68 protein-coding genes and 1 rRNA gene are annotated in these 43,370 nt (G+C 35.7%); 57 read left to right on the top strand and 12 right to left on the bottom strand.

What is annotated here, in order from left to right; translation table 11 throughout:
* Positions 1-27: 27 nt before the first annotated feature.
* The gene (locus LXM54_RS26365; protein ID WP_233319116.1) at positions 28-1,452 is read right to left on the bottom strand and encodes a recombinase family protein; all 1,425 of its coding nucleotides are present in this window, start codon (positions 1,450-1,452) and stop codon (positions 28-30) included.
* 13 nt (positions 1,453-1,465) lie between these two features.
* The gene (locus LXM54_RS28370; RefSeq protein WP_233319118.1) at positions 1,466-2,119 is read right to left on the bottom strand and encodes a LexA family protein; all 654 of its coding nucleotides are present in this window, start codon (positions 2,117-2,119) and stop codon (positions 1,466-1,468) included.
* A gap of 174 nt (positions 2,120-2,293) precedes the next feature.
* On the opposite strand from LXM54_RS28370, the gene LXM54_RS26375 reads away from it, so the two are divergent.
* From LXM54_RS26375 to LXM54_RS26480, 22 genes are all read left to right on the top strand, one after another.
* Positions 2,294-2,551, top strand: a complete 258-nt coding sequence (locus tag LXM54_RS26375; protein ID WP_233319119.1) for a helix-turn-helix transcriptional regulator — start codon at positions 2,294-2,296, stop codon at positions 2,549-2,551.
* A gap of 52 nt (positions 2,552-2,603) precedes the next feature.
* Positions 2,604-2,771: a hypothetical protein gene (locus LXM54_RS26380; RefSeq protein ID WP_233319121.1), complete on the top strand. Its 168-nt coding sequence runs from the start codon at positions 2,604-2,606 to the stop codon at positions 2,769-2,771.
* Positions 2,772-2,870: 99 nt separating this feature from the next.
* Entirely contained in the window at positions 2,871-3,248 is a 378-nt protein-coding gene (locus LXM54_RS26385) for a hypothetical protein (protein ID WP_233319123.1), read from the top strand.
* A gap of 81 nt (positions 3,249-3,329) precedes the next feature.
* Positions 3,330-3,545, top strand: a complete 216-nt coding sequence (locus tag LXM54_RS26390; protein ID WP_233319124.1) for a hypothetical protein — start codon at positions 3,330-3,332, stop codon at positions 3,543-3,545.
* Positions 3,546-3,684: 139 nt separating this feature from the next.
* Entirely contained in the window at positions 3,685-3,984 is a 300-nt protein-coding gene (locus LXM54_RS26395; RefSeq protein ID WP_233319126.1) for a hypothetical protein, read from the top strand.
* On the top strand, positions 3,971-4,201 hold the full coding sequence (locus tag LXM54_RS26400; protein ID WP_233319127.1) for a YqaI family protein: 231 nt from the start codon (positions 3,971-3,973) through the stop codon (positions 4,199-4,201). Before LXM54_RS26395 ends, LXM54_RS26400 begins: the two co-directional genes overlap by 14 nt.
* The gene (locus LXM54_RS26405) at positions 4,198-4,431 is read left to right on the top strand and encodes a hypothetical protein (RefSeq protein ID WP_233319129.1); all 234 of its coding nucleotides are present in this window, start codon (positions 4,198-4,200) and stop codon (positions 4,429-4,431) included. The genes LXM54_RS26400 and LXM54_RS26405 overlap by 4 nt, the downstream gene beginning before the upstream one ends.
* The gene (locus tag LXM54_RS26410; protein WP_233319131.1) at positions 4,428-4,583 is read left to right on the top strand and encodes a DUF6906 family protein; all 156 of its coding nucleotides are present in this window, start codon (positions 4,428-4,430) and stop codon (positions 4,581-4,583) included. The genes LXM54_RS26405 and LXM54_RS26410 overlap by 4 nt, the downstream gene beginning before the upstream one ends.
* Before the next feature lie 97 nt (positions 4,584-4,680).
* Complete coding sequence (locus LXM54_RS26415) at positions 4,681-5,631, top strand: YqaJ viral recombinase family nuclease (RefSeq protein ID WP_233319134.1); 951 nt, start codon at positions 4,681-4,683, stop codon at positions 5,629-5,631.
* Positions 5,631-6,488 (top strand): recombinase RecT, encoded by an 858-nt coding sequence (locus tag LXM54_RS26420; protein WP_233319136.1) that lies wholly within the window; start codon positions 5,631-5,633, stop codon positions 6,486-6,488. Before LXM54_RS26415 ends, LXM54_RS26420 begins: the two co-directional genes overlap by 1 nt.
* Positions 6,489-6,663: 175 nt before the next feature.
* A complete protein-coding gene (locus LXM54_RS26425; protein WP_233319138.1) occupies positions 6,664-7,590 on the top strand; it encodes a DnaD domain protein in 927 nt (308 codons plus the stop codon).
* Positions 7,490-8,431 (top strand): ATP-binding protein, encoded by a 942-nt coding sequence (locus tag LXM54_RS26430; protein ID WP_233319140.1) that lies wholly within the window; start codon positions 7,490-7,492, stop codon positions 8,429-8,431. Before LXM54_RS26425 ends, LXM54_RS26430 begins: the two co-directional genes overlap by 101 nt.
* A 143-nt stretch (positions 8,432-8,574) precedes the next feature.
* Positions 8,575-8,838 (top strand): hypothetical protein, encoded by a 264-nt coding sequence (locus tag LXM54_RS26435; protein WP_233319142.1) that lies wholly within the window; start codon positions 8,575-8,577, stop codon positions 8,836-8,838.
* The gene (locus LXM54_RS26440) at positions 8,835-9,047 is read left to right on the top strand and encodes a hypothetical protein (protein ID WP_233319144.1); all 213 of its coding nucleotides are present in this window, start codon (positions 8,835-8,837) and stop codon (positions 9,045-9,047) included. Before LXM54_RS26435 ends, LXM54_RS26440 begins: the two co-directional genes overlap by 4 nt.
* Positions 9,044-9,604 carry a crossover junction endodeoxyribonuclease RuvC gene (locus LXM54_RS26445; RefSeq protein ID WP_233319145.1) on the top strand — a complete coding sequence of 187 codons (561 nt, stop codon included), beginning with the start codon at positions 9,044-9,046 and terminating at the stop codon, positions 9,602-9,604. Before LXM54_RS26440 ends, LXM54_RS26445 begins: the two co-directional genes overlap by 4 nt.
* Positions 9,601-9,762 carry a Fur-regulated basic protein FbpA gene (locus LXM54_RS26450; protein WP_233319147.1) on the top strand — a complete coding sequence of 54 codons (162 nt, stop codon included), beginning with the start codon at positions 9,601-9,603 and terminating at the stop codon, positions 9,760-9,762. The genes LXM54_RS26445 and LXM54_RS26450 overlap by 4 nt, the downstream gene beginning before the upstream one ends.
* The gene (locus tag LXM54_RS26455) at positions 9,746-10,198 is read left to right on the top strand and encodes a hypothetical protein (RefSeq protein ID WP_233319150.1); all 453 of its coding nucleotides are present in this window, start codon (positions 9,746-9,748) and stop codon (positions 10,196-10,198) included. Before LXM54_RS26450 ends, LXM54_RS26455 begins: the two co-directional genes overlap by 17 nt.
* Before the next feature lie 57 nt (positions 10,199-10,255).
* Positions 10,256-10,831 (top strand): dUTP diphosphatase, encoded by a 576-nt coding sequence (locus tag LXM54_RS26460; protein WP_233319152.1) that lies wholly within the window; start codon positions 10,256-10,258, stop codon positions 10,829-10,831.
* Positions 10,832-10,864: 33 nt separating this feature from the next.
* On the top strand, positions 10,865-11,098 hold the full coding sequence (locus LXM54_RS26465; protein ID WP_233319153.1) for a hypothetical protein: 234 nt from the start codon (positions 10,865-10,867) through the stop codon (positions 11,096-11,098).
* An 83-nt stretch (positions 11,099-11,181) separates the two neighbouring features.
* Positions 11,182-11,634 carry an ArpU family phage packaging/lysis transcriptional regulator gene (locus LXM54_RS26470; RefSeq protein WP_233319237.1) on the top strand — a complete coding sequence of 151 codons (453 nt, stop codon included), beginning with the start codon at positions 11,182-11,184 and terminating at the stop codon, positions 11,632-11,634.
* Between the two features lie 3 nt (positions 11,635-11,637).
* Positions 11,638-11,895, top strand: coding sequence for a hypothetical protein (locus LXM54_RS26475; RefSeq protein WP_233319155.1), 258 nt, complete (start codon positions 11,638-11,640; stop codon positions 11,893-11,895).
* 237 nt (positions 11,896-12,132) lie between these two features.
* On the top strand, positions 12,133-12,300 hold the full coding sequence (locus LXM54_RS26480; RefSeq protein WP_233319157.1) for a hypothetical protein: 168 nt from the start codon (positions 12,133-12,135) through the stop codon (positions 12,298-12,300).
* Positions 12,301-12,345: 45 nt separating this feature from the next.
* Here the strand turns inward: LXM54_RS26480 and LXM54_RS26485 are convergent, their stop codons facing one another.
* Entirely contained in the window at positions 12,346-13,122 is a 777-nt protein-coding gene (locus tag LXM54_RS26485) for a DUF4393 domain-containing protein (protein WP_233319159.1), read from the bottom strand.
* A 242-nt stretch (positions 13,123-13,364) separates the two neighbouring features.
* On the opposite strand from LXM54_RS26485, the gene LXM54_RS26490 reads away from it, so the two are divergent.
* Positions 13,365-13,742 (top strand): hypothetical protein, encoded by a 378-nt coding sequence (locus LXM54_RS26490; RefSeq protein ID WP_233319161.1) that lies wholly within the window; start codon positions 13,365-13,367, stop codon positions 13,740-13,742.
* A gap of 51 nt (positions 13,743-13,793) precedes the next feature.
* On the opposite strand, the gene LXM54_RS26495 is transcribed toward LXM54_RS26490, so the two are convergent.
* The gene (locus LXM54_RS26495) at positions 13,794-13,970 is read right to left on the bottom strand and encodes a hypothetical protein (protein WP_233319164.1); all 177 of its coding nucleotides are present in this window, start codon (positions 13,968-13,970) and stop codon (positions 13,794-13,796) included.
* Positions 13,971-14,115: 145 nt separating this feature from the next.
* On the opposite strand from LXM54_RS26495, the gene LXM54_RS26500 reads away from it, so the two are divergent.
* The 27 genes from LXM54_RS26500 (at position 14,116) to LXM54_RS26625 (ending at position 34,978) form a co-directional block, all read left to right on the top strand.
* Complete coding sequence (locus tag LXM54_RS26500) at positions 14,116-14,718, top strand: DUF4145 domain-containing protein (RefSeq protein WP_233319166.1); 603 nt, start codon at positions 14,116-14,118, stop codon at positions 14,716-14,718.
* Between the two features lie 192 nt (positions 14,719-14,910).
* The gene (locus LXM54_RS26505; RefSeq protein WP_233319167.1) at positions 14,911-15,180 is read left to right on the top strand and encodes a hypothetical protein; all 270 of its coding nucleotides are present in this window, start codon (positions 14,911-14,913) and stop codon (positions 15,178-15,180) included.
* A complete protein-coding gene (locus LXM54_RS26510) occupies positions 15,173-15,517 on the top strand; it encodes an HNH endonuclease (protein WP_233319239.1) in 345 nt (114 codons plus the stop codon). Before LXM54_RS26505 ends, LXM54_RS26510 begins: the two co-directional genes overlap by 8 nt.
* Positions 15,518-15,640: 123 nt before the next feature.
* Positions 15,641-15,976 (top strand): terminase, encoded by a 336-nt coding sequence (locus LXM54_RS26515; RefSeq protein ID WP_233319169.1) that lies wholly within the window; start codon positions 15,641-15,643, stop codon positions 15,974-15,976.
* The gene (locus tag LXM54_RS26520; RefSeq protein ID WP_233319171.1) at positions 15,973-17,685 is read left to right on the top strand and encodes a terminase TerL endonuclease subunit; all 1,713 of its coding nucleotides are present in this window, start codon (positions 15,973-15,975) and stop codon (positions 17,683-17,685) included. The genes LXM54_RS26515 and LXM54_RS26520 overlap by 4 nt, the downstream gene beginning before the upstream one ends.
* A gap of 19 nt (positions 17,686-17,704) precedes the next feature.
* A complete protein-coding gene (locus tag LXM54_RS26525; RefSeq protein WP_233319173.1) occupies positions 17,705-18,838 on the top strand; it encodes a phage portal protein in 1,134 nt (377 codons plus the stop codon).
* A 2-nt stretch (positions 18,839-18,840) separates the two neighbouring features.
* Positions 18,841-19,554 carry a head maturation protease, ClpP-related gene (locus LXM54_RS26530; RefSeq protein ID WP_233319175.1) on the top strand — a complete coding sequence of 238 codons (714 nt, stop codon included), beginning with the start codon at positions 18,841-18,843 and terminating at the stop codon, positions 19,552-19,554.
* Between the two features lie 23 nt (positions 19,555-19,577).
* Positions 19,578-20,735, top strand: coding sequence for a phage major capsid protein (locus LXM54_RS26535; protein ID WP_233319177.1), 1,158 nt, complete (start codon positions 19,578-19,580; stop codon positions 20,733-20,735).
* A gap of 61 nt (positions 20,736-20,796) precedes the next feature.
* A complete protein-coding gene (locus LXM54_RS26540) occupies positions 20,797-21,060 on the top strand; it encodes a phage gp6-like head-tail connector protein (protein WP_233319241.1) in 264 nt (87 codons plus the stop codon).
* The gene (locus tag LXM54_RS26545; RefSeq protein ID WP_233319179.1) at positions 21,047-21,418 is read left to right on the top strand and encodes a phage head-tail adapter protein; all 372 of its coding nucleotides are present in this window, start codon (positions 21,047-21,049) and stop codon (positions 21,416-21,418) included. Before LXM54_RS26540 ends, LXM54_RS26545 begins: the two co-directional genes overlap by 14 nt.
* Positions 21,408-21,800 carry a hypothetical protein gene (locus tag LXM54_RS26550; RefSeq protein WP_233319181.1) on the top strand — a complete coding sequence of 131 codons (393 nt, stop codon included), beginning with the start codon at positions 21,408-21,410 and terminating at the stop codon, positions 21,798-21,800. The genes LXM54_RS26545 and LXM54_RS26550 overlap by 11 nt, the downstream gene beginning before the upstream one ends.
* Positions 21,800-22,204, top strand: coding sequence for a hypothetical protein (locus LXM54_RS26555; RefSeq protein WP_233319182.1), 405 nt, complete (start codon positions 21,800-21,802; stop codon positions 22,202-22,204). The genes LXM54_RS26550 and LXM54_RS26555 overlap by 1 nt, the downstream gene beginning before the upstream one ends.
* 5 nt (positions 22,205-22,209) lie before the next feature.
* Positions 22,210-22,812: a major tail protein gene (locus LXM54_RS26560; RefSeq protein WP_233319184.1), complete on the top strand. Its 603-nt coding sequence runs from the start codon at positions 22,210-22,212 to the stop codon at positions 22,810-22,812.
* A gap of 3 nt (positions 22,813-22,815) precedes the next feature.
* Positions 22,816-23,169, top strand: a complete 354-nt coding sequence (locus LXM54_RS26565; protein WP_233319186.1) for a HeH/LEM domain-containing protein — start codon at positions 22,816-22,818, stop codon at positions 23,167-23,169.
* A 34-nt stretch (positions 23,170-23,203) separates the two neighbouring features.
* The gene (gene gpG / locus LXM54_RS26570) at positions 23,204-23,554 is read left to right on the top strand and encodes a phage tail assembly chaperone G (RefSeq protein WP_233319188.1); all 351 of its coding nucleotides are present in this window, start codon (positions 23,204-23,206) and stop codon (positions 23,552-23,554) included.
* Between the two features lie 62 nt (positions 23,555-23,616).
* The gene (gpGT, locus tag LXM54_RS28640; RefSeq protein WP_442780547.1) at positions 23,617-23,739 is read left to right on the top strand and encodes a phage tail assembly chaperone GT; all 123 of its coding nucleotides are present in this window, start codon (positions 23,617-23,619) and stop codon (positions 23,737-23,739) included.
* 36 nt (positions 23,740-23,775) lie between these two features.
* Positions 23,776-27,636, top strand: coding sequence for a phage tail tape measure protein (locus LXM54_RS26575; protein ID WP_233319189.1), 3,861 nt, complete (start codon positions 23,776-23,778; stop codon positions 27,634-27,636).
* On the top strand, positions 27,636-28,343 hold the full coding sequence (locus tag LXM54_RS26580) for a phage tail protein (RefSeq protein ID WP_233319192.1): 708 nt from the start codon (positions 27,636-27,638) through the stop codon (positions 28,341-28,343). Before LXM54_RS26575 ends, LXM54_RS26580 begins: the two co-directional genes overlap by 1 nt.
* Entirely contained in the window at positions 28,343-29,860 is a 1,518-nt protein-coding gene (locus LXM54_RS26585) for a phage tail spike protein (protein ID WP_233319193.1), read from the top strand. The genes LXM54_RS26580 and LXM54_RS26585 overlap by 1 nt, the downstream gene beginning before the upstream one ends.
* Entirely contained in the window at positions 29,853-31,925 is a 2,073-nt protein-coding gene (locus LXM54_RS26590; RefSeq protein ID WP_233319195.1) for a hypothetical protein, read from the top strand. Before LXM54_RS26585 ends, LXM54_RS26590 begins: the two co-directional genes overlap by 8 nt.
* A gap of 15 nt (positions 31,926-31,940) precedes the next feature.
* Positions 31,941-32,264, top strand: coding sequence for a hypothetical protein (locus LXM54_RS26595; RefSeq protein ID WP_233319197.1), 324 nt, complete (start codon positions 31,941-31,943; stop codon positions 32,262-32,264).
* A gap of 53 nt (positions 32,265-32,317) precedes the next feature.
* A complete protein-coding gene (locus tag LXM54_RS26600; RefSeq protein WP_233319199.1) occupies positions 32,318-32,794 on the top strand; it encodes a hypothetical protein in 477 nt (158 codons plus the stop codon).
* Positions 32,794-32,973 (top strand): hypothetical protein, encoded by a 180-nt coding sequence (locus LXM54_RS26605; RefSeq protein WP_233319201.1) that lies wholly within the window; start codon positions 32,794-32,796, stop codon positions 32,971-32,973. The genes LXM54_RS26600 and LXM54_RS26605 overlap by 1 nt, the downstream gene beginning before the upstream one ends.
* Before the next feature lie 86 nt (positions 32,974-33,059).
* Positions 33,060-33,302 (top strand): hypothetical protein, encoded by a 243-nt coding sequence (locus tag LXM54_RS26610; RefSeq protein WP_233319202.1) that lies wholly within the window; start codon positions 33,060-33,062, stop codon positions 33,300-33,302.
* A 117-nt stretch (positions 33,303-33,419) separates the two neighbouring features.
* Positions 33,420-33,689 (top strand): hemolysin XhlA family protein, encoded by a 270-nt coding sequence (locus LXM54_RS26615; RefSeq protein ID WP_233319204.1) that lies wholly within the window; start codon positions 33,420-33,422, stop codon positions 33,687-33,689.
* Positions 33,690-33,700: 11 nt separating this feature from the next.
* On the top strand, positions 33,701-33,940 hold the full coding sequence (locus tag LXM54_RS26620; RefSeq protein ID WP_267913497.1) for a phage holin: 240 nt from the start codon (positions 33,701-33,703) through the stop codon (positions 33,938-33,940).
* 132 nt (positions 33,941-34,072) lie between these two features.
* Entirely contained in the window at positions 34,073-34,978 is a 906-nt protein-coding gene (locus LXM54_RS26625) for a peptidoglycan-binding protein (RefSeq protein ID WP_233319208.1), read from the top strand.
* Between the two features lie 51 nt (positions 34,979-35,029).
* On the opposite strand, the gene LXM54_RS26630 is transcribed toward LXM54_RS26625, so the two are convergent.
* A complete protein-coding gene (locus LXM54_RS26630) occupies positions 35,030-35,725 on the bottom strand; it encodes a hypothetical protein (protein WP_233319210.1) in 696 nt (231 codons plus the stop codon).
* A gap of 425 nt (positions 35,726-36,150) precedes the next feature.
* On the opposite strand from LXM54_RS26630, the gene LXM54_RS26635 reads away from it, so the two are divergent.
* Positions 36,151-36,339, top strand: coding sequence for a hypothetical protein (locus LXM54_RS26635; protein WP_233319212.1), 189 nt, complete (start codon positions 36,151-36,153; stop codon positions 36,337-36,339).
* A gap of 162 nt (positions 36,340-36,501) precedes the next feature.
* A 5S ribosomal RNA gene (rrf, locus tag LXM54_RS26640) occupies positions 36,502-36,612 on the top strand.
* A gap of 360 nt (positions 36,613-36,972) precedes the next feature.
* Here the strand turns inward: rrf and LXM54_RS26645 are convergent.
* Genes LXM54_RS26645 through LXM54_RS26655 form a run of 3 tightly spaced genes read right to left on the bottom strand, consistent with a single transcriptional unit; the run spans position 36,973 to position 37,958 of the window.
* Complete coding sequence (locus tag LXM54_RS26645; protein ID WP_233319214.1) at positions 36,973-37,329, bottom strand: hypothetical protein; 357 nt, start codon at positions 37,327-37,329, stop codon at positions 36,973-36,975.
* 3 nt (positions 37,330-37,332) lie between these two features.
* A complete protein-coding gene (locus LXM54_RS26650; RefSeq protein ID WP_233319216.1) occupies positions 37,333-37,662 on the bottom strand; it encodes a YolD-like family protein in 330 nt (109 codons plus the stop codon).
* A gap of 14 nt (positions 37,663-37,676) precedes the next feature.
* A complete protein-coding gene (locus LXM54_RS26655) occupies positions 37,677-37,958 on the bottom strand; it encodes a DUF1827 family protein (RefSeq protein WP_233319218.1) in 282 nt (93 codons plus the stop codon).
* A 114-nt stretch (positions 37,959-38,072) separates the two neighbouring features.
* On the opposite strand from LXM54_RS26655, the gene LXM54_RS26660 reads away from it, so the two are divergent.
* Positions 38,073-38,291, top strand: a complete 219-nt coding sequence (locus LXM54_RS26660) for a hypothetical protein (RefSeq protein WP_233319220.1) — start codon at positions 38,073-38,075, stop codon at positions 38,289-38,291.
* Positions 38,292-38,293: 2 nt separating this feature from the next.
* On the top strand, positions 38,294-38,554 hold the full coding sequence (locus LXM54_RS26665; protein ID WP_233319222.1) for a YolD-like family protein: 261 nt from the start codon (positions 38,294-38,296) through the stop codon (positions 38,552-38,554).
* 30 nt (positions 38,555-38,584) lie between these two features.
* Here LXM54_RS26665 and LXM54_RS26670 read toward each other — a convergent pair whose 3' ends face one another.
* Both LXM54_RS26670 and LXM54_RS26675 read right to left on the bottom strand, forming a co-directional pair.
* Positions 38,585-38,944: a DUF4064 domain-containing protein gene (locus LXM54_RS26670; protein WP_233319224.1), complete on the bottom strand. Its 360-nt coding sequence runs from the start codon at positions 38,942-38,944 to the stop codon at positions 38,585-38,587.
* A gap of 3 nt (positions 38,945-38,947) precedes the next feature.
* A complete protein-coding gene (locus LXM54_RS26675; RefSeq protein ID WP_233319226.1) occupies positions 38,948-39,160 on the bottom strand; it encodes a helix-turn-helix domain-containing protein in 213 nt (70 codons plus the stop codon).
* A gap of 277 nt (positions 39,161-39,437) precedes the next feature.
* Here LXM54_RS26675 and LXM54_RS26680 point away from each other — a divergent pair, with 277 nt between their 5' ends.
* The 3 genes from LXM54_RS26680 to LXM54_RS26690 are packed head-to-tail and all read left to right on the top strand — an operon-like array spanning position 39,438 to position 41,739.
* Positions 39,438-40,769, top strand: coding sequence for an FtsK/SpoIIIE domain-containing protein (locus LXM54_RS26680; protein ID WP_233319227.1), 1,332 nt, complete (start codon positions 39,438-39,440; stop codon positions 40,767-40,769).
* Complete coding sequence (locus tag LXM54_RS26685; protein WP_233319229.1) at positions 40,705-41,298, top strand: replication-relaxation family protein; 594 nt, start codon at positions 40,705-40,707, stop codon at positions 41,296-41,298. Before LXM54_RS26680 ends, LXM54_RS26685 begins: the two co-directional genes overlap by 65 nt.
* 12 nt (positions 41,299-41,310) lie before the next feature.
* Positions 41,311-41,739 (top strand): hypothetical protein, encoded by a 429-nt coding sequence (locus LXM54_RS26690; protein WP_233319231.1) that lies wholly within the window; start codon positions 41,311-41,313, stop codon positions 41,737-41,739.
* Between the two features lie 198 nt (positions 41,740-41,937).
* Here LXM54_RS26690 and LXM54_RS26695 read toward each other — a convergent pair whose 3' ends face one another.
* Complete coding sequence (locus LXM54_RS26695; RefSeq protein WP_233319233.1) at positions 41,938-42,492, bottom strand: hypothetical protein; 555 nt, start codon at positions 42,490-42,492, stop codon at positions 41,938-41,940.
* A 15-nt stretch (positions 42,493-42,507) separates the two neighbouring features.
* Positions 42,508-43,119 carry a hypothetical protein gene (locus LXM54_RS26700; RefSeq protein WP_233319235.1) on the bottom strand — a complete coding sequence of 204 codons (612 nt, stop codon included), beginning with the start codon at positions 43,117-43,119 and terminating at the stop codon, positions 42,508-42,510.
* Positions 43,120-43,370 lie beyond the last annotated feature (251 nt).

A 43,370-nucleotide genomic window follows, 5' to 3' on the forward strand; every position in this document is an offset into this window, starting at 1 on the left:
GTACCTCATCCTATAAAAGACATTTAGTTATTTGGCAGATACAATAATTATTTTTCTAGATGCACCTGTGCCACGTTTATATTCATCTTCCGTATCAATAACTAGCTGGTTGAAAATTGTACTGATTATTTGTTTCCTTTCAAAATCATTAGCATCATTCCATAGAGAGTGGATGTTTTCCATTATAAATTTTATTTCTTCAGTATTTGTATTATTTGCTTTTTGATATTTAGAAATTTCTTCAGTAAGTTGTTTTTCTTGAAGGCGTAGGTTTTCAGTTTTTGCTATTAATTCATTGATACTTATCACATCATTCTCAAACATAACTTTCTGCTTTTTCATTAGCTTTTGAATGAGTTTTAATTCAGTTTCTAATTCAGTTATTTTTTGCTGAGAGATATTGTTTTGATTGGTATCTCCAATAATTTGTTTTGTTATTTCTTCAAGTGAATTAAGTACTGTTAAAACTAAGTTATCTTCTTTAATAATATGACTGGTACAATTCTTTCCTGCCTTTTTACCAGAACAACGATAAGTTTTCACTCCCTGAGAACCCTTATGCCCTGACATTGATGATCCACACCGAGCACATCTGAGAACTGAAGAGAAGTAATAATTACTAGTTTCTCTTTTTCCACCAAAAGTTCTTCTTTTATCAAGTAAATCCTGCAATGACCAAAATTCTTCTCTGGGAATTATACAGCTGTGTTGACCATCATATAAGGTTTGTTGGCGAGGGGGGTTCTTGGAGTCTTTTGGGTCATTGAAAGTTAAATATCCAGCATATATAGGGTTGTTAGCAATATCTCTAACAGTATCGACGTGCCAATCTCCACCTTTTCTTGTAGTGAAACCTTGTTCAGTTAATTTCTTTGCAATAGTATAGAAACCTAAAGTTTTCGATAAATGAAATATATATTTAATTAGTGGCTCTTCATCCTGATTAACTTCTAATTCCTTATTTAGAATTTTATAGCCGTAAGGAGGCATACCACCCTTCCACTTTCCTAACTTTGTTTTCTTTTCCATACCCAGTTTTACTCGTTCTGCTGTATTTTCCCTTTCCCATTGAGCTATTGCAGCAACTAATGTAATGAACAACCTACCCATAGCGTTTGTAGTATCGTACACTTCAGTGGCACTTTTAAACATACAGTTATGTGTATCTAAAATTTTTAATATTTCATAGAGGTCTAATACAGATCGAGTTAATCTGTCCAATCGATAAACCAGTAGAACATCTATATCTTCATTCTTGACACGTTCCATCATTTCTTTAAAGTGAGGTCTGTTTAAATCTTTAGCGGAATATCCATCATCAACAAAAGTGTCAATTAGCTCCCATTCTTGCGAAACACAATAAGCTTCAAGTCTTTCCTTTTGTGCAGCAATGGAATAACCATGTTTGGCTTGTTCATCTGTAGATACCCTAATATAGGCTACACACTTCATAGATAAAATCCTCCTAGAATTTAATATTAAGTGGTGCCATATACCAGACTAATTTACCTTTAATTGATACTGGGCAATGGTCCATGTCTTTATCACTATAAAATTGTGTTTGGTGGTCAGGATTATAACTAAGAGGTTCTAAAGTGACACCATCCTGATGTTTAAAAACTCTTTTTAAAGTAGCATCATAACCATTAACGGCTACAGCAGCTATATCGCCATTATTAACTTCCACAGTTGGGTCTAATAATGCTAATGCACCTTCTGGTATCACTTTATTCATACTGTCACCTATAACTTCTAATAAAAATGCATCAGGATATGTTTCTCCTACTTCTCTAGGAACATTTACAAGGTCTTGTACTTCAATCATTTCTATAGGAACACCAGCTGAAATTGAACCTAATAAAGGCATTTTTACTGAATCATTACCATGTGCCAAAGTCGAGCGAATAGAAGTAACATTATCCTTTTTATCCTCGATGATATCACTCTTTAAAATTCCAAAGTGATCAGCAATTTTTTGAATAGTACCCATTCTAGGTTCCTTAATCTCATTTTCCCATGTAGAAACAGCTTTATCAGATACACCCGCAATCTCAGCTAATTCCTTTTGTGATAAGTTATGTATTTCCCTTAATTTTTTTATGTTTTTTCCAATACTCACTTTAAAGACCTCCGAACTATATTATGTTTATTATTCTATACTAAAAGTAGAATAAATACAACGAAATAGCGAAAAAATTCTACTTTTAGATAGAGTTTCGTGAAAAAATGATTGAGATTTTTATATTTTACTTAGTTGACATTCTACTTTTGGTAGAGTAATATGTGGTTGTGGATGAGAAAAAGCGAGGTGATAGCATTGAAATTCACTCTTAAGCAAGCTAGACTCCTCAAAGGAATGACTCAGGAACAAGTTGCAAAGGAACTTGGCATCCATGTCCAAACCTATAGAAAAATGGAGAAACATCCTGATGATGTAACTGTAGGTGAAGCCAAGAAGATAAGTGCAATCCTTGAGTTTAGCTATGATTTTATTTTTTTTAATGACAACTCTACTTTTAGTAGATATGTAGGTAGTGATTCTACTTTATAAAGTAGAGTTGTCCTAATTGTCCACCTGCATAGCCTTAATTGAGGTGATTATTATGGGTTTAAGCAAAGAATTACTTACAGAAGAAAAGGTAAGAAACCTTAAGCCGATTGTTGAACAAATTTTATCTAGAAAATACGGGAAAGAAATAAAATTTTTGAATTTGACAATCGGTGATATCACTATCCAATGCAACGAAAAACCTGTAAAGGAAATTTCATAATAGGAGGTGAGTTAAATGAAAATCAAACCAGCTGAATGGCTTCAACTAAGCACAAATGAAAAACAAAGCTTACTTAATTCTAAGAAAGGTGTGAAGTAAATGAATGATTACATTTTAAAAGTAAGTCGATTAATCGGTGAGATTCAACAATTAGCTGTACTTGTTCATATTCAAACAGAAATTAAATGTAAATTCGAATTCACAAGTCATGTGCAAGAGATCGAATTTTTAGCAGCACCATCAGAAGGAGTATTTGATAAAAGATTTGATTACCCACGTCCGGAAGAATTAATTGAATCAAGTTTTTATATTGGAGTAGTTACTTGGAATGAAACTGAAAAGGATCAGCAAAGAACCATAAAAAAGCTATTGAAAATCAAACGTTTTTTAAAGAATGCTCTTAAAGAAAAAAGAATCAACTACGGCGCATTAGATTACTCAATTGAAACTGTTGAATATAAGCGTTATGTAATTTAACCGACAACAGTCGGTAATCTTTTACCCACAATGCGAAATTTGAAGAATGATTGAAGTTCTAATTTAAGGAGGCGATGAATAGTGGTCGGAAAAGTTACTGTTTGGTACATGACTGAGGAAGAACGTTTGGCTTATATCGCAAAGCATCCACTTGTTCCTTATGAACAAACAAGTGGTCAAACTTTCGGTATGAAAAACCTAGAAAAGTTGAAAGCTTCTTCAAAAAAAGGAGCACAAACTACTAAAGAAAAATGGTCAATAAGCAAAGGGGATGAGGAATATGGTATTCAGCAATGAACTATATCGTTATGTAACAGATGGTGATCTACATAGGAAGCTGGATAGCGTTCCGCATTCCACCAACCTAAGAGATGTTGTCACTGTTGGACACATGATGGAACATTACTCAAAAAACAAAGCTTAAGGGGAGATAGTAATGAACGCAGCACAAATGCAGGAGAAATCGAGGAATAATCGTCATAAAATCGCAGTCACTGTAAAGGACCAGTTCATAAATGGGACTAATGCTCTTATAGAAGCTGCTGCAAACGCTGGCCATTATCGTTATGTAACACCGATTCCAAACGAACCATTGTGGAATGAATTTAATTTGACAGAAACGGTTGTAAAGTACTACAGGAAAAAAGGGTTCAAAGTAACAGTTACGTCATTCTTACTGGCTGTTAATATGCATATCTCATGGGTGGACGGGAGCGAATCGGATGACGAATCTTGAGCATCCAATGATTACCCGTATTAATGCCACTGGTTATCCTTCAAAGGATGTTGAACCAAAGGAAAGTGCAGGGTCTGATTATTATGGCAATGATATCCTCGTTGGTGATGACATCGTTGAACATGATGGTGAAATTATTTTGGTTGATAGTTTGGAAGATTACTTGACTGATGTCTTGGAGTTTAAATTCAGGAAAGCGACAGGTGATGATGAATGAAAAAGTACTCAGCAACTATTGCGTTGGGATGTGGATTATCCGACGAACAGCCTCATTACACTGTACAAATCAATGCAAATAATACCGCAGAAGTGTTTAACGAAATTACAAAAAATGAGTGGTACACATACTCTTCTGTCGGAACAGTAAAAGATGAAAAGTATGAGATAAGCACTTATATACAAGTTAAACATATCTCAGACATCTATATTCGGGAAGTGATTGAATGAAAAACGGTAAAAAGCCGACTCGCCGCCAAAAGGGAATCATTAAGTTATCTGGCCTAAATCCTGAAAATTGGCTTATATACAAAGCAAATGGGGACAGGCTGTCATTGGTACACAGATACACTGGCACAACCCGAAAAGTATTTAAGGAATAAAAAAGAGCCACTTTGCCGAGTGGACTCTAAAAAAATTATCGAATAGACAAAACCATCTTATGGTAAAAAACATAAAAAATCAAGAGGAGGTTTGCAAATGTCCCTAAATCAGAATGCAATACCTACAAAAGAAATGACTAGAACAGAGTGGCTACAAGCCCGTTCAAAAGGTATTGGCGGAAGTGATGCAGGCATCATTCTTGGTTTGAATAAATATCGTACTAAATTCGAATTGTGGCTAGAAAAAACCGGACAGGTTGAGCCAGTGGAGTTGGATAATGAGGCAATCTACTGGGGCAATGAGATGGAGGATGTAGTAGCCAAGGAATTTGAAAAAAGAACTGAAAAGAAGGTGCGGAGGGTGAACTATATGTTTAGTCATCCTGAGCACCATTTTATAAAAGCAAATCTTGATCGTGTTGTAGTCGGAGAGTCAGCATTATTAGAATGCAAAACTGCTTCTGCTTTCCTAGCTAAAGAATGGGAGGGTGAGGAAGTGCCTGATACTTACCTAGTTCAAGTGCAGCACTATCTTGGAGTAACAGGTAAGGAAGTCGCTTATATTGCTGTTCTGGTTGGTGGAAATAAGTTTATTTGGAAAGAGATAAAGCGTGATGAGGAATTAATCAGCATTATCTTTGAAGCTGAAAAACATTTTTGGGAGTTTCATGTTTTAGGAGGAAATGCTCCTGAATTGGATGGTTCGAGTGCAGCTGAGCAATATCTGAAGGAACGATACGAAAGAGCAGAAAGGTTCAAACAGATTATATTGCCATCGGATGCAAAAACGTTACTGCAGCAATATCAACAGGTTAAAGATAATGAAAAGTTGGTGCTGGATGCTAAAAGAGAAATTGAAAATAAACTTAAATCATCTCTTGAAGATGCAGAGGCAGGTTCAACTGATGGATTTATTGTTTCTTGGAAAAATCATGTGCAAAACAGAGTCGATACTGCATTACTAAAAGAAAAGTTCCCTGATGTATATAAGCAAGTTTTAAAAGAATTGAATATTCGTAAGTTCACAGTGAAGGAGATTGATAATTAATGGCTACAAATCAAGGATTAAAAAATCAGTTATCTAATCAGCAAGGGAACAAGCAGGTTTCCCCACAAAATCTAGGGCTTAAATCCCTTTTAAGTACACCAACAATGCAAAAGAAATTTGAACAGGTTTTAGAGAAGAAAGCACCACAATTCATGGCCTCATTATTAAATCTCTATAGCGGAGATACAAACATACAAAGTGCTGAACCAATGTCTATAATTTCAAGCGCAATGGTGGCTGCTTCATTGGATTTACCTGTAGATAAAAATTTAGGATATGCATGGATTGTCCCTTTCTTCGACTCAAAAAAAGGAGTCAAAGCAGCTCAATTTCAATTAGGTTACAAAGGTTATATTCAACTAGCTTTAAGAACAGGACTATACAAATCCATAAACGTGATTGAAGTCCGAGAAGGTGAATTGAAAAAATGGAACCGCCTAACTGAAGAAATCGAGCTTGATTTAGATGGTGCGAAGAGTGATCGTGTAATAGGTTATTGTGGCTACTTTAAACTGTCTAATGGTTTTGAAAAGACTGTGTACTGGACAAAAGATGAAATCGAAGCACATCGTATTAAATTCAATAAAGCAAAGGACAAAAAGTCTTTGAACAACGTTTGGAAATCTGACTATGATGCTATGGCGATGAAAACTGTTATTCGAAACTTACTTAGTAAATGGGGCATTCTTTCCATCGAAATGCAGAAGGCTGTCTCTGCAGATGAAAATGAAGACCAACGAGAAGTTAAAGATATCACCGAGGAACAGGAAGAAATGCCAGATATTATCGAATACCACGAGGAAGTTCAAGAAGGAAAGACACCATTTAACCCTGATGATGTAATTAACATTGATTAATTATGAACGATGTACCTACAAACATTGTCCTGCCAGTTAGGTTATGGGAAGAAGCGAAGGACCAAGAAGAATTAAAGCAGCTTGTCGTTAATTATATAAAGAAACATTATCCAGATTACAAGGTTAAAAGCATCAAAAATGGAATGGCAATCTGTTATAGGAAGTAGGTGAGACAATGCCCGAATCAGACATTCTTTACTTTCCTGTTCACGTTGGACTACTTTCACCAGAACATAAAGATCATATTGGAACAGCGCTATGGGAATTCTTATGGCTTATAGCAAGGACCACAAAAGAAGGCCAGGATGAAGATGGAGAAACCTGGGGCATTGTTCTCGGTGGAAAACCTATAAAGCTTTCGGAGATATCTGAAGAGTTAGGTAGCAGCGAACATACTGTTAAAAAGAATATAGCCAAATTAAAAAAATACGGTTATATCGATTCAAAAAGAGCACCTTACGGAGAAATTTTTAAAGTTAAAAAGTCTAAAAAATTTAAAAAGAGACAGACCAAAAATGGTACTTCTCAAAAAAACAGACAGACCGAAAATGGTCTATCTGATGAGGAGAGACAGATAAAAAACGGTCTATCTGAACCGAGAGATAGACCAAATTTGGTCGAGAGACAGACCAAATTTGGTCTATGTAATAAAGATATAAAGGATATAAAAGTTATTGATATAAAACAACAACAAGATATAAAAGAGAATGAGGTTGATGTTGTGGAAAATAATCCAATTGTTGAGTACGAAAAATTCTTTGGTTTTCCATCTCCAATTCTGATTCAAGAATTTAATTATTGGATTGATGAATCACAATTTCAAGAACCGGAAGCTATCTTATGTGAAGTGATAAAGCGGGCAAGCAAACAGGCGCCTAGAAATGCGGGGAGCTATATAAAAGCTATTATCAAGAAATATCACAATATGGAATTATTCACTCTAGATGCAGTTTTAGAATACAACAAAAAGTTTGAAGAAAATCGGAATGGTGGTGGTCATTATGGCAACCGATCTAGAAACAATATTAAAGAAAATTCAGCAAAGGCAGAAGCCGAATCAACTACAGTTCCAGTTGGCAGGGTCAGAAGAAAACAAATATAAATGCAAAGTCTGTAAGGACAAGCACTTGATTATCTACCGAGTTCATAAAGACACGGTATGGAAAGAAGAGCACTTTCAAGTGAAAGGCAAACATGAAACTAGATCTGTTCCAAATGAAATGGTGCCGGAAGATGATTTCCTTGCTGGTAAAGTATGCAGCCCTGCTGAAGCTTGGCAATGGAAAGATACTTACTCTCAAAAGTGTGATTGTGTGATAGCCATAAAAACAAACAGAATACTTAAGTCCAGTGAGATTACGGAAGCATTCAAAAGTAAGGGATTTAAGAACTTCGTTACAGACGGAAAGCCACAAGTCGTAAAGGAAGCCTATGAATGTGCTGTTGAGTATTATCAGTCGTTCCGTGAAATCAGGTTCACAGAGCAAAACAGTATGGCTTTACTTGGTTCGCCAGGCTCTGGAAAGACCCACTTGCTTACAGCTTTATCTAACAACTTAATGTCAAAGAAGCAAATCGGTGTACTTTATTTCCCTTATGTCGAAGGGTTTACAGACCTGAAGGACGATTTTAACAAGCTGCAGTCTAAATTAGATCGAATGAAAAAGGTTGAAGTGTTGTTCATTGACGACTTATTCAAACCGTTAAATGGAAAGCCAAGGTTCACAGAGTGGCAGTTGGAAATGACATATGAGGTTCTGAATTATAGATACAACAATAAGATGCCGTTTCTCATATCATCTGAGCTTAGTACAAAGGCTTTAAGAAAAGTGGACCCAGCACTTGCAGACCGAATCATTGAACGTTGCAGCGACTTCACAGTAAACATCACTGGAGAAGACCTTAGTCTAAATCATAGATTGCGAGGTATTGAGAATGTGTGAATTATGCAGTGGAAACAGAGTAGTGAAGGCCATTGGTTCATATTCCGTATTAACTAATCCTTGCCCTTTGTGCCCACAGGAGTCAAAGGACGAAAGAGAGTTAAGATACAACGCTTTGCTTGGGAAATTGGACGGTATGAGTAATGGGCAGGGCTAATCACACTGCTCATTACCGAAAGAAAACTGGTAAAAAGCGAAGTGACCGTAAGATTACAATTCTTGAAGACTCGGACTTTGAGTTTTGGGAAAGTGAATTAAACATAATAGCTGAAATGTTTACAGGTTATGGAGACATTGAGCGCATAGCGGCAGAAATAAATCGTGCAGATCCGGACGAAGTGGTTATGGCGGTTATTCATTTAGCAAAGGAAAACAAATTGAATAAAAGAAAGGGGAAAATGCAATGAAGAAGTGTTGCTATCCAAACTGTAAAGATGATGCAACAAGCACATGGGCTTTGGTTCCGTTATGTATTCATCATCATAAGTCCATTGAGGAAGAAACGGATAGGTATTACACAGAAGACAAGGCCCAACGTATTCCATATAAGGCCCGTGAAAATTATATGGCTATTGCTAAACAAACTCCATTTAAAACGAAGGGAGCTCAGCTATGAGGTTTGTCGGCATCGACCCAAGTACAAAAACAGGTTTTGTAGCTATCGCCTCTAATTGTGAAGTGTTGAAGGCTAAGGAGTTAACTGGTGTTGGGAGTGAAGATCCTAAGCGAATGGCCACCATGATTGATGAGGTTATGAGACACGTACAGCCTGAAGACTTTGTTGTGATTGAGGGATTTGGATACAGCACAACACAAGGAATTCAATTAGGTGGAATTGGCTGGGGAATTAGAATGGCCTTGTTAAGAAGGAGAATTAACTATATCGAGGTTGCTCCAAATGCTTTGAAAAAGTTCGCAACTGGTAAAGGTAATTCGACTAAGGAAGACATGGTACAACCCTTAATGGATAAATGGGGATTTAGTAATCCGAGTGATAATGTTAGCGATGCATTTGTAATGGCCCATATTGCAAGAAGTCTTTCTTTACTAAAGGATGCATCTGAATTAGAAATGAACATGCTCTTAGAACCTTATCAGTCAGAAGTGATTTTCAATATTCTTCATCCGAAGCAAAAGCCAAAAAAGAGAAAGAAGAAGCAGGTTGCAAAATGACTTTAGAACAAGAAAAAGACGATTTAAAAGCAAAACTCATTGATTTAGGCTATTTCAAAACTCCCGATGGCAGGCAGCTGTATGAACTTACATATGAGGAGCTTGAAAACATATATAACCAACAAAAAGGAGCGATTACTAATGCAACTAACAGTTAAAGCACATTTCAATAAACAAACAAAGGACAGTAAAAAGGAACTTATCCAGTTTTATGTTAAGGGTGAGGATGAAAAGAAGCCAGAAATTAATCACTTAACTCGAGAAGTTGTTGAACTGGAGATTGAAGGTGTTGAGCAGAAGTTAACATGCGAGTTCAGTAAGAGTGCAAAGGATAGCAAGAAGACGGTTTTAGATTTTGTTGTTAAAGGTGATACATCTGCAGACCAATCATTCAACTTTTATAAAATGGCTGGTTCTGATGTATCGCTGAATATTGTTGAGTCCCAAATGAGTATTGATGAATTTTACGAAGATGATCATGAAGGAATAGAATACTCAGTCGATGATAAAGGCTCTGTGAACGTTCCTGATAATCAACTTTCTATGGACACGCTTGATGAGGTAGCTGCTTCCACTGAAGAAGAATTAGATTAAGCAATAAACTCTCCTTCCTTCGGGAGGGAGAGAATTCTATAACAGGGGGAATTACAGTTGAATTTAACTAAATTGTTTGAAACGCAACAATTACTTAGGGATAAAATCGGATATGAAGGGCAAGATCGTTTGGAGAAATTAATCCTGGCATTATTAGTGGAAGTTGGCGAATGTGCGAATGAATGGCGCGGGTTTAAGTTTTGGAGTAAGAATCAAGAACCAAGGACTAGTATGAACACATGTGAACATTGTAACCGTCTAGGAAGGAAGGGTTGTATCGGCTGTTATGGGAAGTTATACAAAAACCCACTCCTTGAAGAATATGTAGACGGATTGCATTTCGTTTTGGAATTATGTATTGAGTTGCAATTAGATGTGGACAAAATAGAAAAGTATATTGAAGACCTAAAAAAAGTAATTGGAACTATGGAATATCAGTTTGGATATATTTATCATCATACATCTTCATTAATGAATACTGTAGATGTGAAAAACAGAGTGATAATGATGTTGCACATATTCAAAGCATACTTAGGATTGGGATATCGACTCGGTTTCTCATGGGAGCAAATTGAACAAGCCTACTTTGATAAAAACAAAGTGAACCACGAAAGGCAAGAGAACGGATATTAAGGAATAGGATTTTCCTTAAACAAGGAGGTTAACATGGAAGAGTTTTACGAAGTGTACAGTAAAAACTGTCGAGATAATGGATTAAAGTTAGAAATATACCATTCTCCAGTAATGGACTGGGTAGTAACAATTTATCAAATTAATCTTTCTGATATTGAGAATCCAAATGAAATCATTAGAATTCAGGATTCAGAAAGAAAATTAGCAATTGCCAAAGCATACGTAGCCTTAGTTAATTGGTTATTAGAAAACCAAGGAGGATATTAGTGAATAAAAAAAGCCAGGATTTCTCCCAGCTGAATTCGAGTAAGTCAATCATATCATAAATGGGGGGAGTCGTCTTGAAACAAATGTCCTTTGTGCTTCCTGAAATAGATAGAAAAGCTACACAGATAAGAGTAGAACAACATTTGGAACAATATCGACTGTTCAAGTACTTAATATTTGAGGAACGAGAAGCTTCAATAACAGCTGGTACGGAAATCAGATATCATGGTCCAACTAATGTAACTAGTGATCAAACTTCAAATATAGCCATATATAATGTAGATCAACAGAAATATAGAGAGAACTTAATCTTCCGTACTGAAAAGGCTGTGGATAGGTTGCCTAAAATGGAGAAGTTCCTCATCCAAGAAAGGTATTTGTCCAGCGAGTCCGAATACTTAACAGACTACAATGTATATAGCCATAAATTCCAGCCACCTATTAGTGAAAAGACATACGCAAAAATTCGTTGGAAAGCATTCTATAAGTTAGCTTTGAATTTGAATATTGCAGTGCTTAGTAGTGAGGAGGAATAAGAAATGGAAAATGTACAATGGTTTGAAGCAAGTGAAAATAAAGATGGCGTTGAAACAATCGGTATGACTCAAATTGATAAGCAATTAAATCTAGGGAGAACAGTTGGTTATAACGGAATCTTAAAAGGTGAAAAGGTTAGCTATGATGGAAAAGAATACACTGTAGTTATGGTTTCTCGATTAGGTTATTTCGGATTATCAGAAACAGGTGAGCTTCCTTATACACTAACTGCAAGACCAAATGAAGTGATTAAGGTATAAAACGGGGAAATATGTACGAAATAATTCCGAAAACATTCCTAAAAAAACTCGAAAAGAAGTCGTGGTATTAGGTTTTACCCATGTTATATTTATATCATCAAGAAAATATTCAAAGAGAAGCGTTCCTAAGTCATTAGGGCGCTTTTTCTATTTTTATGACTATTCAGTCGAAAAGATAAATAAAACTCGAAATAAGCCAATTCTGATAGTCTGACAGTCTAATAAGAAGGTGATGATATGAAACTTAAAGATCATCTTACGACAGAACAGGTAAAGCAACTTGGGAAGATGAATAAAAAGAAGAAAAAGCAACCGAAAGAAGAAAAAGTAGACTGGATTAACATTATGGGCATGGATAGGGACAGATATACCCGTGGTCGTGGTGGAGCTATTAGGAGAAAATAAAAAAACCTCTCTATAAAAGAAAAGTTTTTTTATTAATTTTAAATATTATAAACATAAATCGATAAAATCAATACCAAATGGTGAAATCTGACATAGTCCTTCTTGAATTTTAATACCATCATAACCTTTAAAATTAGGATTATTATTTTCAATTTCTAGCTTTACAAGTTTAAAATATTCGGTTGTTTCAAATTTGTTATATTCGTCCCTATTGTTTAGCCAAGTTGTGTAACTTATTGAGATTAATCCTAATCTTTGTAAATTGGTCATTGAAGAAGCGTTTAGACTAAGGTTTTGATAATCACCTTTACTATTTTCAAGAAAAACGTTTGATAATAGTACGTTATGGCCACGACTATTATTAGTGGTTATCTTGTATTCGCAAATAGGGTAATGAAAACGCTCTTTAAAAAAGGAAAGATTTTTCGCATCTAAGGGAGATAACTGTTTAATTATCTCTACAAAAGATGGATGAGCCTTGCTAATCATTTCGCTATTTATTGTAGCTGCAATAAGTTTTGCAAACATCGACCGTAACTCTTCGCTATCAAAATAGTATTTTGAAGCTTCTAGTGTAGGTCCTAAAATGTGTAATGGTGGTTCAACAAGGTTTTCTGGTGGAACATTGGCAATTTCCTTTTCTACTTCATCTTTAAATCTTTGGGCATTTAGTTGACGTTTATGTTGTATTTTATCTACATATAAATCAAAGCCACCAAAAACTAATTCCCAAGTATTTGTAAGTGTATTACCTACTGCCTGTGCTGGTTTGGATAAGGCGTTATTGATAAACTCGGGCAATTCAATGTTGAAATTAATCATTGGTTCGCTCCTCTCTTTATTTGTTAATATTTTACCTAAAAAATAGGAGGTTGTACATTTGGAAGTTGTATATGAACACCCATTTTTAACATCGTGGTTTCTTACTGTTACTGGATTTTGGTTAACTGTTGCTATCAGTCAATATAAAAAAGAAAAATAAAAGTGTCAAAATTTGTCGATAAAGAAAGATTGTCCACTTATTTCATTTCTCTGATAATTAATGGGGAAAGGAGGCTGATAAAATGGATGCTAAAGCTAAAGAAATAATAAGCGAACATAGATATTCTCAAAAACGCAGGAAATATGCTAATCGTTACTTTCATGGAGATCAAAGTGTTTTTAGAAGTATTACTTCGAAAAGAGATGTAGAGATTGCAAGGAATAGAGTCGAATCAACCCTAAAAATGCTTAAAAATATCTTTCCTTTAGAAAGGGTAGATATTGAGGAATTAGAACTGGAAATGGGTAAGTATGAAATTGCAGTAGGAAAAGTAATACAAAATTACGAGTATGGTATGTTCGATTATAATGCCGAAGAATTACAAGAATTAATAGATAGTATCTTTTTGTATTATAAGAAAATTGACGAAGTCGGTATGAGAAGATTGTTCCAAGACTAGCATCCTTTATTGGGATGCTTTTTCTTTGGAGAAAAAAAGACCCAATAAGGGTCAAATGCTTTTCTTCATACCGCATTTACGGCATTCGCGAATGAACACATAATTTTTAACAGAACTTTTAAATTGAGCGTTCTCGCAATTATCGCAGCGACCACTGTTGACATCAGGGTAATCCTGGTAGTTATAAACGATTGTTGTGTCATATCCATTATAATTTTCTTCACTCATAGCTAATCACCTTCTAATTAGATTTAGCTTAATTATGATACCAGATAATTATAAAGTGAGATAGAGTTTGTCAGTTATTGTCGAAATATAAAGATTGTCCGCATATTCCCTTTCTCTGATAATTAAGGGGAAAGGAGAGATTCATTTGGTAAGAAGTTTAATAGGTGAATGGGAGAAAACAATAAAATTAACAAGAGCCTCATATGATTGTGGTTATTGTGGTTCAAAGGTTGGTCCTTCAGATGGATATAGTTGTTATAAACCAAATTATCCAGGAAAAACACTTGTAGGGAATATATATATATGTCCTAATTGTAATAAACCGACTTTTAAAGAATTGAGTTCTTCTTATCAGCAAGTACCTGGTCAAAAATTCGGTAACGAGGTAGAACATCTACCACCAGATATAGAATCATTATACAATGAAGCCAGAAATTGTATATCTATAAATGCCTATAATTCTGCAGTACTCGCATGTAGAAAATTATTAATGAATATTGGCCATACAAAAGGTGCAAAGGCAGGAGAAAGATTCATTTATTACGTAGATTATCTTAATGATAATCATTTCATTCCACCTAATGGAAAGGAATGGGTTGATCATATTAGAAAAAAGGGTAATGAAGCTACCCATGAAATTCCTTCAATGACAAGATTAGATGCAATTGAATTGATTGATTTCACAGAAATGTTACTCAGGTTTGTCTATGAACTACCAGGAAGAATGGAAAGGCACAAGCGAACTTGATTAAGGAGCATCCAACAATTGGATGCTTTTTATTTTGGAGAAAGAAGGGTAGTTGCTCACCATATCTTTGGCATAGACGAGTGAGCAACAAGGTGATGTAGAATTTCGATTAGGTTTCTACAAAGTTTAAATTGTCCAAGTGATAAAATTTTATGCAAACATTTTTCAAATAAACAAAGAAGGATGATGAATATGGATAAACCAAGTTTAACGATTAGACCTGAGTCAACTGGACCTGAAAAGAAGAAAGAACCATTGCTTCAAATAATCTTAGATGAAGAACATGGTATACCAAAAGTAATTTATAAAGGTGAAGAGATTAAACGGAACAAAGAGATTCTGCTCCATTGGGAAACAGATACGGAATATATGGGTGGACTAACATATTTGATTGAACATGTTGAACCTGGTTGCATCGTTAACAGATTAGAGCGTAGAGTGAAAGGTCATGCATGTGACTGAATATAAGACCAAGGAACAGAAGAGTAAGTTCTATAACAGCACTGCTTGGAAGAAGTTGAGGATAATCATTAAAGAACGTGACAACAACGAATGCCAGGAATGTAAACGACAAGGTAAAGTATTCATTGATACTAATGAGTATAGTGAACGTGCTAAGCGTAAGAAGATCCAGCTGGTTGTGGACCATATCAAAGAACTTGAAGATTATCCTGAGTTAGCTTTAGAGCCTGAGAACCTAGAAGTGTTGTGTGTTACTTGTCATAACAAGAAGCATGGCCGTTATTTCCTTGGATTCACACCAAAAGTAAACAAATGGGCAGACGATGAACGATGGTAAGCCCCCCGGGTCAAACGTTTTAATGAAAAATCGACTGGGGATACCGGTATAGGGGGGGCGTTCGTCTAAAAATATTTAAAAAACAAGACCTTCACATTAGGGGTGTAGGGGGGAGGGGGGAGTATGGATAAAATAAACTTAGAAGAATTAAAAAATCAATTATTATTGCGGATTGATAATGATGATTTGCTGGAAGTAAAGAAAATAAATGATTTAATTCGGCTACATGAATTAGATGCAGAGTGTGACACGGTGATTGATCGTGACGGAGTAAGTATTACTATTGAGAATGGAAAACAAAAATTCATAAAAAGCCATCCCAGTATGAATGAGAAAATGAAAATAAACGCTCAGAAGATTGCTCTGGAGAAATCAATTAAGTTCAAACTTAAAACACCGCCTGCTCCTCCACCTGCAACAACTGTGGATGGCCAACAAAAGCGTGGTAGTTTAATTTGATTACTTATAGCTACGTTGAAGAGTATGTTCGCCAGTGGAGAAATGGCGATATCACTTTAAACAAAAGACGTATTAAGTTAATTGAGTTGATTGAACGTGACATACTTACTTCTGAGGATATGTATTTTGATGAGGAACAAATCGAAAGCTATATTCAGTTCACAGAAAAGTATTATTTCCCACTTACATTAACGCAAAAATTTAAAACCTGTTTTATCTTTTTGTATTACAACGATGGCTCTTTAGTATTTGATGAACATTTAGATTATGAAGGTCGTGGCGGCGGGAAAACTGGTCGTATTTCTACACTAGCGAATTATTTCATCAGTGAGCTTCACGGAATAAATAATTACAATGTATCTGTTGTTGCAAACAGTGAAAAACAAGCAAAGATGTCATTTACAGAAGTATTTAACACAATTGATAAAGATGACAGGTTGAAATCTCACTTTCATCATAAGAAGGCTTTAATTGAATCTCGAATCACAAAATCTGAGTTTCAATATCATACTTCTAATGCAAATACCAAAGATGGATTGCGTGACGGTTGTGTAATTTTTGAAGAAATTCACCAGTATGAAAACTCGTCCACCGTTGATGTATTTACATCTGGTCTGGGTAAGGTTCGGAATCCAAGAATATTTTATGTCGGTTCAGATGGATATGTCCGCGAAGGTTTCTTAGATAAGTTATTAGAAAGAGCGGATAATCTGTTAGACGGATCAGTAAGTATTCGCGATGATGGCTTATTTCCTTTTATGTGTTGTTTGGATGAAGAAGAAGAAATGCATAATCAAGCAATGTGGCAAAAAGCAAATTCACAATTTCATCCACCATTAACGAGTTATGCAAAAACACTGTTAAGAACTGTGATGAAACAGTATAACAAATTAGAACATAATCCTGATGGTTATGAAGAGTTTGTTACAAAACGGATGAACTTGCCAAAAGTGGATTTAGAAAAGAGTGTAACGTCTTGGACGAAAATCAAAGCAACTAATCAATCATACGATTTAGATGTGTTAAAGAAGCGTGAATGTATTGGTTGTTTAGATTATGCCTCCGTTCGTGATTTCGTTTCAGCAGGGCTTTTGTTCTTGAAAAATGATAATTACTTTATCCCTAAAGAATTGACGCACTCATTTATATGCAAACCTTTTGCAGATAAGCATTATGCTTATAGCAAGGATAAAGCTGAAAACAACAATAAGAAAGACCATCGCAAATTCGCTCCAATCCGTGAGTGGGAAAACGATGGTCTTTTGACTGTCAAGGATATCGAAACCATGGATCCATATTTGATAGTTGAATGGTTTGTAATAAAACGTAAAGAAGGCTGGAACATTAAGAAAATTGTTGGTGATAACTTCAAAATGGATGTTTTAAAACCAATTTTTATAGAGAATGGGTTTGAAGTCGAAGTTATAAGGAATCCTGATGCTGCAAGTGGTTTGTTAGCCCCAAGAATAGAAATTGCTTTTGAAAATGAACAAGTGATTTTCGGAGATAACCCTTTAATGCGTTGGTACACCAATAATGTACTGGTCAAGCGACTTCCTAACGGTAATAAAGTTTATCGGAAAAAGGAAGAAGTTAAGCGGAAAACAGATGGGTTCATGATGTTTTTATATGGAGTGTGGGCATCTAGAGATTTAGAGGATTATGATGTTTCCGATACTTTAGATTTATTAGATGCATTGCACTTTTAGGGAGGGGGTGAATATGTAAATGGGTTGGATTAGCAATGTATTGAAGCGTAATAGTGAATTGGAATGGTTATATGATTTGGACTTTGCTGATGAAACATCTCATCGTGCTTACTTAAAAAAGATGGCATTAGAAACATGTATAAATTTTATAGCTCGAACAATTAGCCAGTCTGAATTTAGATTCATGAAGAATAAAAAACGTCAATTTAATAACTGGGATTATTTATTAAATGTTAGGCCGAACACTGATCAAAGTGCAGCAGACTTCTGGCAGAAATTCATCTATACACTGATTTATGAAAACGAGGTATTAGTAATAAAGACTGATTCAGATGATTTCCTAATTGCGGATAGTTTTTATCGTGAAGAAAAAGCTGTATATCAAGATATATTCAGTGATGTAACAGTCAAAGATTTTACCTTTCAAAGATCTTTTAACATGGACGAGGTTATCTACATTACGTATAACAACGAAAAGTTAACCAGGTATTTGGATGGGATGTTTGATGATTATGCTAATTTGTTTAGCAGAATGTTAGAAGTAAGTCTTCGGAAAAACCAAATCCGCGGGACTGTTGGTGTTGATGCAACACAATCGTTGGATAAAGAAAATCAAACAAAACTACAGAATTTTATTGATAAACTTTTTAGTTCTTTTAAAAATAACTCTGTTGCTTTAGTCCCGAAGTTAAAGGGGTTTGATTATAACGAAGTCTATAGTGGTGAAAATAACGGTCAATCTGTGGAAGAACTAACAAAGTTAAAAAGGTCTTTGATTGATGATGTTTCAAATATTTTAGGTATACCTAATGCTTTAATTCATGGAGACCTAGCTGAGTATGAAACGAGTATAAAAGCATATGTAAGGTTTTGCATTGGTCCTTTTTTAAAGAAAATAAAAAACGAACTTAATGCGAAGCTATTAGAAAAAGATGACTATCTCAAGGGTGACAGGGTTGAAGTATTTGGACTTACAGAAAGAGACGTAATTGAGCAAGCGGAAGCAGTTGATAAGCTTGTTGCTTCTGGAGCTTTCAATAGAAATGAGGTGAGGGAGTTGTTTGGCATGGAACGTTCGGATAATCCTGAATTAGACGAGTTTGTTATTACGAAAAATTACCAAGGCATAGGCGCAGCTGAAGGAGGTGAGTAAGAATGAAACATAAAATCAAGGGTGACATTATCAGTTGGAATTCCAGTATTTATGACTTCAATTATAAAATGAAATCCATTAAAGAAGACGAAGATATCGAGCTTGAAATTAACAGCTATGGTGGAGATGTCTTTATGGGTATTGATATCATGAATACTTTAAGAGGCCATAAAGGGAAAGTTACAGCAACAATAACGGGAATTGCTGCAAGTGCTGCTTCTGTTATTGTTATGGGCGCAGATGTAATTCGCGCATACAGTAATACTCAGCTGATGCTGCATAATGCCTGGACATATGCTATGGGTAATGCAAAAGAGCTTAGAAAAGTGGCAGACGATTTGGAAAGTATTAATGAGTCTGTATTAGCCTCATATACGCATAGAATTGAAGCTAACACAGCGAAAAAGCTATTAGATAACGAAACATACTTATCAGCAACAAAAGCTCTAGAAAGCGGCTTAATTGATGAAATTGTGGACTCTGTACCTGAAGAGGTGGAATCAACCATCTTCGAGAATAAAGCTAAGGAATTCAATAATAAGATTGTTGTTTTTCAAGGGAGCCACAAGCCACAACAAACAGCTGCTTTAACAGATGAACAAATGCAAAAAATTATTGATTCAGTAACAAATAATTTAAAAGCGAATATTGAACCACCACCAAATGAACCCCACATTCCTGCAGTAGCGCAGAAACGTAAAGGGTTCATTTTTTAATTGAAACTAGGAGGAATTGAATAATGACAATAAAATTAAACAATCATACTGAGGGTTATGAAAATGCAAAACAGAAATATGCAGAGGTTGTGAAGAATGAAGCTTCTACACCCGAGCAAATTGAAACAGCATGGAATGAAATGCAGGCGGAGCTGGTATCTTCATTGAAAAATCAAATAACTGCCCAAATCTCAGTAGAGAATGCTGATCGCAGTGTGTTAGCAGCTCGCGGAGCAAATGTTTTAACTTCTACAGAGATTAAGTTTTTTAATGAAGTTGTTCAGTCAGATGGTTTTACTTCTGATGTTATCTTGCCAGAAACAACCGTTGACCGAATTTTTGAGGATTTAACTACAGATCATCCTTTGCTTGCTGAAATCAATCTACAAAACGCTGGTCTGCTAACTCGTATTATCAAATCAGAAACAGAAGGCGCTGCTGTTTGGGGTAAAGTCTTTGGTGAAATCAAAGGACAACTTGATGCAACATTCACTGAAGAAAATATTTCTCAATCCAAACTAACAGCATTTGTTGTACTTCCAAAAGACTTGGAGAAGTTTGGGCCAGCTTGGGTTGAAGCTTATGTTCGTGCACAAATTAAAGAAACATTTGCTGTAGCCTTGGAAAAGGCATTTATCAATGGAGCAGGCCCAGCTAAAGATGAACCAATTGGTTTAATCAGAGACCTAGAAGCTTCAGTTAGTCCAACAGATGGACACGCTAAAAAGGCCATTACTGATACTTTAACTTTTGCTACTCCAGAGGTAACAGTAAAAGAATTATCAGCACTTATGAAAAACCTTTCAACAAAATCAAATGGTAAAGCAGTTAATGTCACTGGAAAAGTAGTATTAGTTGTAAACCCTGTTGATGCTTGGGATGTAAAAGCACTTTACACATTCCTAAATGCAAATGGAGTATATGTAACGGTGCTGCCATTTAACTTGCGTATTGTGGAATCTGTCTTCCAAACTCAAGGTGAGTTGTTGGCTTTTGTAAACAGCCGTTATGATGCATATACAGGCGGCGGAGTTGAAATTAAAAAATTCGACCAAACATTAGCTATTGAAGATTGCAATCTTTTCACAGCAAAGCAATTTGCATTTGGAAAAGCTGATGACAATAAAGCAGCAGCTATTTATACATTGAATGTAGCTACAACAGAACCTGCAGGAGCATAAGGGGTTGATTTGATTGGGGCTGGAAATCAAGGAAGAACTACTCCAAGAATTTAAATACAGAATGCATATTACAAATAGCATGGAGGACAGCAACCTAAAAAGATTGTTGTCCTTTTCTGTTTCAGCCATTAAAAGTAGCTGTGGTGAATTTGATATTTACGGAAACGAGGAGACGGACAATAGAGCGAAGGAATTAGTTTTTGAACGTACCAGATATGTCTATAACGATGCTTTGGAGTATTTCGAGAACAACTTCCTAAGTCAAATTACCGGTCTTGCTCTTTCCCTTATACCAGAGGAGAGTGATCCAGATGCGGCCGTTTAAATACACACCGCCTCGAGCTAGTACTGGTGATTTACGGACTCCTATAAAGTTTTATCAATATGCGCCTAACAGTGGACCTGAACCAGGCGAAGGGGAAGACAAGCTCCTATATACAGCATGGGCAAAAGTGGATAACGTGTGGATGAAAGATTTAGAGCTTGCTAAGTCAAATGGAACACTATCTGATTTAACTATAACTATTCGTAATCCACAGGCTGGTTATATCCCTACCAATAAGCATTATATGGATATTGATGCTCCTGAATATGTAGGCAAACGATACAACGTTAAACAGGTACAACCTGACTTGCAAAACACTGGGTTCATAACGATTGTGGGTGAACTTAATGGGAGTTAGTGTTACAGGGAATAGTCAACTGGAAAGGGAATTGATGAGGCGACTTGGTTTTCAAAGGACTCAGCAAATTGTGGATAGAGCATTATTGGCTGGTGCTCGTGTATTTGTACAAGAACTAAAAAGTCAATTTGAATCCTTTAAAGATACAGGGGCTTCTATCGATGAAATAACTATCTCACAACCTATGACGGTTGGAGGGGCTAGGACTGTGAAAATCTATTGGCGAGGCTCAAAAGGGAGATACAGAGTTATCCACTTAAATGAGTGGGGAACTGTTAATAACCCTAATCCAGAAGGTAAGGGAGCTATTGCTAGAGCGTTAAGGAATGCTGCAGAAGCGTACCGAAATGCAATAAAGCAAGAATTGAGGCGAGGTCTTTAATGGATGTCCTGGCTATTATTTATAACGCTCTAATTGCAGATGGATTCATTGCTGAACAAGCATCTGGACGGATTAAGTATTACGAATATCCAGAGAGCGGTAATGTAGAAGATCCATATATTATTATTGATCCACTAGATGTTCCAAAGCCATCTGATTTCGCTGATGACACATGGCTTACATTTGATTGTCTTTATCAAATTGAAGTTTGGACTAAAAACAGGACAACCACTAGGCAGTTAGGAGAAAGGGTCCATCAAGTTCTTTGGAAGCTTGGTTTCATACAAAATGGTGGACTATCAGAATATGATTCAGGTATTTTCCGTGATGCAAGACGTTTTCGCGGAAAGTTATACAGAGAAGATTTCGACACAATTGCTGTGTCATTAAATAAAGAGGAGTGATTAATTTGGCAGAAGAGAAAGTGTATAGATCATCTACTGGTGTAGATGAATTTTATTATGGTGAAGTTGGGGAAGGTACAGTTGCTGCTTATATTGAGCGAGTAAAGTTTTTACAAACAATCAACATTGAGATGCCTCAAGAAATCGTTAGGGCGCGAGGAGATAACAAAACAGCTGAAATGGCTGTATCCAGTGGGGACATTGCTGTAACTGCAGGTTTTCACAAGGTGCCATTACAAGATAAGCAAAAAATGCTAGGTCTTGAAGTAGTTGAAGGAATTACAGCAATGGGAAGTGAAGATAATCCTCCCTATCATGCAGTAGTTTTTGCAAAGACCTATGAAGATGGTTCTCGTGAATATGTTGGTTTACCTAAAGGGTTATTTACTAGACCTAATGTTACTGGAACTACAAAAGGAGAAACAACAGAATTCTCCACAGAAGAAATTGCAGCACAATTTATGGATCGTGAAATTGATGGTTTCACAAAGGAGAAATCAGTTTTGTTTGCATATGATCCTGCAGGACAAACAACCAATCGAGATGCATTGTTCCAAAAGATATTTGGCAAACCATATCCTACAACTACAATTCCGGAAGGAGCGTAAACCATGTCTAATTCATTAAAAGTAGATGAAATTAAAAAAATCTTAAATGATGCAGGTGTAGACTTTGACGAAACATTGAAAAAGGATGAACTTCTCCAGTTAATGAAAGACTCGAATTTAAATGATGATGTTAAAGGTGGAACTGAAGCATCTGAAGAAACAATTAAAACTGAGGAACCTCAAAAGAAATATGTAGTCGTCCATGATTTCAGAGATCTTAATGACGGCAACACCATTTACATTAAAGGGGATATTTATCCACGAAGAGCGGATTCAATTGTGGATGAAGACAGAATTAATGAATTGTCTTCCACAAAGAACAAATTAGGCAAAGTTTTAATTCAAGAGCAGGAATAACCTGCTCTTTTTAATTACTGAGGAGGAAGAGAAGATGGCAAATCTAAAAAAGAACGCAATTGTATTGGTAAAAGAGGTTAAAGAAGGGGAGATTGTCACTGAGACATATTATACTCCAGCATTCATTCCTCTATCTGTCGTTTATCAGGCTATTGATTTGAGTAAAGAAATGGGCAAAGTTACTGTTGATACCGAAAAAGAAATAATTGATAAAATGGTCGATTTTGTAGCTAAAGATATATACAAAAACCAGTTTACAAAAGAGGATTTGATAAACGGTTTGCATGCTCCAGAAGCTATTCAAACCTTGCGTGAACAGGTTATTTTTATAACTAGAGGGCAGCAAACTGATGAAGTAAAAAAGTTGTTGGAGAAGAAAAATTAACGGATGAGGACTTTTCTCCAGCAAAACAAAAGGAATTTCTAGATGAACTCGTCCGGGATTTGATGAAACAAGGTAAGGACGTCAATGAAATATTAAATATGCCTTATCAGTTCATGATAGATCTAATGGCAGAACGGAATAAACCAAAACAAACAAAATCCTTAATTGCCGCATTCGGAGGTTAAGGATTTTTATTTTTTCTACGAGGGGAGGTAAAGAGAATGGAAAGGATTGAAGGCTTGTCCATAGGGCTTGACCTGGACCAGACAGCTTTAAATCGAGGGTTAACTGGATTAAGGGAACGACTTCGCACAGTAAATAGTGAAATGAGAGCGAACCTTTCAGCGTTTGACAGAGGAGATCGTTCTGTATCAGCATTTGAAACCCGACTTAATGGATTAAATCGTAAGTTGCAAGTACAGGAAGAGATTACTAAAGCTGCTAGGCAAGAATATGAAAAAATGGTTCAGCAGCATGGGGAAGGTTCCCGAGAAGCAGAGAGGGTAGCCAGAGCCTTCAACAGTGAAGTAGCTGCATTAAATACTCTAAGACGGAATATCGGTAACACTCAACGTGATCTTACACAGTTAAGGGAAGAACAGAGACGCGCTCAGTCTGGCTGGACTCAACTTGGTCAATCTATAGACAGGGCTGGAGATACGACAACCAATGTTGGTCAGAAGATGAGTGGTGCAGGTTTAGCTTTAACAGCTGGCTTAACAACGCCATTACTTGGAGCAGCTGCTGCAGCAGGAGAAGTAGCGTATGAGTTTGGTAAGGCTTCGGGTGTCATTCAGGCAGAACTAGGATTGTCCGAGGAAAAAGCAAAGAAATTGCACGGGGTCGCTAAGGATCTGTGGGAAGATGGATTCGGGGATAGCATTGAAGATGTTTCCACTAAGATAGCTGGCGTTACTAAAAGTTTGGGTGATTTAAGTGAAGTTGACCTTTCATACGTAACTGCTGGTTTAGAGCTGTTTGAGAAGCGAGGTTGGGGAGATCAACAAGAAGCACTAAGAGCTGTTAAAGTTCTTATGGAACAGTTTGGGATGTCTTCATCTGAAGCAATGGATTACTTAACAAAGGGCTTCCAAGATAATTTAAATTTTAGCGGGGAATTTCTTGATAGTGTTTCTGAGTACTCAACTTATTTTTCCGAGTTTGGAATGACAGCTGATGACATGTTTGCCAAATTTAAAGCTGGTGCTGAAAGTGGTGCATTTCAACTAGATAAAGTTGGGGATTCCATGAAGGAATTCTCTTTACGTGCCAAAGATGGTTCTAAGAGCAGCACAGAGGCATACAAAGCACTTGGTTTAAATGCAAAGGAAATGACTGCTCAGTTTAATAAAGGCGGCGATGATGCCAAAAAAGCCTTCTCCAAGGTGATTAAGGCCATCAAGGAAACCAATGATGAAAATGATAAGAATGCAGCGTCTGTAGGACTTTTCGGGACACAATATGAAGACCTCGGAGAAAAAGCTTTTGATGCAATGTTAGAAGCAAGTAAAGGTCTTGAAAACGTAGAAGGAGCAACAAAAAAGGCTAGTGACGCTCTTCGAGATAATCTAGGGACTAGAGCAACAAAGGTATGGCGTGATTTTGTGGAGGACATGGAACCTGTTGGTGAAGTCCTTCTTGACCTTGCTGAGGATATATTACCTAAGGTGAGCACAACAATAGGGGATGTAACAAGTGCCTTTGCGGATATGTCACCAGAAACCCAAAAAACAATGCTTGCCATTGCAGGGGTAGGTGTTGCAGCGGGACCAGTTATCATGGCGGTAGGGGGCTTGACAACGGGAATAGGCTCTTTAGCGAAGTTTGTTGGTCCACTTATCCCTTTGCTTGGTTCAGGAACAGGATTCGCAGGAGTATTAGGCGCATTAACAGGTCCTGTAGGTATAACAGCTTTGGCTTTAGTGGGCTTAGGAGCTGGATTCCTTGCTCTTGATAAAGATATGGATAAACCAATTATCAAAAGTGATGTTTTCGCTGGTAAGATTTCGGAATCAACTCAAAAAGTTTTAAGTCAATATGACAAATTAAAAACAGATTCAAATTCTCTTCTAATGCAAATGGCAACGGGAAATGAAGAAGTAACAGATCAACACATTGCAAATGTAGTTGCAAAATATCAAGAAATGACAAAATTGATTCTTGAACAGTTAGATACAAGGCATCAACAAGAACGAGCAAAGTTAGTTGAGCAATTGAATCAAAACAAGACATTGAGTGATGAAGAAAAAGCCAGAACCCTTGCTGATTTTGATGAACATTATTCAGAGGAAAGACAACAAGTAACTGATAACGAAGCGAAGAAGTTAGAAATAGTCAAAGGTATGCAAGGTCAATCTGAGGCGGAAAGACAAGCTGCTAGAGAGAGGATTGCGCAAATTGACTTAACTAATGATCAAATCATGTTGGAAAACACAGCAAAAACCAAAGATGAATACTTAACAATTCAGCAAAACCTTAAAAATGAGGCTAGTATCATTTCTGCAGAAAAGGCAGCAAAATATGTAGCAGACTCAAAAGAAACTACGGATAAAGTTGTCGAGGAAGCTAATAAAAAGGCAAATGAAGAAATAGCTGCTATAACATACGGGCGGGACATAACAGGTAGCATTTCAAAAGAAGCAGCGGATAAACTCATTGCAGATGCTGAGCGCAGGAGAGATAGTACTGTTGCTACTGCACAAGATGAACACACATCGGTAGTAAAAGCTGCAAAAGATCAAGCTGGAGAGCATGTGGACCAAGTTAACTGGGAAACTGGTGAAATACTTTCTGGTTGGGATAGTATGTATAACGGCGTTTTAAGTGCTGTGAATTGGATATTAGATTTATTTGGTAAGGAACCTATTGCAAAAAAGGGAACCGTAAAGGAAAATGGTCGTCAAAAATTACAAAGACAAAATGCTCAACTTGAAGCAGCCTACGCAGACGGTACACCAAGTTCAGGCCACCCTGGAGGACCTGCAATAGTTGGTGAAGAAGGAAGAGAACTGGCTTTTGTTCCTGGAAAAGGTGTTACGCTTTTAGGTACAAGGGGACCTGAATACCACTCGAATTTACCAATGGGTACTTCTGTCCTTCCTAATAAGCAAACTGAACAAATGCTAAAAAGCTACGGTTTTCCTGGGTATGCAAATGGAATTGGTGATTACTTTGATTTATTCCTAGATGGGGCTGGTTCAGTATGGGATTTCGCAAAAGATAAATTCAGTTTGAAAGACAGTTTGATTCCTGAGTGGTTAAATAAACACACTGGAAGTCCGTTATCAATGATTGCAGATTTTGCTAAGGATTGGATAAAGGATACTTGGGATAATTGGTTTGGAGATATGGGGAGTTCTTCAGGTGGTGGAGCAGGTGTCCAGCAATGGGCAGGTATTGCTACTAAAGCCTTGATGCTTACTAAACAATATAGCCAGACTAATTTAGATAGGTTACTATATCAGATGCAAACTGAGTCAGGTGGTAATGCTAAAGCAATAAACCTTTGGGATATCAACGCAAAAAGAGGAACTCCTTCAAAAGGTTTGATGCAGGTTATTGACCCCACATTTAAAGCTTATGCAATGCCTGGATACAACTCAGATATTTATGATCCTATGTCCAACATACTTGCATCAATTAGGTATGCTGTTTCTAGATATGGCAGCTTAGAAAAGGCATATCGCGGTGTAGGATATGAGACTGGTGGTTTAATCAATACTGCTGGAATGTATCAACTTGCAGAAGGTGGATGGCCTGAATTTGTAATACCTACTGATCCAAGCAGAAGAACAGATGCTATGAAGCTATTAGCCTTGGCTGGTAAGGAGATTCAAGGGAATAAAAGACCAGGGCAACTTCCTAACGTTAACAGTAGTAATGATAATGAAGAATCGGGAATGAAACAATTACTTGATGCTGTGGTTCAACAAAATACCTACCTACAAAAAGCAAATGACTTGCTATTAGGGATACTTCAAAAGAGTTCTGACATTTATATAAGCAGGCAAAAGATTGGTTCAGAAATGGACCAAGAGCAAGCCTTACGAACACTGATGGAAGAAAGAGGGGTGCTTTATTAATGTTTAAAGGAATTGAATTTGATGGCAAACACAGTTATAAAGACTTTGGTTTGACCATTTCGAATCCGGATAAAGGTAATCCCTCCAAAATAAAGAATACAGAAAAAGTCCCTTTTTCAAACACTGAATATGATTTTAGTGTTTTATACGGGGGGAATCAGGAATACGAAGAACGTACACTTACTTACACATTTAATCTGGCTTATAGAGAAAAAGCGGAATACTTTTATGTATATGAGGCGGATGTTTTACGATGGTTAATGACTCCAAATGAAAGGGAAATTCTTAAGGATGATAGGATACCAGGTTATTATTTTATGGCTGAAGTGATAACTGGAGCAAACGAGTTTCAATTTGTGGGTGGATCTTTAACAGTTAATTTTAAAGCTTATCCATTCATGATTTCTGAACTTGAAGAAGGACATGATATTTGGGATGACTTTAACTTTCTTTTAGACTATTCTCAACCAACATCTTTTAAACTTCGTAGTTTTAAAGAAGAAATACTATTTAACCCAGGTGTGTCTTCTGTTTATCCGAAGATAACTGCGACAGCAGATATGAAAATTGTAAAGGGTACTACAACCTATAATGTCAAAGCTGGGACAACACAATCTTATGATTTCTTTCTAACTCCTGGTGAAAACAGAGTGAAAATTTATGGTTCAGGTACTATCTCCTTTGAATATTACAAGGAGCTGATTTGATGTATAAGGTAGCACTTATTAACGATGGTAAGGAAACGGTCATTCACCATCCGAATTTTAATAATCTAAAGGTTACATCAGGAAAAATAAAAGATGGAATTAACATTGCATCAGGTTTTTCTTTTTCTATTTTTCCAAATAATCCTGGTTATAATCTAATACGCCCACTCAAGACTCTTGTTGAGGTCCAGAACATTAAAACTGGAAAGAAAGAGTTTGAGGGGCGTATTTTAATGCCTATAGCAACAATGAATGAATCTGGAGCCTTTGCTAAGTCGTTTATATGTGAAAGCGAATTAGGATATTTAAATGACTCAATTCAGCGCTTTTCATACTTAGGAGCTAATCCAACACCAAGGACTGTTCTAGCTAGAATTCTGTTGCATCATAATCAGGATATTAAGGGTGAAGAATACGACAAATCCTTTCGGATAGGATTGGTTACTGTGGAGGATAGCACAATAGCATTGGATTCCTATATTGAGTACGAAGGGACTTGGGATACCATTCAGGCTAAGTTAATTGATGTTATGGGTGGTGAGCTCCGTGTAAGAAAAGAAAACGGAATTAGGTATTTAGACTATGTAAAAGAGGTTGGAGAGCTTAAGTCAACGGAAATAAGGTTGGCGAAAAACTTAAAAACAATTCAACAAGAAGTAGATCCATCTGCTGTAATAACTCGTTTAGTACCTTTAGGAAAAGAGAACGAAGCTGGTGAAAACCAAACAGAAGCAAGTCAGCCAAGGGTAACTATTTCAGAAGTTAATAACGGCTTAGATTATCTCGAAGATACACAAGCTAGAGCAGCATTTGGTATCATTACAAAAAAACAAGCTTGGGATGATGTCGAAGAACCCAATGTACTTAAGGTATTAGGTAAAAGCTTCCTTGTACAAAACAATCGAGTTAAGACTAAAACCACTATCACAGCTCTTGATTTATCCCTTCTAGATTTGGATACAGATGCTTTTGAAACAGGCAATTACTATCCTGTCATAAATCCAGTAATGGGAATTGATGAGCCTTTAAGAGTGGTTGAGAAAGAAACAGATATTATTAATCCTAAGCAAAACACATTGACTCTGGGTGATACCTTTCAGACGGCTTCTAAATATTTAAGTAATGCAAATAAGTCGCAAACAAACATCCAAGAACTAAGAGGTACAATTAATCGTCAAAACAGCAAGATAAGTTCTATTTCAGGTGAGCTCTTTACAACGAAAGAGGAGTTATCTTCCACAAAGAAAACATTAGAATCTTATCAAGAAACAACTGGTGTAGATTTAACAGGTATTAATCAGCAAATAGAATCTTTACTGGAAATCATTGAAGTGATGGAACAAACCATTGAAGATATTCAAGGTATCATTTCAACAGAACAAATTCAAAGTATGCAGCAAAGTATTAGTACAATGGGGGGACAGATTACAAATATTAATGGGTTGATTGAAGAACTTACTCAAAGGGTAACAAATTTAGAAAACACAACAGAGGGAGGAGGGACAGTGAATGGCTAGTTTAGCTCAAGAAATTCAAAAAATTAGAACAGCTCAATTGGGTGTAGATGTGCGGAAGAGTTTGGCAGATGGATTAGATGCAGTAAATAAAGAAACCATTGCAACTACAGAAAGACAAAATGATTTAGCGGGTACTTTCAAATCATTAATTATTAATGCTGGAAACTCTAACGCAGAAACTGCTGCTTCCAGATATGATTCAACGACTAAAAAAAGTTACGCCACCTTACCTGAACGATTAGATGATTTAAGCTTAAATACAGTAGATAATACTCAAAACATTAACGACAAAGGATATTCACTTATGCGGCCTCCTGTTCCGTTAGTAGGTGCAACTGGTGATGGCGTTTCAGATGATACAAGCGCATTTTGGGGTTTGGTTAACTGGGTGCAGAACAATGGAAAAGGGGTTATTGATCTAGGAATTAATAAGTTTTATTTAAAAGGGATTCAATTCGACCCAAAAACATGGAAGGAATATAACCAAGTTAGGATTAAAGGCGGAAATGGATATTTCACCCAAATCATTGTGGATGATGATTGTGCGGATATTTTATTTGATATGGGTGGATATACAGTAGGAACGGATAGAAAACAAACTTCCTGGATTACTTTTGAAAACTTCCGTTTAACATGCAAAGCAACGGATAAGTATGTACGCGCATTTAATTACGATACTGTGCAATATTGCAATATGAAAAACATCTGGATAGAAGGATTTAAGGATGGAGCTATAATCTTTAATGATGCTTACGACTGTACTTTTGAAGGGGTACAGATTATCAACTGTGGACGAGCGGTATCAGATACTGACTACGCATATCCACTTGGATTCTATGGAACATCTGATTGTTCCAATCATTTAAAATTTATAGACTTGCGAGTTGAGTTTTGTCCTTTATTTTGTGAATTTGATAATGGAGCAAGACACATCTTTTTTGATAACTATAAGTTTGAAAAAATGGCTCTTAATCTAACAGACAAGGCAAGACCATTCAACTTTATAAGCTACAGAGAATTAAACTTTGGAGTTGGAATGATTGTTAACAGTGATCATTATATGGTTGATAGCGAAATTTTAGGAGTACTTGGGGCAATCTCAGCGGGAAGTACTCAATTGACTGTAAATGTGATTAAGTCCGGTTTTAAAGAAATAGCTGTTGGTGATTTTATAACTATTGTAGGGGTAAGTGGTACAAAGAGAATTACTGCTATCAACGGTACGGTTCTAACGCTCGATAGTTCTGCGGATAAAACCGTATCTAACGCTGCGGTTGTAGGAAGTTATTATATTGTAGATCAAGGAAAAGATTTCTTTAACTTTTCTAACAAGCTTTTTTATGACGGGTACGATATTACAAATAATCTATTGAAATCCGCCATATTTACCAACGTTAATTTGGGGTGTCCAAGTAAGACTTCTACCAGATGGGGAAGGTTTGCGTACTGTAAATTTGATTCTGTGACTTTTAATAATTGTGAAGGTGGAGCTGTTGTAGATCGTTGCTTCAACTTATATGATGAAGTGTCTATGAGAAATGTTAGTATGTCGTCCTTCAATGACGGTAAGTTAATCAACTTGTACGGAAAAAACTGTAATCTAGATATCACCAATGTCAAACTAGTCAAGGGTGCTTTAAGTTTGGTAACGGTGCGTACTGGTGCTGAAAATAATAACGTGACTTTCGGCAGCATTATGGGTGCTACATTAGAGATTCCTATTCAAGCTGATGCAACATTCTATTTAGATCAAGCTAATTCTAGATACTTCTATCTTAAAAACAATAAAATAAGCTTACTGAGCTATTCTAATGTAGTGGATAACGATAATAAACCAAGTGCTTGGATGAATGCAGATATTATTGAATGTGCAAGTGAGTATCCGATTGAGTACATTAACTTCGGCCATAATGGCAAACGTGTAACTTTGATTTATATGGGAACAGCTGGATCTATTAAATATAACTCCAAATATATGGTGCCAAAAGAAAAAGCAGACAAACCAATTGCCTTTGGAGATACCATCTCATTCATTTGCCATAATGGAGTTTGGAGAGAAATCTAAGAAAGGGGGAATAGAATGGCCATCCTAGCCAATTATACATTGCCAGCTGGTACTGAATTAGCCAGCTTTCAGAATGACAACAGGATACAGTCTTATATTAGCACGGAGGATTATCAAGTAACTAACGGTTACGTCAAGATTAATTCCTTACGTGGTGATAAAGAATTATTAACTATCACTGTATCTTTTCAGAAAGATGCAAATGGTCCAGTACTAATGAACAAGGACTATTCTTTTGTTCCTGATGTCTCCACAAACGGAGACAACTTCTATGCCCAAGGATATGCTCATATAAAATCCTTGGCTGAGTTCGCCAATGCTATAGATGTAATTGAGTAATCAACACTTCATATGAAGTGTGTTTTTTTTATGTAAAAGAATGGAGGAGACATATGAAGCTAGTTGATAAAATGGCACCGAAATCGGGGCGTGCTTTAGGTGAGGGAGATAAGGTAATTAACACTGCAGATGCAATAGATACAATTTCAAAATCGATACTAGCTGGGATAACTTTGGGTGGACGAGGAGTAATAGAGACTAGCTTAATAACTGCTGTAGCTGTAACGTCAACAACTCAGCAATCATCACCAATAGTTAATATTAGTAATGTTAGTGGCCGAAAATACATCCATGTTACTAATTCACACAACCAGGCTTGTACGATTTATTTAAAAGTCAGAAACAAAGCTGGAACAGCAACAGTTTCTTTAGGAAGCGCAGTAGTGCAGCCGCTGTCTTCGAGAACAATCACTATTGCGGATATACCTGCATTAACTGAACCGTTGCAAAATATTCAAATAGATTTTGCTTTTGCTACTGCACCGACAAGCGGATCTATAAGTGCTTGGGTAGAGGGGGTGAGTGCATAATGCCGGAAGAAACACCACAAGCAATTGAATGGGCTTTAAAACAGGAGGATTGGGAGCACAATCCAGTAACAAAAGATAATCCAACGGGATTAGTTGATGCTGTTAGACAGTACTTTAATGAGCATAATATTGCTTATAATTCATTCGCTTATGATGATTTAGTTCTTTATTTAAAATAAACGGCTTTCCTTAGTACGATATCTTTATATATTTTCCTTCTCTCTGTTATGATGAAGATATTGTCAATAGAAGGGAGGGTATGTACATGCCAGATATGGTTTTTAAAGGTTTTTCAGATTATTATGGGAGAAATGTTTGTTCTGTAAGTTTTGATAATGAATATGATAACGTACGATTTCAAGGAGCATTTAATTTAGAGAATAGTAATGCTTTTGTACAAGCAGTACCTAGTCGTTCTTATAATACTGATACAAACATTGTGTATACTAGCGGCATTACTGAAGAACAAATTCGTAATTCAATTAAAGATTTATTTGGAAAATGGTAATTATCATCTATAAAGCAACTAAACTGATTATTTCAAAGGATTCTCCATCGAGAGTCCTTTTTCATTATCAAAAGGAGGTGATTGAGGTGTACAAAGAGAGAAAAGGGGGAAATAGCAATGTCTGTGGAAACGGAGGTGCAATCACCATTGAATAAAGAATTTGCAAGTAAGGCGGAGTTTGACATCTTAGCAAAAGAAGTAAGGGACATCCAGAGGGAGCAAGACAAGCAGAGTGGAAAAATTGATTTTATTGAAAAGCAATTAGTAAAGATTGAAGAGAACACAACTTGGATTAAAAGGACAATAACAGCAGCATTGATAACAGCGGTTTGCACCGGAGTAATTGGCGGAGCAATCGCTCTTTTTTATGGCTTATTACAGAAATAGGAGTGGTTCATATGGATAAAGGAACAGTCATTAGAACAATTGTATTATTTATAGCTTTAATCAATCAATTCTTGGTGAGCTTTGGGTTATACGAAATACCTGGAACGGCTGAGGAGCAGACAGCTTTCCTATCAGCAGTATTCACTTTTATAACGGCTGCTATTGCATGGTTTAAAAACAACTACATCACAGCAAAAGGTAAGAAGCAAAAGGATTTATTGGTCGCACACAATTTAGCTAAGAACAAGTAAGGCTCCTAAAATGGGGCCTTTTTTATTTGGAGGTGGCAGCAGTGTTAAAGAAAATCAAATGGTTCTTCAGCAAGGTAGATACAGCAGATCAAGACATTTTATTTAACGAAAAATACTAAGGAGGAATAAATAATGAGTGTAGAAAAATTGAAGCAAGAAGCTATTGAGCGAATGGGTTCAGGGATGAAAGCAATTGTAAAAGAAAAGGTATTAGATATCATTGAAAGGGCTTATGCTGAAGGTATTTATGTTCTCATCACGTCTGGGTATCGTTCAGTAGCAGAGCAAAATAAACTCTTTGCAAAAGGCCGTACGACAGCACAACTTCGTACTTTGGGTGTGTATGGTGTAGAAGGAAAGCCAAACGAAGATAAAGTAACAAATGCAATTGGTTCAGAGTCCAACCATACGAAAGGTATCGCAGTTGACTACTGCTTGACAAACAAGACAGCAACTGAGGATTATTGGGTAGTAAATAGTGACTGGAAACGCGTAGCTGTTATAGCAAAATCAATGGGGTTTGCTTGGGGAGGTGACTGGAAAGGATTTGTTGATAATCCACATCTTGAATATACAGGGAAAATAACAGTTAACCCAGAAGAAACAAAGGTTGATTCTGTTATTGTCACAGAGCCAAGTACAGGCACAGATGCAAACATCAAGAAGTTTCAAAGCTTCCTTAATGGCTATACAAAAAAGGCAAACTTCAAAGCTCTTGTTGTGGACGGCTTCTCAGGTCCAAAAACAAAGACTGCTGCTATTCGTGTTTTCCAATACTTTGCTAGTGTATCAATTGACGGGATTTTTGGAAAGAAATCAAAAGCAGCGTGTCCTGTGGTTGTGCCGGGTACTGACTGGGATAAGTGGACTCGACTTGTTCAAGGAATGCTTTACTTCCACAAATATGATGCTGAAGGATTTGATGGTATTTACGGTAAAGGCTGCAAAAATGCAGTGATGGCTTTTCAAAAAGATAAAGGTATTGGAGTAGATGGTGAAGCTGGGCCAAATACTTTTGCGAAGTTTTTTTCATCATAAAAAATAATTTTTAAATGCCCAACCATATTAAGGTTGGGCATAAAAGCATAGTTATAATAACTTTTCCATTTTTGTTGTGAACTTAAATGCTTCATCATAAATTAATTCCAATGTTGGACCAACAGGTTGATTAATTTCTTCGAAGAAATAAGTCACAGTAGTATTGAAATCAAAGAAAACATCATATGGGCTCGGTGTTATAAAATCAATATTCTCATCCCCAAATTTAATTGGTGCTACACCACAATTTGTAAACGTAACATTCTTAAGTTGTGTATTACCGATTCTTCCATTACGGATATGAGTACTAGTAGATTTTCTCTGTTTTGTTAAGAACCTATGCTTGTTATTATTATTTAATTTGTTTAAATATTTTAACCAATTTGCTTCTTCTATTGGTTGTACACTTTTAAATAATTCAACAATTTCAGAACGTTCTTCGATTAACTTAGGAAAGCGTTTCTTTATAACATTTTTGAATGCATTTTCTGTGTCACGACAAGGGAAGTGAACTTGTCCTTTTTTGTTTTCTAGTTTATCTTCTGGTACATGTTTTTCACAGTACTTAGAAAATACTATAAAAGCTTGATAATCCAAAGAGTCATTTATTTTACTTAAAAATTCCCTGATCTTATCCTTAAGTTCAAAGGGAATTTCTTGCTTTCTAATATAAGCATCATAATTATCTTTGATTTCATTCAATAAATTATTTGCGCTTGATTGTAGGTATTTTACTTCTTCTAACATATTATTCACCTCCTTTATTAGAAAATTATAAAATATATTATGAGGGAATAATATGGAAAAATAAAATATTTTAGAAATTTGATGAATTATTAGACAAATGGATTGTGTTTGGGAATATAAAATTTGTCAATAGGTGGAGAATAAAAATTCGAATAGTAAATTATTACTAATAAAAAATGCGAATGTAGTACGACTTTCTTATATTTTTTTGTGTTTTGAATTTTTTTCCAATTAGTTTGCAAAACCGTGCCATTTTTAATAGTACTTTAATAGCTTAATTGATTTTTTTAATATTAATAATAGCTTGATTTTATCATTTTTTAATGTTTTTGAGACATTTTTGAAATAAAATGGTATATTAAATGAGCTTGGTTATTCTTTCCTCCTCCATGTCAAATTACATTAATTAACTGGAGGACAACAACTTGAACAAAATTATCCGAAAACTAAGCAACAAATATAACCAGAAGGCGGAAGGTGTAGCCACTAACCGTCAAAACAACTTAGAAAAGCCGAAAACCCATTGGACACAAATTTGTGCCAATGTATTAATGGTAATCTGGTACGCGTATCAGATAGGTGCAGCATTGGTTAAGCAATTTTTTCAATCCTAATATGTAATTCCTTCTCTTGATATTATCTAAGTGGACGAGCACTATGTACAGGTAAATGAAAATTCCGGCCGGGACAACCGTGAATTTATTTGAACGCTAAGCATAAAACTTGGGGGAATAAGGAAGAACATATATCTTGTGTAGTTGCTGGGTTGAGAGAGTAATGGTGATGATAGCGAGATGGTCACACCCGTTCCCATTCCGAACACGTAAGTTAAGCATCTTTGCGCCGATAGTAGTTGATGTTTCAGCGAGGGTAGGTAATTGCCATTACAAAAAACATAAAAAAAAAGGACTTATCCGGTTGGACATGCCGGAGGTCCTTTTTTTGATCATTCACACGTCTAGATGTCACTAAAGCTAGCATCTTTAGATGTCATCAGTGTGGAGCATGTTTTTCACCACGTTTGCGCTAAAAATCATTTAGCCCAATTACAGTAATTTCATGCTGGATTCTAATTAACTTGACAAATAACAACTATCCGAAATTGTTATTTCGTAGCCACCTTTAGTATAGCCAATAAATGTATTAAAGTAAACCACAATTCTTGATTAAAGAAACGTTTAGTTACTTTGTCATGTTTGCCATATACATAATTTGAAAAATTCTACCTATAAAAAATTGGATGATCATTACATTTCCCTATGTAAGTAATAAGATAATAATTTCTGCGTGTTATTCTTTAAATTGGCATTAAAAAAGCGATGCGCCTCATGATATCCCTTGTAGTAAATATCGTATTCTGTGAAAGTCCCATCATTATGTCCTCGAATAACTTTCATCTTAAGTTTTCTCATTTCATCATTGATTTTCTTCAAATCTTTTTGAACCTTCAACATAGTGTGCTCAATTAAATCTAAGTACACAAGTTTAATCTTAAATGCGGTTATTTCAGTAACCTTTCGGTCGTGTTCTAATACTGAAAGGACTAAAGGTAAATAAATGGATTGCTCCACCAATTTTAGATCTTCATCCAAAATTTTTGTCATAGCTTACACCTTCTGGACATCCACAATTATTTGAAATGGAATTTTATGAATCAAATCATTCTTATCCTTTATCCTAAACTCTTTCTTTATGTAATCAATAAAGTGTGTATGGCCGATTATGGACTCAATAAATCCTTTCTTGAATAATTTAAACTCCAGCAAGTAATTATACTCCATTCCTTCATGTATCAGCATTTCAATTTCAGCTAACCTATCCTCATCCAAAATAGGTTTCTTTACTTTCTCAAGGTTTATTAACTCCTGTTTTACTGCTGCAACATGTTCTGGGAGCATTATTGCTGTCCATTTTATATTCCCACGGTCCCTAATCACGACATCTATCTCCCTTAAACTAATCGTTTGTGTATATGGATAACCCCAGTTCTTGTCATAAAGATATGCACATCTTCAAGCTTAGCTTTCATGATTCGGAATAAGGCATAATTAATTTCACTGTCTTTAACTTTTCTTTTTGGATTAGAGATAGTTAAATGTTGTACTCGATAATCAGTACTATAGATAATACATGTATCATTGTTTGAATATACTTTTGTATCAATTGAATCATCATTATTATTTATAACACTGATTACTTCATTTGATTCATACGTTACTTCTTTGAACTTCATCGAATCCCTCCTCAATCAACTTCTGTATAAATGATAACAGAACGATTGTTCGTATTCAATATTGATTTAGAACAATTGTTCGTATATAATTATCTCAAAAGGGAGGTCTTATTGATGAAAGGTTTACTTAAAAGAGCTGTAGAAAGCAACGAGGTTTTAGAAATGATTTACCAAAACAATAAAGGAGAATTCAGTCAGCGTATGATTCAGGTTATTAAAGTGAATGAAAAGTCCTTTAGTGCATATTGCTTTACTCGTAAACAGAAACGGACTTTTAAGTTAACCAGTGTTTTATCAATTGGACCGGCACGGAAAGTAAGGAGAGGTGCGTAATTATGGAATTAGCAAAACCTAAGAAGGTTAAAAAACCAGCAAGACCAACAAGAGATGAGTTTGAATTAGAGGATATTGCAAATACCTTAACCGAAGCATTAGAGGAAAAGAATGAACTTAGACTAACTGTGTGGAAAAGAGAAGATCCTGTAAGAGGTAAAGTAGTTAAGATGGATGGTAATACAAAATTAATACATATAGAAAATTTTACTGAAACAATTAAAGTTAAGTTTATGGATATTTTATATGTTCAGAGAGTTTAAAAGCCCAACTCATTTGAGAAGGGCTTTTTCTTATGCTTGGATTGTTGTTTTGTCACGATTATTTTTCGTTACCATCAATATACCAGCGATTAATAAAAGTACACCTGGAACAACGTATACAGAAAACGTATAAAGTACGCCCATTACAAGCGTGAATATTCCCCACTTTTGGCTATTTTTTTTAATTTTAAATGTCGACACCCAAATCAAGATAACCAGCGGTAAAGAAATAAGTGAGTATGTAAATAAATAATAAAAAAAGAACATGGAGGTATTATCCGTTACTGGTTCAAAACCTAAAACAAAAGCAACGATAGCTCCTATAATCCATGCAATAGTTAAAAGTATAGCTGCAACCATTGATAATGTGTATTCTGTAGTTCTATTCAATTATTATTCCTCCTTATTAACCTTTTTCCATTCATAAATATCTTCAAAATCACAGTTTAAAATATCCGCCAACATAAAGGCTTTATCTATTGGAGCTATACTGTCCATAGTTTCATATTTTCTTAACTGCCTAACCGTCACATTTATGTGTTCAGCGATAAAACTCTTCCTAAGACCACTTTCTTTAATTTTACTTTCCAAATGACAGATTAACATATAATCACCCGATATAGTAATTCTATTCTATGCTTGTTTTATCCTTTATGTTCTTTAATGACAAAAAAAGTGAACTTTAAATTCATGATTACTGTCATAAAGTTATACCTGATTCCATACCATTTACTATACCAGATGAAATGCCACCCTAGTAGCTAGTTCGGGCATATGCCAGATGCCTACATATCAAAGGCTGAATCCCTATATTTAAAATGCTAGATCGATGGGATAGATTCTTAAGAATCTATAAAGAGGTGGCGTGTGGAAGGAGGATATTATGATTTTTGAAACAATCACAACTTTATTGATGGGAAGCCTTGCACTTCAAGCGCATTTTTCAAAAACTGGATTAGGGAATGATTCCAAGAAATTAAATAAAATATTTGCTCTATCTGGATTAAATGTAAAAGATGGCACTCAGACATTAACTGCACAGCAGATGAAAAAAAGAAATTACTCCTGGGGTACAGAGTACAAATATCGCATTCCTTTAGGACGGAGCTTTGAAGACTATCTCAATAAACAGCAGGTAATTGAAGCCGGCTTAAACACACGAAAGGTGAAAATACAATTAGGCGATTTAAAACAACTTAAATTAGATAAACAAATCATTTCTAACATTAGAAGCTTGTATCAAAAAAAGTTAACAGAGAAGAAGGAGATAGAATTATCTTATGATGGCTTGTTAGTAGTTAGAGTTTATGAAGAGCCATTGCCAACTTTGGTGGATATGTTTGAAGGAAAAAAGTGGGCTGTACCTATTGGTATAACAAGAGAGAAAAACGAAAGGATTCTACATGACTTTGAAAAAATCCCACACTTTGTGTTAGGTGGTGCAACTAGGTATGGAAAATCTAATTTAATAAACGGAATTATTGTTTCTCTAATTAAGCAGCGACCCAAGCAAGTAAAGCTTCACCTTGTGGATTTAAAGGGCGGAGTGGAATTATGTGATTATGAAAATGTTAAGCAAACAGTGAACATTGCATATGAACCTGAGCAAGCCCTGGCAGTCTTATCTAATGCTTATAAAGAAATGAGAAGAATGCAGGAACGACTAAGAGCCGTCGGAAAGAAGAATGTACAGGAAGCAGGGATACCAGAAAGGCATTTTATCATAATCGATGAGGTAGGGGAGCTTAATCCTGATGAGGCAGTAGATAAAAAAGACGTAAAAGAGAATGGTGTCCTCATTCACAAAAGTGAAAAGACTATCAAAGAAGAATGTCAAAAATACATGAGTCAGATATCGAGGTTAGGAGCCGGATTAGGATTCCGTTTAATCTTAGCAACCCAATATCCAACGGGTGATGTTATTCCGCGGCAATGCAAACAAAACAGTGATGCTAAGTTATGTTTTCGAGTACAATCTTCCACAGCTTCGAATGTTGTCCTAGATGGCCCTGGTGCTGAGCAGCTGCCGCAAATAAAAGGTCGTGCCATTTATCAGACTGCAGATAACAAAATTATTGTTCAAGTTCCATTAACAGAAACAGATATTATTGAATCCACCATAGAACCACACATAAAAGAGGTGAAGCCAGTTGAAGCAATTGAACAAGAGACAAGAGCAAATCCTATTATCATTGAAAAAACTGGACTTTCTTAATCGTGATCAACTGCAGACTATCCACAGGCTTGGAAAGATACGCAATACGAACCGAATACTAAAAGAATTGTCTCCGTACTTAGAAAGTTATCGAGAAGAATACTCCACGATTTATTACTTAAATGCTGAAGGTAGAGCCTATATAAATTCTAATAAGGTTAGACGGAAAAACCCTTTTGTTAATCACACAATCATGCGAAATGATTTCTATATCTTTGCTAAGTTTCCCACAGAATGGGCTAACGAAGTTAAAGTGAGCGATGGCATCACCACTATTTATACAGATACTTGGTTTAAGGCTGGTGGGAAGTATCATTTTTTAGAAGTGGACTCCCTTCAAAAGATGAAAGAAAATAGAATGAAAATAAAAAATTATGCTGCTTTATATAAGGCGGGCCACTTATCAAAGCATTTTGGATATTTCCCTAAACTTATATGGTTGACTACAACTGAGTTAAGAAAGAAACAACTAAAAGAACTGTGTAAGGATATACCTTGTGTTGTTTACACGATTGAAGACATTAAATGAGGAGTGATTAGAATGCAAACAATAGCATTTAACGATTTCATGTCAGGTAGCTATAAAAAGGAGAAAAAGGAAGTAAAGAATAAAGTGAATGTAGGTAAGGTTGTTAGAAGGATTGGGACTTCCATTGCAATTCCTTTAGTTATGGCGAAACCCGCTTTTGCAGCAAGTAATGTTGAAGCAGTACCTGCCAGTGCAAAAGAATGGATGGGGGAACAGACTATATCCGCATTAGCTCATGCCTTAGATCCATTAGTCGATGTTCTGGTTGCCCTATCCTTTCCTATTGCATCAGTAATAATTGTAGGAGGCTGTTTCTTCTTCATGTTAGGTAATAGTGAAAAGGCTTGGTCCACAATTCAAAATGCCGGATTAGGCTATGTGTTAATTCAAATATCCCCTTTAATTCTAAGCGTTTTAAAACAGATAGGTAATGCTGTATAAAATTTGTATGTCTTTTATAGGTGAAGGAGTACTTCTATAAAGACAGATAAGCTTTGAGAGCGACTAATTTTAAAAACGGATACTTAGGAAGGGCATAGGTAAACTAGAGGTAATTAGTACTTGAAAAGTATTAAAAAAGGAGCCCGACTCGATTTGAGTGGGCTTTTACCTTGGTGATAATGATTAGAATAATAACTTTTAAAAAGACCATGGTTTATTTATATCATAAAATATACCAACAACTTCTTGCTTTTCATTAAGTATATCTAATTTATAATTTGCAGGATCTAATGCTAATTTAAGCTGATTTTCCGATAAGTTTTCTATTAATCCACCATTTAAACTAACGGAGTAAATATTTTTATTTGTATCCTTTTTTAAAGGTGAATCAAGATTAATTTTAACTGGGATAGGCGGACTTTTAGGGTCCAGTATATCTGTCAGTGTAGAAGATTTATCAGAGATGGTTACATACCAATTACTATTCATCTTTGACAATTTCTCAATATAACTGTCCCGAATACCTACATTAATATTAAAAGTTAACCCTTTAGTTGTTCTTTCTATATTTAAAGGTTCCCATGCAATATTTTCTCCAGTAAGATCATCTGCAGATATACTATTTGTTGTTTCAGAGGATGGGTCTTCCTTTTGGTTGTTTTCAGTACTTTTTGATGTAGTTTTATCGCATCCTAATAAAGTTACACTTAGGACAATTAATATAAAACTTATCGATAAAATCCTTTTTAGCATTAATTATTCCTCATTTCAGAGTGATTTAACTTTTTTTACAGAGTACTCTTGATAACTATATTTTACATCAACAGGGTCTTTTCTAACTAACTTACCTCGATTATATTTAACAATACTTCCTTTTGTATGTACAGCTTTAGAACCATATTCAATTGTAGTTGTTGATTTACCTTCAAGTGTCCATGTGTTATTTGTTTCAACTGACGTGGATTTTCCCCATGAACCTTCCCCATTGATAGCTACTTTTCCTTGAATCAGTTTATAGTTAACCTTAGATTCCGCAGTAATACCTGCTTTTCCATTTGCAAATTTTGTTCTGGTTACCTTTCTACTTACAGTATCGTCTTTTTTCCCTCCGTTAGTATAAGAACCTGACCATTCTACTTTATTATATGTCTTTTTTTCTGACATTTGGTAATAAGTACCTGAGTAATCTACTGCAAGAGCTGAAGCAGAACCAGGAGTACTAGTGGAATAGCTTTTAAAATCCTTTTCAATTGGAGTTGTTAATGTTTCCTCAGATTCCACTACTACGTCTGATCCCTCTGCATATGCTAGAGTAATTGGAGATATTAAAACTGAAGTACCTAATAAAAGCGAAGTGGCGATTAAACTTATCTTTTTCATAATTTGTAAACACTCCTAATATATGTATTTTTTTGTTACAAAATACATATATCATGTTAATTATGATAAAATTGTAGAAATTTGTCTGAAAATAATATTTTTTCGGAAAAAATGTTAAATTTTTTTGGGAATATACATTTAAAGAGAACAAAATACAATTAAATGTTCTTATTAAAGAAACTATATGGGAATTATGTTATAAGTTCTATTTTAGAATCTTATTAATTTATATGTCTTTTATAGATAGAGGA

It is taken from the genome of Bacillus sp. Au-Bac7 (assembly GCF_021341655.1).
In the GTDB taxonomy this organism is placed as follows: domain Bacteria; phylum Bacillota; class Bacilli; order Bacillales; family Cytobacillaceae; genus Niallia.

Excerpts from the sequence above, each read along its gene's own strand:
- LXM54_RS26365 (WP_233319116.1), bottom strand. The coding sequence starts at position 1,452 with ATGAAGTGTGTAGCCTATATTAGGGTATCTACAGATGAACAAGCCAAA.
- LXM54_RS26375 (WP_233319119.1), top strand. The coding sequence starts at position 2,294 with ATGAGAAAAAGCGAGGTGATAGCATTGAAATTCACTCTTAAGCAAGCT.
- LXM54_RS26380 (WP_233319121.1), top strand. The coding sequence starts at position 2,604 with ATGGGTTTAAGCAAAGAATTACTTACAGAAGAAAAGGTAAGAAACCTT.
- LXM54_RS26385 (WP_233319123.1), top strand. The coding sequence starts at position 2,871 with ATGAATGATTACATTTTAAAAGTAAGTCGATTAATCGGTGAGATTCAA.
- LXM54_RS26395 (WP_233319126.1), top strand. The coding sequence starts at position 3,685 with ATGAACGCAGCACAAATGCAGGAGAAATCGAGGAATAATCGTCATAAA.
- LXM54_RS26400 (WP_233319127.1), top strand. The coding sequence starts at position 3,971 with ATGACGAATCTTGAGCATCCAATGATTACCCGTATTAATGCCACTGGT.
- LXM54_RS26405 (WP_233319129.1), top strand. The coding sequence starts at position 4,198 with ATGAAAAAGTACTCAGCAACTATTGCGTTGGGATGTGGATTATCCGAC.
- LXM54_RS26410 (WP_233319131.1), top strand. The coding sequence starts at position 4,428 with ATGAAAAACGGTAAAAAGCCGACTCGCCGCCAAAAGGGAATCATTAAG.
- LXM54_RS26415 (WP_233319134.1), top strand. The coding sequence starts at position 4,681 with ATGTCCCTAAATCAGAATGCAATACCTACAAAAGAAATGACTAGAACA.
- LXM54_RS26420 (WP_233319136.1), top strand. The coding sequence starts at position 5,631 with ATGGCTACAAATCAAGGATTAAAAAATCAGTTATCTAATCAGCAAGGG.
- LXM54_RS26425 (WP_233319138.1), top strand. The coding sequence starts at position 6,664 with ATGCCCGAATCAGACATTCTTTACTTTCCTGTTCACGTTGGACTACTT.
- LXM54_RS26430 (WP_233319140.1), top strand. The coding sequence starts at position 7,490 with ATGGCAACCGATCTAGAAACAATATTAAAGAAAATTCAGCAAAGGCAG.
- LXM54_RS26435 (WP_233319142.1), top strand. The coding sequence starts at position 8,575 with ATGGGCAGGGCTAATCACACTGCTCATTACCGAAAGAAAACTGGTAAA.
- LXM54_RS26440 (WP_233319144.1), top strand. The coding sequence starts at position 8,835 with ATGAAGAAGTGTTGCTATCCAAACTGTAAAGATGATGCAACAAGCACA.
- LXM54_RS26445 (WP_233319145.1), top strand. The coding sequence starts at position 9,044 with ATGAGGTTTGTCGGCATCGACCCAAGTACAAAAACAGGTTTTGTAGCT.
- LXM54_RS26450 (WP_233319147.1), top strand. The coding sequence starts at position 9,601 with ATGACTTTAGAACAAGAAAAAGACGATTTAAAAGCAAAACTCATTGAT.
- LXM54_RS26455 (WP_233319150.1), top strand. The coding sequence starts at position 9,746 with ATGCAACTAACAGTTAAAGCACATTTCAATAAACAAACAAAGGACAGT.
- LXM54_RS26465 (WP_233319153.1), top strand. The coding sequence starts at position 10,865 with ATGGAAGAGTTTTACGAAGTGTACAGTAAAAACTGTCGAGATAATGGA.
- LXM54_RS26470 (WP_233319237.1), top strand. The coding sequence starts at position 11,182 with ATGTCCTTTGTGCTTCCTGAAATAGATAGAAAAGCTACACAGATAAGA.
- LXM54_RS26475 (WP_233319155.1), top strand. The coding sequence starts at position 11,638 with ATGGAAAATGTACAATGGTTTGAAGCAAGTGAAAATAAAGATGGCGTT.
- LXM54_RS26480 (WP_233319157.1), top strand. The coding sequence starts at position 12,133 with ATGAAACTTAAAGATCATCTTACGACAGAACAGGTAAAGCAACTTGGG.
- LXM54_RS26485 (WP_233319159.1), bottom strand. The coding sequence starts at position 13,122 with ATGATTAATTTCAACATTGAATTGCCCGAGTTTATCAATAACGCCTTA.
- LXM54_RS26490 (WP_233319161.1), top strand. The coding sequence starts at position 13,365 with ATGGATGCTAAAGCTAAAGAAATAATAAGCGAACATAGATATTCTCAA.
- LXM54_RS26495 (WP_233319164.1), bottom strand. The coding sequence starts at position 13,970 with ATGAGTGAAGAAAATTATAATGGATATGACACAACAATCGTTTATAAC.
- LXM54_RS26505 (WP_233319167.1), top strand. The coding sequence starts at position 14,911 with ATGGATAAACCAAGTTTAACGATTAGACCTGAGTCAACTGGACCTGAA.
- LXM54_RS26515 (WP_233319169.1), top strand. The coding sequence starts at position 15,641 with ATGGATAAAATAAACTTAGAAGAATTAAAAAATCAATTATTATTGCGG.
- LXM54_RS26525 (WP_233319173.1), top strand. The coding sequence starts at position 17,705 with ATGGGTTGGATTAGCAATGTATTGAAGCGTAATAGTGAATTGGAATGG.
- LXM54_RS26530 (WP_233319175.1), top strand. The coding sequence starts at position 18,841 with ATGAAACATAAAATCAAGGGTGACATTATCAGTTGGAATTCCAGTATT.
- LXM54_RS26535 (WP_233319177.1), top strand. The coding sequence starts at position 19,578 with ATGACAATAAAATTAAACAATCATACTGAGGGTTATGAAAATGCAAAA.
- LXM54_RS26540 (WP_233319241.1), top strand. The coding sequence starts at position 20,797 with ATGCATATTACAAATAGCATGGAGGACAGCAACCTAAAAAGATTGTTG.
- LXM54_RS26545 (WP_233319179.1), top strand. The coding sequence starts at position 21,047 with ATGCGGCCGTTTAAATACACACCGCCTCGAGCTAGTACTGGTGATTTA.
- LXM54_RS26550 (WP_233319181.1), top strand. The coding sequence starts at position 21,408 with ATGGGAGTTAGTGTTACAGGGAATAGTCAACTGGAAAGGGAATTGATG.
- LXM54_RS26555 (WP_233319182.1), top strand. The coding sequence starts at position 21,800 with ATGGATGTCCTGGCTATTATTTATAACGCTCTAATTGCAGATGGATTC.
- LXM54_RS26565 (WP_233319186.1), top strand. The coding sequence starts at position 22,816 with ATGTCTAATTCATTAAAAGTAGATGAAATTAAAAAAATCTTAAATGAT.
- gpG (WP_233319188.1), top strand. The coding sequence starts at position 23,204 with ATGGCAAATCTAAAAAAGAACGCAATTGTATTGGTAAAAGAGGTTAAA.
- gpGT (WP_442780547.1), top strand. The coding sequence starts at position 23,617 with ATGAAACAAGGTAAGGACGTCAATGAAATATTAAATATGCCTTATCAG.
- LXM54_RS26575 (WP_233319189.1), top strand. The coding sequence starts at position 23,776 with ATGGAAAGGATTGAAGGCTTGTCCATAGGGCTTGACCTGGACCAGACA.
- LXM54_RS26580 (WP_233319192.1), top strand. The coding sequence starts at position 27,636 with ATGTTTAAAGGAATTGAATTTGATGGCAAACACAGTTATAAAGACTTT.
- LXM54_RS26585 (WP_233319193.1), top strand. The coding sequence starts at position 28,343 with ATGTATAAGGTAGCACTTATTAACGATGGTAAGGAAACGGTCATTCAC.
- LXM54_RS26590 (WP_233319195.1), top strand. The coding sequence starts at position 29,853 with ATGGCTAGTTTAGCTCAAGAAATTCAAAAAATTAGAACAGCTCAATTG.
- LXM54_RS26595 (WP_233319197.1), top strand. The coding sequence starts at position 31,941 with ATGGCCATCCTAGCCAATTATACATTGCCAGCTGGTACTGAATTAGCC.
- LXM54_RS26600 (WP_233319199.1), top strand. The coding sequence starts at position 32,318 with ATGAAGCTAGTTGATAAAATGGCACCGAAATCGGGGCGTGCTTTAGGT.
- LXM54_RS26605 (WP_233319201.1), top strand. The coding sequence starts at position 32,794 with ATGCCGGAAGAAACACCACAAGCAATTGAATGGGCTTTAAAACAGGAG.
- LXM54_RS26610 (WP_233319202.1), top strand. The coding sequence starts at position 33,060 with ATGCCAGATATGGTTTTTAAAGGTTTTTCAGATTATTATGGGAGAAAT.
- LXM54_RS26615 (WP_233319204.1), top strand. The coding sequence starts at position 33,420 with ATGTCTGTGGAAACGGAGGTGCAATCACCATTGAATAAAGAATTTGCA.
- LXM54_RS26620 (WP_267913497.1), top strand. The coding sequence starts at position 33,701 with ATGGATAAAGGAACAGTCATTAGAACAATTGTATTATTTATAGCTTTA.
- LXM54_RS26625 (WP_233319208.1), top strand. The coding sequence starts at position 34,073 with ATGAGTGTAGAAAAATTGAAGCAAGAAGCTATTGAGCGAATGGGTTCA.
- LXM54_RS26630 (WP_233319210.1), bottom strand. The coding sequence starts at position 35,725 with ATGTTAGAAGAAGTAAAATACCTACAATCAAGCGCAAATAATTTATTG.
- LXM54_RS26645 (WP_233319214.1), bottom strand. The coding sequence starts at position 37,329 with ATGACAAAAATTTTGGATGAAGATCTAAAATTGGTGGAGCAATCCATT.
- LXM54_RS26655 (WP_233319218.1), bottom strand. The coding sequence starts at position 37,958 with ATGAAGTTCAAAGAAGTAACGTATGAATCAAATGAAGTAATCAGTGTT.
- LXM54_RS26660 (WP_233319220.1), top strand. The coding sequence starts at position 38,073 with ATGAAAGGTTTACTTAAAAGAGCTGTAGAAAGCAACGAGGTTTTAGAA.
- LXM54_RS26665 (WP_233319222.1), top strand. The coding sequence starts at position 38,294 with ATGGAATTAGCAAAACCTAAGAAGGTTAAAAAACCAGCAAGACCAACA.
- LXM54_RS26675 (WP_233319226.1), bottom strand. The coding sequence starts at position 39,160 with ATGTTAATCTGTCATTTGGAAAGTAAAATTAAAGAAAGTGGTCTTAGG.
- LXM54_RS26680 (WP_233319227.1), top strand. The coding sequence starts at position 39,438 with ATGATTTTTGAAACAATCACAACTTTATTGATGGGAAGCCTTGCACTT.
- LXM54_RS26690 (WP_233319231.1), top strand. The coding sequence starts at position 41,311 with ATGCAAACAATAGCATTTAACGATTTCATGTCAGGTAGCTATAAAAAG.
- LXM54_RS26695 (WP_233319233.1), bottom strand. The coding sequence starts at position 42,492 with ATGCTAAAAAGGATTTTATCGATAAGTTTTATATTAATTGTCCTAAGT.
- LXM54_RS26700 (WP_233319235.1), bottom strand. The coding sequence starts at position 43,119 with ATGAAAAAGATAAGTTTAATCGCCACTTCGCTTTTATTAGGTACTTCA.